This is a genomic window from Proteus vulgaris (genome assembly GCF_016239305.1).
Classification (GTDB): Bacteria; Pseudomonadota; Gammaproteobacteria; order Enterobacterales; family Enterobacteriaceae; genus Proteus; species Proteus vulgaris_C.
In genome coordinates this window covers 115,343-169,864 of the sequence record NZ_JAEHOQ010000006.1, presented here as the reverse complement: position 1 = coordinate 169,864, position 54,522 = coordinate 115,343, and the positions used below count along the sequence as shown (strand labels likewise).

Genomic DNA, 54,522 nt, shown 5'->3' with positions numbered 1-54,522 from the left:
TATTGGAATGGCCAGCTATACATCCCAAGAGTTCCATCTGGTGGGAGAGAGCATTTAATATTTAGTGGTATTAATGATCTTTCTGGTAGGGTTTTAGCCTTTAAAGCTCCAGATAACACAAAAAGTAGCTATATTGAAAGCTTGAAATCTGATAACTCACTTCGTTGGCGAATGGGATCTATGGATGCTTCCAATGAATTTCAAATAAATACAAATGGAAGCAGTAGAATTCATTTAACTAATACTGTTCTTGCAGTTAATGGAATGGATGTTGTCACAAATGTTACTCCAAATACGGTTAGCAAACAGTCCATAAATAGAAACGGATTTTATCAATGCCAAGATATTGAAGCATATAATGTAATGTTCATGGGAATAGCGTGTACGCATGTAACTAATGATCAATATGTATTTTCATTATGGGGCCGAGGTAATCGATTTTTATTTAGTACAAAAGATGCAGGCGCATGGCTTGGTACATGGGAGGTTTGGACTACGGCAAATGCAAGAGCTGATACAAACGGCTTTATCAAAAAAGCCTCCCCAATCATCGACATCAATCCTAATGGCACATTCACAACTAACGACGAATCCGAAGGCGCTACGTTTACTCGAGTAGCTCAGGGGGAATATCTCATTGAAGAGGTACTGGATTTTAATTCAGATGCAGGATGAGGCGGTGTTGACGGCGGTATTGAAATTCCACTCGATGTAAATAAACAACCGTTGATATGGGTTAACTCTAAAATCAACAAAGACGGTTCGATTCTCGTTAAAACCTATCACCGCACTCCCCCTAACGCACCTGAGTTTGCTCGTAATGATATCGATGGTTTCAATGACGGCGACCCGATTGATATCCCTAATGGCCGTTTTATTTCTGTTCGTGTACAGATGCCAGAGCAATCAATCTATAACGTGAGAATGCGTGAGATGGAAGAAGCGCAGAAATCGGAAGAGGAACGCAGACAAAAAGAAGAGGAAGAAAATCAGGACACTAATAGCGCACCAGAAATTGATAACTGATTGATTATATTTGTTTGACTCAATGATGAGCTAAATGCTAATGATAACCATTCCAAGCATAACCGAAATAAGACGATTGTATTACGATTACTATTGATTATACTGTGCTTACATACAGTTATTATGTGCTATTAAATATAAAAAGGAATTTATATGAGCGATAATGAAGATAGAGATATTCGGATTGAAATAACCGATGGCGTCAATAGTCATGATTACTATGATTATGACGAAGATGATAATTCAAATTACACAGATAATGACAATGAAGATCGAGATAGAAATGAAAGAGAAAGAGATATTCAAGATGTCTCTGATATTGATTTAAGCAAATACCCTGAAAAGTTAGTAATGGCATCAGCTGGTCTTCCTGCTTTAAGTTTTCTTACTTATCAAGGTGTTCTTAGTTTTACATCAAGTCCATTTGTTTCCGCTAATATTAAGAGTGTTTTTTCTAAGTCATTGACAGCGTTGAGAACTAGCGCATTAGAAGCAATTTCTGTTGCTCCAAAACTGGCTAGAGTAACAGGTGTCGGAATTGCAATCGAAGGATTGTGGCCAAGTAGTAATATTATGTCTACTCAAGCTGAAATGGCTCTGCTGGGAAAATACGGTGTTTTAGACAGAGATATTTTTGATAGAAATAAAGCTCGTAAAGTTACAACCATGCCTGCTGATATTGTTACTAATCAAATTAGCGATATTGGTAAAAAAACATCATTAAGTATACACACTCAGGTCATGTCTGCTTTAGATAAGAATACTGGAAAGCAACGAACCATTGTGTCAACGGGGCAGGCTATTAGTATTCCAATAGTAAAAGCAACAGTAACAAGCACACCAAATGTTTATACCGCTCCGATTATTGCTGGTACAAAACCAGTACGTATTAGCGTTTCTGAAAATAAAGCGGATAAAAACAAACAAGTAGTCATTAATTCCAAGCCTAACGTTGGATACTATATTCCTTCATCCAAATTAAAGACTCATCATGCGATTGTTGATTTTGGTGGAAAGCATGAAGCTCTTTATGTCTCTATTATTGACGTTATTGATGTAAATAATGAAAAGCAAATAGTAGAAAAAGAATGGGCTGAATGGTCGACTCTATATCCTTTAAAAGCCGCATTATTAGAACTTGAAGAAGCAAAGAAAAGATTAGCTAATATTGATAAAGAATATCAGGCTCAAGTTGCTGTTATTAATAAACTCAAAGCTACGCCAGAAGGTTTGGCGTTAGCCGATCCTGTTAAAAATCCTCTTGTTTAAGATAATATTCGAGTCGCTACTCCGAAACGTCACATTGATATTCACAAAGGAAAATAATGATGAAACTGAAAAATAGCATTAATGATTATACAGAAGCTGAATTTAAACAATTTATTGAAGCTATAATTAATTGTGAAGGTGACGAAAAAACACAAGATGATAATTTAGAACATTTTATTAAAATCACTGAGCATCCTGAAGGTTCGGATCTGATTTATTATCCAGAAGGCAATAATGATGGGAGTGCTACTGCTATTATTAAAGAAGTTAAAGAATGGCGGGCTAAAAATGGTAAGCCTGGATTTAAAAAAGGTTAGTCATTACTCTTGTTAAATTAATAGAGGCCTCTTAACGGAGGCTTTCTTATATGTTCAAAGCACATCATGTTAGATATAGATAAAATATTAGCCATTTTTAAGTGAAGACAGCTTTTTACTCCACACATCAAGCGTTTCACGTTTTTCTTTTAAATAATCATATCTATCATAATGTTTTTGGGAAACCCCTGGTCTTTTATGGTTTTGTACCATATCCCTTAACTCAGAACTTATTTCCATTTCTCCAGCTAATGTTTTGAATGTTCTTCTCACATCCCTAGGTGTAAATTTCTCAAATTCATTTTTCTTACAAAATTTATTTAATTGTTTAGCGTATTTAGATGTTAACAAGTGCCCTTATTTAGTTTCAGCAGGGAAAATATAATTAGATGTTGGATATAATAGTAGAAAAAATAACAAGACAACACCGCCAAAGCTAAAGCCTTGGCGGTAAACTTTGATGATTTAGAGAACAGTACGCGCAAGGGATAACATGCAGAAAACAACCAAGAAGAAAACCAATCGTTATTTTAATGGTGTTCCGACAACGCGTCTAATCGTGACGTGTGAACAATCCCTCATTGATAAGGTCGATATTCACATTAGAGCCGATAGAGTAACTAGAGGTAATCGTGCAGAGTTTGTGAGGCAAGCTATCATTGAGAAGCTACAGTGTGAACTTTGATTACTTATGTAGGGGTAGCATATACAATATAGAATTAGTTATGTCTCTCCATAGTTACGCCGTTTCTTCTCTCATAGCTGACGTTACTACTAGTACTAGTAGTACTAGAATTGAGTGGATTCATTGTTTTTGATTCTCACTATGCGCTCGCTGTGAGGTAATGCAGGTCATAGCTAACATAAGAGACTGCGACAATGCGACGCATTAAAAACATCCCGCTATTGCGAGGCTCGTTGTTGTTTGTGAGATAAATCACAATATACTGATGCACGTATTGATCCAAAATTAGCACAATGAGCTAAATATTAAATAATCAATGCCGTTTTATGTTAATTTTTAAACTCATTTATAGACCATTATTAACTTGCAGAAAGAAATTCCCTTCAAACGTTATTTCCCTCCGCAAATCAATCCTATTCTTACGATATCCATTTAGCCTAGCCACCCACAGCTAGGCCTTTTTTTATCTATTTTCTTCAATTTCCCGTATTGCTTTCTTGTAATAGATGCTCTGCGAGTTTTAATGAAAAATAATGTGCATATATGCTACCAGAGGCATCATATTTGTATTCAAGAGGCTCACTCTCTTTCATGAATGATTCTATTTTTGAAGCAAGCACCTCTTTATCTTCATTCATCGTAAACACTCCGTTCTAATATAATCCTGCAACCCTTTAATCACTTGCTCTGATTCTGCAATTCACACTCTGGGTAACCAATAATTTCTGATAGCGGTGTCAGTAGGTCGGGCGGTGGTTGCATTAGCCATGCTGGGGGGGAATTACTGGTGCTCTTTGGACATTCGGCTTTGATGTACACCCGCTCAGGATTACGCTCAGTACTAACGCGCACCCTATCAATTTCAGCTTTTGCATTTGTGAATTCCGTTGTGTGTTTGTTGTCGAGTTCGTTTAATTTAGCGATGCGAGATTGATATTTATTGTTGATTTCTACTTGTTGCGAGAGTTGTTCAGTGAGTGATTTATTTTCTTTACTCAGCTCAATAACTTCTTTCATAGATAGCATTGAGAAGAGCAACATTGCACCCCACAAAATTAATAGAACCCAAGGCTTTAATTTACTCATAACAATAACCAAGCATCTTCAAATACTTTTGGGTTGTAAGGTTGATAACCCAACTCAACACCAACAATCACCGTAGCTAATGCAATCGCAACTGGTTTAGATGAAACATTAATAGGTTCGTTTACGCTAACGCCAATATCTTTAGCTACTCGATTAATGTAGCCAACAGAGTTGTTTTCATTAGGTGGCGCATAGCCACCAATCAATAAACCGAATAGTTCCAACGCTAAGCAAGCCAGGAAATCCAAAGGCAATACTTATCTTTACGGCCTTTCTTCCACAATTCGTTAACCCACAATTACCAGCTAGTTCCCAGTTTCTAATACTTGGTTCTTTATTCTTGTTACTCGAGTTTATTGCAATAATGCTCTACGCTTGGTTAGGCTTACACATGAAAAAGTTGCTAAAAAAACCACATGCTAAAAAAGCGTTCAATCGTATGTGCTCAGGTTTATTAGCTAGTGCAGGAATTGGGCTTTTTGTTTCGCAGAAAAGCTATTAAATAACACTACACGCTGAGTAAACAGTCGCCTTTTATAAAGGTAAAGGCGACTGTTCTTTCTTTTATTTTAATGCCTAATCACAACCAGCCGACCAATATTCAAATATTGAATTTATAACTTATGCTCATTCAGTATATATTTAAAAATATCAAGCATTACTGACAATTTAATATTTTCCAGTTACGAGACCATGTAGGTTGCGTTAACTCAGGCACTATATGTTTTATTTGTTCATACTGAATCAAAAAAGAGACCAGACGGAACATTAACACCAAGCGTTAGAAAAATGCGAGTTGATTCTAACACAGCGTGGAGAGCAGCATTAAAAAGAGCAGGAATAGAAAACTTCCGCTTTCATGATCTGCGCCACACATGGGCGAGCTGGTTAATTCAGTCCGGAGTACCGCTTTCAGTATTGCAAGAAATGGGCGGATGGGAATCAGTTGATATGGTTAGAAGGTATGCTCACCTAGCGCCTAACCATTTAACTGAACATGCAAAGCAAATAGACAGTAATTTTGGCACTTGCGTCCCAAATCTGTCCCACTTGAGAAAAGTAGAGAATTTAAAATGAATGTAAGTATTTGATTTTAAATGGTACGCCCTACAGGATTCGAACCTGTGACCTACGGCTTAGAAGGGCGTTATATACTGATTTCATTGAGTTTTATATAATTTCATGAGATTTCATCTTTTTGATTTACAAGGATTTATATACCTTGCATGATTTCAGCTAGTTTCATATCATTTCTTCGTTACTTGACCCGTTACTTGACCCGCAAACAACCCGTAAATGGAAATTAGTTATGGCTAGCGTATTACTGACTGATAGTAAAATACGAGGACTGAAACCAAAGAAATCTGCGTATTATACTTGGCAAGCATCAGCGACTAGAGGCACTGGACGCCTTGGTGTAAAAACATATCCATCTGGAAGAAAAGTTTTCGTCTACCGCTACTTCAAAGATGGAAAAGAGAAATTTATATCGCTTGGTGATTACCCTAATTTATCACTAGCAGATGCTGCAGTAAAATCCGTAGCAGCTGCTACCGAATCATCATCCCCAGAGAGAATTAAATATGAACACGCCACAGTAAAACAGCTTTTTGATGATTACATTGAAGATCAAAAACGACAAGGCAAGCGTTCATATGATAAAACTCAAAACAGACTAAATCAGGTTCTAGATAGTAAGCATATTGATGCCTCTATGCCTGCAAAAGATGTGACTCCAGATCATATAAAAAGAATACTTTCTGAGTTTATCTCCCGAGGTGCTTTGGCAGGTTCGAACAAAGTAAGAGCAAATCTACATGCGGTATTCAACTTCGGTTTGTTTGCCGATAATGATCCAGCAAAAATAAACGAGCGCGTTATTTATGGATTGGAACGAAATCCTGTCACTGTGGTTCCTAGACAAAAAGGTGCAGATAAAGCGTTAGATAGATTTTTATCATGGGATGAGTTGAAGCTATTATTAGAGCTATTCAATAAGCCCACCATCGAATGCCCTATTAACTCAGATTATGCGCGTCTATTTCTATTTTGCGTTTATTCCGCGGGACAAAGACCATGGGAAATTCTGGCTAATACTCGCGACAATTGGAATAAGAAAAATAATACATTAACAGTACCGCCCCATATTTCAAAAACAGGCGATTACCATGTAATTCCATTGGTACAGCCTGCTATTGATATTCTTAATATCCAAGAGCTTTTGTATCCAACATCAAATTATCTTTTCCCTGCTGAAACGAAAGAAGGGCACCTGTTAACATCTGAATACGCTAAACAATTAAATAAATTTTGTAAAAAAAATGAGTTTGAAAAATTTACACCTAGAGATGTGAGAAGAACATTTAAAACATTAGCTGGAGAGATGGGGATTAGTTCTGAGTTAAGAGATATGGTACAAAATCACAAAAGACCCGGAGTTTCTCAGAAACACTATGACAGATATGATTATTTAAGAGAAAAACGTGAAACACTTGATATATGGTGTGAAAAGCTATTATCTCTAAAAAAGAGTAATATATTATCCATAGACAAAACTTGAGTAATAGAAAAGCATTAATTAGATTTAAAAGTAATTTTATTAATTAGTTAAAATTTAGATAACAATATTCTTAATTTTTATTTCTAGATAATAAGCATATATAATAGACTTTACTAATTATAAAGTATTTTTCATCTTAGATGATGAGTTAATAAAATATTTTATACGCATATGGGTAATCACTTGGTTCAAACAGAAAAATAAGAAACAATAATTCAAAAATGTTAAATAACTCATTGATTTTATTTAATGATAAAAATCAAAATGTTATAACTTTATTAGATATTAAAATTAAAGATTATTTGAGATAAGCCGTTATGATTGTATCATCATGAAATTATAACAGGGTAATCAAAATGTTAAATAATTTAAATATTACTAAGAGTATTATTTTTGCCTTAACTATATTCTGTACATTACAACTAATCACAGCTGGTTTTTCTTATTCCATTATAAAAAAAGATCTCCATAATTTTCAAAATTTTGAAAACTTAAATGAACAACAACAAAAACTAAGTGACGGTGTTAACGCCCTAATAAAAACACGTTTAACTATAGCAAGAGTTGCTATTCGGTATATCAAAAGCCAACAAGACTCAAATTATATAATAGATATCAATGATATGTTAGGGGTTGCTCGCACCACATTAAATGAAGCTGAATCTCATTATATATCTTGGTTACAATCTTCTGATGTTAATAAAAAACAAACAGAATTGATCGATAACATCAAAAAAACGTGGGAAAATATGTATGAGACCATGAATTTATCTATTGAATATCTAAGCTCAAATGACTACCAATCATATAGTAATTTAGAAGCACAACAAATACAAAATGAAATGGAGGTAGCATTTAATAACTGGAGAGATGAAAATAATCTTTTACAAGAAATTGCTGAAGATGAAAATCATAAAAGCTTCATTCAAATGCAATGGATTCTTGGTGTAATTACTATCGTTATTATTACAGTGCTAATAATTGTTTGGTTTGGCTTACAACACCTCTTATTAAAGCCTTTAAAATCTATTATGTGTCATATTCATAATATAGCGAATGGAGATCTTACTAATAATATAAACATTTCGGGCCGTAATGAGATGGGACAATTAGCTACGAGCTTACACGAAATGCAAGCATCATTAGTAAACACGGTAAATGCAGTACATGCTAATACTAGCGCGGTTCATTTCAGTATAGATGAAATAACTAAAGGAAGCACAGATCTAGCATCTCGTACCGAACAACAGGCTGCCTCATTAGAAGAAACAGCAGCAAGCATGGAAGAGTTAACGACAACAGTAAAACAAAACTCCCAAAATGCAAAAGAAGCCACGATATTGGCTGAAAGCACTACCGATATCGCGACAAAAGGGGGTCACATAATGAATAAAATCATTAATACAATGACGGAAATAACTCATAGCTCACAACAAATCTCACAAATAACAAATGTAATAAATAGCATTGCATTTCAAACCAATATTCTAGCACTTAATGCAGCGGTTGAAGCAGCTAGAGCTGGGGAACAAGGACGTGGTTTTGCTGTTGTGGCAGATGAGGTACGTAATTTAGCTAGTCGCAGTGCCCAAGCATCAAAAGAAATTAAGGCTCTGATAGAAAACTCAGAAAATAAAGTAAACACTGGTTCTAATTTAATTAATGAAGCCGGAGAGACAATAGATGAAATTATAAGCGCTATTACAAATGTATGTCATCTTATAAATGAAATCTCCTCTGCTTCTGATGAGCAAAGCCAAGGTATTGAGCAAATAAGTGTAGCCATCACTCAAATAGACCAAGTTACTCATCAAAATGCAACGCTTGTACAAAAATCAACAACTGAGGCTTTAGAATTGAAAACTCAATCAGAACAGTTACAGCTTGCAGTCGAGAAATTTAAATTAAGATAAAAATAATAATTTTTAACACAACTAATCAACACAAACAGTCATTCTAAGCAAGCGGGGGAGGTTAAATAAATCAACCCACTTGCTTTATCTTTTGCGCTTCTTCCATCTCACGCATTCTCACGTTATAGATTGATTGCTCTGGCATCTGTACACGAACGGAAATAAAACGGCCAGTTGGAATATCAATTGGATCGCCGTCGTTGAAACCATCAATTGTATTATTGGCAAACTCAGGCGCATTAGGGTGAGTACGATGATACGTTCTCACGAGGATAGAACCGTCTTTGTTAACTTTAGAGTTAACCCATATTAGTGGTTGTTTATTTACATCGAGTGGAATTTCAATACCGCCATCGACACCACCCCATCCTGCATCTGAGTTAAAACCCAGCACACCTTCGATAAGATATTCACCTTGAGATACTCGAGTAACAGTAGCGCCTTCTGATTCATCGTTAGTGGTAAATGTGCCATCGGGGTTGATGTCGATGATTGGGGAGGCGCGTTTAATAAAACCGTTACTGTCCGCTGTTGTGTTTACTGAACTCCATACAGTATTCCAAGGTGTTGTGGTATCAACAACATCACTTGATAAACTAAAGCGAGTCATTAATGCGCCGGATGTATTCATAAATAACATTGCACGACGATTTCCGCTATATGTAGATTGCCAGCCGGCACCATTACTAGGAAAGCCTGGTACTCCTACTGATGGGGAGCCATAAAAACATGAGATCGAAGATGGCTCTCTAAGCCCCACTCTACCAATCCCAAAATCCCCAATATGTACTGTTTTATTATCATCTGCTTTTTTACTAATATCCTCTTGCATCTTCTTAATGCTATCGAGCGTGACAATCTCTCCATTTGGCATTTCAATTTTTGTCTGACCAGTCTGAGTCATCCACGTATTCATGGCGTCGAGGAAATACTCGACATAACTATTAATAGCGACCATTGTTCTTGCTGCATCACTATTATTATCTGGCTCAGTAATATGAATTGAGAATGTGGTGTTAGTTGCTGTGGCTAATGCAGGTTGTGCTAATACTAATTCAGTATCGGAATTAACGGATTTAATCATATACGGAATATTCGTATTTCCCGATTTAATTAAAATCGTCATTCCAATATTAATGGCGGGATTATTATTTTTAAATTTAGTGCCAGTGCCTTTAACAATAGCAGACCCTGACACTGTATTAACAGTGCCTGTTGTGTATATCATGATTTACTTCCTTATTGCTTGCAGGCTAATAGTGTTATTTTGAAATATCTATCTTCGCTGTCATATCTAAATACACCCGGTGTATTCGCTTTTAACGTTGTTGATGGAGAATTCCAATAAACAAAGTCTTCATAATTCCCACCATTTTTAATTTCAAAAAACTTATCATCATTTAGCCATAATCGACACCACTTGCTATTATGTGTCGTCGCTATGGTGACTACTTGAATAACGCGGTCAAAAGATTGTGCCGGTATCGTAATTGTTTCTCCATTACCAAGAGAATAAAACTTAACTATGTCACCTTCGATATTCTCCACTTTTAAAGTACCCTTAATTTCACAATCTTCACCAATAATCACATTATTCATTGTGCCTTTAGTGGCTTTAATTTCTCCTCTAAATTTTGCATTATCAAATTCAGCAAACCCATTTTTATTAATTATCCAGCCTGATTTTCCCGCCACGTAATTATTTGATTGAATAACATTCCCTATTTTTGCATTGGTAATCGAGCCATCTTCGATAAATAAATCTCGAATAAACAACTGCCCATTCTTGGCGTACATGAATAATTCCATCTTGCCATTTGCAGGGTTATACCAAGCAAAATTATTGGCGTTATAGCCAATGAATGATTCAAGCTTACCATTCTTAACTTGAGCGCTAATAACCTGTCCTGCTGCATTGTATTTCACATTGTTATGAACAATCGTGATATTAATTGAGTGCGTAACAACACCGTCACCAGATTGACTAAATTCAGCCTGCATTTTTTGCTGAATCATTCCCTCCTGTTCGTCAAACTTAGCTTGAACTTGTTTTCTATCTTCGGCAGAGGCTTTGTTGGCTTCTGAAATGGCGGTAGAGTTTGAAACGATATCGGACTGGGCCTTATCTATTTCCGTACGAATTTCAGTAAATCGCTGACCAAAAGCCTCGTCAAGTTTGGTAATTGACGTTTGAGTCTCTTTAATTGCAGATTTGTTGTCACCAACAGCGGAGTAAATTTCTTTAACTTCCTGCGCCCATGCTTCATTATCCGTTGCACGAACTTGCCATAATTCGCGAATACCCGCTTGTGATTGACCGTGTTTCATTAACACACTGCGTGATAGTTGAGAGTCAGCGTTACTAAGAAGAAGCGCTGTCTCAGCATTCCAATCCAAGCGTTCACTAAGTTGCTGACCGGCTTCAGATGACATAAAGTGTCCATCAAGCTCTGGCAATATCGTACCTACATCAAACTCCGATTCCCCCCGAATAAACTCAGTCCACTCAGATTGATTGCCTGTTTTATCCACCAGCCTTGCCCTAAAATAAAACGCTACTCCTGCTGACAAACCCGCCATTTCATAGGTTTTAGATGGATAAGGAACATCAGATAACAGCATCAGTCCTTCACCGTCATTCGTTTTGCTGTACTGGATTTCAGTTTTTAACGTATCACTAGTATTTTCACCAAATCCCCAATCTAACTTAATGCCAAATACCAACGGTGACGCTCTAAAGTTAACCGGTTTAGGTGGGTTACCCATTTTTCCGGTTAACGTTTTTTCTTCAGAATATCCCCATCCGCTTGAGATCTCAGAAGCATTAATAGCTCGAACACGGACTAAATATCGACCGGCATAAACATTAGGAACCTCAATAGAGTTAATGGAGCTTCGAGGCATATTGACCCAATTGCCTTCGTTTCTACGCCATTGCGCTTCATAAGAGATTGCATTTTCAACTTGTGGCCACTGTGCTCGCATTGTTTCAATGCTAACGCCTTGGCTTACAATTGAGTAAGAGTCGATGACAATATTTTTCGGGGCTTGCTGGTTATTAGGAGGAATAACACTAATGGGCCTTTCATCAATCAATGCGCCAGAATCAACATGTTCATATTTACTGGGATCATGCTGAATGGCTGTAATAGTAAATTGATTAGACTCATTTTCTGTAACACTGACAACGCGATATTGTTGCGCATACAGCTCTTCTGATTCGACAACCCAAACACATTCTGTCTCTGGTGTCTCGCTGTATTCCGTTGTAACCGTGATCACCTTCCCTGATACTGTTTGTATCGTTCTTGCTTGCGATTGCCCTGAAGGAAGATTGAGAATTAAGCGATCACCACTTACAGCACTTGAAACGCGATCTAACGTGATACTTCTGCCATTGATAGCACTCACTCGACCGCCAGTGACCTTTCCTGACAACAGTTCATCAGCAACAGCGATAATGTAACCGGGTTGCGGAATGTTCCCATCTAACCCGACAGAGAATGTCACCATTCTGTCTTTATTGTTTGTCAGTATTCCCCAGCGCCCTTTTCTGTTGGCTTCACTTTGTCGGGTGCAACCAATTGCGGTAACTTCTAATTGATTAAACCCAAACCGAGAAACTAAATCAGGTTCAAACACTGGCTCCATTGCATCAGCATATCCATTTTGCGGATCTGAATACGAAACCAATGCTGTGGAATACTTTTCTTTACTGCTACTGCTTGAATAAATAAATTTGCCATCAATCACATTAGCTCGGGTATAGCTATAATCTATATCACGAGGCATATCCGCTAATGTCACAATCTGACCGCCACCCCAATAGGTCATTCCTCGAAAGATGGCTGCAAAGTCACGTAACACGTTATACGCTTCATTTCTATCTTGCACATAAACATCACAGACATAACGAGGTTCTGTACCGTCACCACCTTTTCCATCGGGTACCAATTGATCACAATACTGCGCTATACGGTATAACTCCCATTTATCAATCTGTTGTTGATTTATTCGTTGTCCAAGACCAAATCTATCGGAAATAACAATATCGTAGAAAACCCATGCGGGGTTATTGGTCCATGCCCATTTAAAGGAACCATCCCATACGCCCGTATAGGTGCGATCAATAGGATTGTAATTTGAGGGTATTCGGATTATGCGCCCTTTCGGTTTGCACGTTATTTGCGGAATAGAACCGTTGAATTGTTTAGAGTCGAATTCAATATAAAGTAACGCTGTATGAGGATAGGTGAATTTAGCATCAATGACTTCAGTGTAACTTTGCAAAACAACCGTATCACCGATTTTACTGCTATTAGCATCATTAGATACCTTTCTAACACGTAGTGACCATGATGTTGTCGATTCAGGTAAATCAATTCTGTGTGCTCGCTCATAACCTGATGTCGTTTTTCCTTTCACGGCACTATCAATAACGTTTTTCCAACTACCACCATCAGTTTGTAAATCAATAGCGTATTTAACTTCATTACCCACCAAATCCCCATTATCTTCTTGCTTGAATAATGAAGGCCACTTTAGACGAATTCGAATAGCCGATAATTGTGAATTGGTAAATGTGTGAACCCACGGTGTTTTACTCGAAATCGTTGAACCAACATTGATCTCATTTTCAGCGCTAGGTAATCCTTGAATATAAGTCTGTGCTTGTGTGCCTGGTCTAAAATCCCACGTCACACCACTAAAATTTGCATTTCCTTCAGTGTCTTCTAACGGTGTGCCATCAAGAAAGATATTTTGTGCCGTTAACTCTCCGGCAAATTCACCCTCCCCCAAGGCAATGAGTAACTTTGCTTTAGCAATAGATTGTAAATCATCAGGTTGCTCAACAGGCACACGAGGACTACCACCGCCCCCTTTTTGACCGTGAATTATTTTTCTCATTAGATTATTCCAAATAGATTTATTGCTGATCTTCTACATAAATACCTGCGGAAATGATGGCACCACCAATAGTTCTTTCGCCATAAAGCACTGGTACTGGGTAACCCTGAGAAACGGTATTAGTAGGAGAGCCAAATGCATACGAAGGTTTGTTTTCACCCTGATCTTGCATTGCAAGGCCTTTTGGCTGAGGTGAAAGCATTTGAATAACACCGCCGATAGCTACTGATGCGCCAACAGCAAATAAAAGGTTACTGGCCCATAATGCGGAACCCCAAGGTAGCCATATAGCGGCAGCAACAAGGACGGCACCCAAAATAGTCTGAAAAACACCACCTCTTTTGCTCCCCATCACAATGGGAACGATACGAATAATTTCTTCTGATATCGGGAAATTAAGATCATCAACACCGATATTCTTTTTCCCTTTAAATACAGCGTATGTTAATCCTCGTGATTTACTGGTATTTAAATACTGTTCAAATCCATTTAAGGTACAACAAAGTGCTCTGATTGCTTCTGATGTTGTCGTAATTATGCGCTGATGAGTTTTACCAAATGTTTTGCCTAATATTCCGCTTAACTCTATTGTTACCATTTTTTCTTCTTGCATAAAAACTCCATAAAAAAACCCGCACTTGGCGGGTTATATTTAAGATGTTTGAATGATTAATGATTTACTTTATTTTCAAAATCTTCAGTAAATTTTGATCTTAATGATTCTGGAAAACCGTTTGTTATAGCGTTTATATCCATCTTATAAAATGCTATTAACTGTGCTCCGTTATATGTAGGTTTTGATTTTTTCATTTCTTCGACAAACTTAGTTACTGCTTCTTCATCAAATTTCAGTCCATCACTTCCTCTAATGACAAAATTAGAAGCAGACCATTTACCTATATCAAAAAATTCACTTTCAATTGATTGATTATTTATTTGTTGATTATTAGTAAGAGATGATTTACCTCCTCTAATTTCTTCAACAATAGCGCCACAGCCTGCAAAAATAGAGCCTATTAAAGTTAAAAAACAACCGATTGACATAGAAACTACTGCATTAGGAAATAATCTAACAGAATCATATTCCGTTTTAATATTCATTAATATTATCAATCCGATAATTATACTGATAACACCAATAGCAAATGTAAAAAAACCAAATTTTTTCATTATCACTCCATATCAGTTTTTATAATTAAACGTGATCATGTTAATAATTTGATAATAAGAATGAAAGGCAAATATAGAAATAAATACTTTTTATTTAATTAATGATAAATGACGCAATATAATAATTGTTCTATCTCGCCAATAACCACCATAAGGAACTCGTTGGCTTAGTCTCCCATAAAGGTGATGCAATAACATACCATCATCCAGAATAATACCGGCATGATTTGCAACATTGGATTGAACCTGCATAACTACCATATCACCTGTTTGTGGTTCACCTTCTACTTTTACAAAGCCCGCTTCTTGCCAATTATCCATATAGAGATCCTCACCTTGCTCCCACCACGGATAATCAACACGATAATCAGGTAATACAATATTATGTGTCTGCTTAAAATAACTCATTATTAGGCCCCAGCAATCCGTAAAACCAAGCACAAATGGACGGCCAATAAGAGGAAGTTCGCCTCGAGGAAGAATTTCACGAAAATCCCCCTCGGGGTAACTGACAATATACCAAGGGATACCCAGCGCATCACATTGAGCCTGATCTAACTCAGAAGGCTGAGTCGTAGCATCTGGATGACTATGAACAATACCAATAACGACACCTTGGTCTTCACATAATGCATATTCTTGGGGAGAAATAACGAAGTGCTCTTGAGGTGTTTTAGCTACATTTACGCAAGGTAAATACGTCTTTACTCTGGATTTTTGGATGATAACGCCACATGCTTCTTTGGGATATTCCTTTTTTGCATGAGAAAATATCGCCTCTCGTATTTTCTTTTGCATCATTATTATTTCCGTAACAATGAGGTTCCGACAAAACCACCAAAAGGAAGAGGATTATTCTTACCGAATCGAGGCACACACCCCGTTTTCAATAAACCACTACACTTATCTAGTGATGGATCGTCAACAGGATTACCCTGCTTATCAAAATAACCATTTTGCCCTGCATAATCACACCCATCTCCCGATTTATATTGTCCTCGTAAACACCACGTACACATTGAATGTAGTTGTCGAGTAGGTATCATCACACCTTGTAAATCCATTGGGCTTGCCAGTGTAAATTCAACAAATTCATTTGTTTCTGCACTTTTACTATCAATATAAAAGACAGATACTCGCTCTTGGGTGGGATCTGCAGAAGCATTCCCATCACTAAAATTTTCCGCATCGAGATAATGAGAAAGTGTATCGTGAATAATCACTTTCGCTTTCAACATATCATCATAATGCAGACATAATGCGGTTATTGAGCTATCTAAATTAGCCACTGATAATTTAGGATTAGCACTAGATCCCGTTGTAGAGGACTCTAACCCTTCTATTTGAACTGGCCATGCCCCATATTCATTCCCTTGCCACCAAATGGACTTAGCCTCTATTTCTCCTTTAGCCTTTTGCATCTCCTCTTCCGTGATGGGAATATTGTATGCATGGAATCTCAGAATATTAGGAACACCAAATTCTGTACCATCAACTTCAAAAAGCCGGACAGTATTGCCCGGCTCTAATTTTTGATAATCGGCTGTGATCATGATTTAAATGCCTGAATAAAAACCAAAGAAAGGGTGTAATTTCCTGCACCGTTCGGAATGAGTTTGTGTTCATCACAACGATACAATCCAAGTGGCTCAAGAGGCGGTTTCCAGAAAAATGACTTTATTCCTGCGTGTTTATCAATAAAGTGACGAATAGCTGAAATGTAATCTTCATCACCCACAAACTCCATTGACCATTTCTGACTGCGTGAATTTAAACCATTACTAGAAACTTGTTCATAACCATCCCCAAACTTGACTTTCCTTATGTTGTAAGAGACATCTTCAGTCGGATTTACACGCGGACACCAAGTGAATGTTTCCATTTTTAACGGCCTCCTCGAGTTGCATTCCAAATTAAACCACCCGGCCTAATATCTTTGGACATTAACTCTCGGTAACGGCTATCAACAAATCGGCCAATCTCCGCACCAAACTGCTCGAACCCATTCGTCGATTGAGTTTCTGAATTACCATTACCGTCAATGGTAATGTAAACCTGTGGTGCTGAAGTAGTGCCCTGATTATTACCACCAACAACTCTAACCCCTAAGTTGCCATCTGCAGTTCGAGTTAATGGCATTATAGCCTCACTCCCTGCTTCGCCCATGAGTCCGAGATTAGGCGCGCCCCCCTTAGCGAAGGCAAAATAAGTAGGTGAGCTAACGATTTGATTACTATAAGAACCAAGGCTTTCTGAACTATGTACCCCACCTTTAGCGTGGGCAACACCACCTAAAAACCCACCAACAGCGCCCATCCAACCACCAGCACCTGCCATTGTATTCAGGCTATTCACTATTGCCGCATTAATGAGTACATTCTGAATAGATTTCAACACGCTAACAGACCAATCTTTCCAGCTGGCTTTATTACCATTTAATTTATCGCTAATAGTATCAACCATTCCTCCCATTGCATTTTGAACAACAGAAGCTGTTTGAGTAGCGTAGTTACCGCTTTCTTGAACCCAATCTTTCATTCCACGTGTTATACCTGCAGTCCAGTCAGATTCAGCGAGCGCTATATTTCGATACTTAAGATCTAATGCATCTAATGCTTTAGATCTGGCTTCAATATCTTCTGTTTTCTTTGCAGATTCATTGTAGATACGGTCTATTTGCTGGCTTTCTTCAAAGTAGCTTTTTTCTCGCGAACTCATGTTATTGGTTTGAGCCGCTAACGTAGCTTCATCGTTAAATTTGACTGTGGCTTCTTGCAGTTTTTTGCGAGCATCTTCCATATCACGATGCTTTTTCACGGCATCATCTGCTTTTTGTGTCCATTCTGCGAGAGCGACAGATGAGCGTTCAATCGCTTCTCTTTGCTTATCAGTCCATTTAGCCCCATTTTCATGTGATGCCGCATAAAGAGAGGCGGCTTTTTCGCCTTGTGAAGCCCTAACCTTCTGAACCTCTGTTGCCACACTTAAATCAGCTATCTTCCGCTCATATTGTTCTGCGGTTCTTTCAGCTTCTTTTTGCGCTTTTTCATAGGCGCTTTGTGTTGCCTTTCCTGTTTTAAGAGATTCATTTAGCTTTTCTCTATTTTGAAAAGCTGTCACTAGGTTATTAATATATTTCTGGCGATTTTCGGCATGCTCTGGCGTGTTGGTTAACCCCACATCATCGGCAGAAAATTCGGCCTGTTTAATAACTCTAGCTTCACCCGTTAATGAAGAGAGAATTTTATCTCGCTCAGAGTTATTTATTAGCGTCTGCTGTTTATCATCTAGTGGTGCATTAGGAATACGCATAGGAATATTGACTAATGCCTGCCGAGTAGCGAGCATGTTGTTACCAATATTCATGATCTGATTGAACTTCGTTTGCTCAGCATTCATAAACAACAAGGCTTGATGAGCTTTGTTTTGCTCTGAAGCCTGTTGTCGAATTAAGAATACTCGTTGTTCTTCAATGTTTTTTAATGCAGACTGAATTCCCGTCGATTTCTCTTGCATTTGAATGAGGCGTTCTTTTTCTGCTGCAAGATCTTTTTCAGCTTCAGCTAATTGATTAACAACATCAGCTTCACTAGTTAGATGATTTATCATGAAATCACCCATCTTAGGCCCAGGTGATGCAAGCATCTGCTGGTAACCTCTAATTTGTTTCTCTAGATCATCAACTTTACCTTTTTGCTCTGTAACCAGCCTATTTTGTTCAGTGAGTGAATCGTTCGTTTTATCGTAATTGTCAGATACATCAGGAAGAGACATCTTTCTTAAATTCTCTTGTACCTGATTAATAGTTTCGGCATATTCACGAGCAGAACGCCTCGCTTCCTCTTGATTCTGATACATAATGTACCAAGCAGAAGCACCTGCCATAACGAGTCCGGGTATCCCACCTATTAGCCCCATGGCACCACTCATTAATCGAGATCCTGTCGATGTGATTCGATTAAGATTCTCTTGAGCAGTGCGCCTTGCTGATATATTTCGATTTAATGTTGCCTGCGCGGAAGCTAATCGACGTTCAGCTAATGCTTGTTGCTCGGCACTTTGTGCCGCTAACCTTGCCTGTTGAGCACGATAGACTGCCGCCCTTGCTCTAGCCGTTGATATTTTGATACCTTGCAATTGAGCTTGAGCATGTGCTATTTCACTTTTTGTTGCACGCGCAACCCCAATGGTTGCATTCGCCACACTCGTTGTTAACCCACCAAAATAACGAGCCAACCCCAAACCAATTAACACACCAGAAACAGAGGCTATACCATCAATATTGTTAGCGATCCCCTCCATTGCGGTTGATAGTGTGCGAGTAGCACCTGATGTTTCATTAACATTGCCGATCCATGCCATGAACGCATTTTCAATCTTCTGCGCAGACCCACTTACCGTAGCTGGTAATTGCTCAAACTCGGCTCGTAACTGTTGCGTATTTGTCAGGATAGGAATAATTTTATCCATCGTGAGTAGTCCACTTTGCGACATTTCACGCAGGCCACCAATCGTCGTTCCCATACCATCAGCCAGCATTTTTGCTAATCGCCCACCATTTTCCATAACGGCATTAAATTCTTCACCGCGAAGAACACCCGAGCCTAATGCTTGACTTAGCTGTGTAATAACAGAACTGGTTTCTTCAGCACTGGCACCAGAGAGCTTTAATGAAGTTGCAATGGTTTCGGTGACTTTCGCAACATCGCTTGAAGCATAACCCGCATCACGCATGGATTGTGCAACACGGCTGTATAGATTCGTATTCGCTGCAATCGATGTGCCCGTTCTTTGGCTCAGCGTCATTAACTCTTGCTGTGCTTGCTTAAAATCTTCCATCGACGTAGACGCTAATTTTAATCGACCGCTGAGTTGACTCCATACGTCTGCATAATTGATAAGTTGCTGTGTTGCAAAAGCCCCTGCAAATGCACCCGCAACGCCTGATACAGTATTTTTAATGGATGACAACTCACCATTTAGATCATGGATAGCGCGTTGCATTTCACGAGATGCACCACTGGCGCGTCGCCCACCTTGCTCAATGATCCGATAATAGTTTTCTCCCATACGCGAAGCCCGCGCTATTTCAGATTGAAACGAGGAAGAATTAGCAGAAATTTTAATAATCAGTTCACGCAGTTTTGCCATTTTATCCTCGCAAAAATAATTAATTTTCTGAAATAGACTGAAAGAAATTCTCTAACCCATTAGAACTATCATCACTTTCTTGGGTTGCATTGGGATCCCAGCGTAAAAGCACATCAGAAAGCGTACATTTACCGCCTTGAGAGTGATAAATAGAAGAAACGATATGTGCTGTTTGAATATCACTGCGAATATCACCGATGGGATTAATGCGATCAAAAGCCATCCACATCCGAAGTTCACTCAAGCTCATTTGGCGAGTGAGTTCGTCAAGAGTGCGCCCCATGCGGAGCGCCAATGTCATTAAAAAGAAAGTATCAGGCTGGGCTACTTTTTTTCTGCATCATCAACCGAAATAGTTAAATCGAGCGCTTGTTTTAATAAACGAGAATGCACAGGGCCATAAATAGCCATCACATCGTTGATGTCTGATTCATCAAAAACGACATCCCCGTTTTCATCACGCAACACATCAATAAACATCACAACATCGGCACGTAAATTACGTTGTGCAATTTCAATGTCAGATAACGAATGTTCATCTTCAGCATTATCATGATGAATAATTTCACGCCACTTCATCCATGCAGGTGATGACGGTTCACGAAGCATGACAACCGCATTTTCCCATTCAGCAACATTCACTTTCTTTGTGCGAAAGGCATTCTTTTCACTTAAAGCCAGTGATTTTAATGACGGTTTTTTCATGGTTATTCGCTACCTTCATTTAAATTAACAGTCCCGTTTTTAATCGGCTTAGATTTACCTTTTAAACGTAGGGTAAATGAAGCAGAAACCACACCCGAAGTAGAAACACTCCAACTGTTTTGACGCACTTCAGCTAAAAAGGCATAGCCAATCCCTGAAGGGAACTCCACTTTAAAAGCATGAACTTCATCATTTTCATACGCGGTACGTAATGTTTCTTGGCCTTCATCATCGGTGAAATTACCATTAATGGTGAGCTCTGCAGGTGCAGATAATCCATTGGTAACTTCTTGCTCCTCAGAGCAGAGCGTGGTGACATCAATATCTGATTTCTGCCCACCGGTATAACTGATCTCTTTTGTTGAACAAGAAATCCCTAAAAATACCGCATCAGCAGAGTTAACTTCCGTTGCAGGTAATTTCGAGACACTGATTTTAGTGCCTTGTGTTTTTTCATATTTACTAGACATGCTCATTTCCTATTGGCATAAAAAAACCACCCGAAGGTGGCTTTAGTGTGAATAATAAGGCGATGCTATTGCCAAACTTGGCATTCAAATGTTGCTCTAAACAATCCTGTATCAGGCTCGTAGCCTTGTTTTTCTGAAATTTCAACAGGGCTTAATTTTGTTAAGGCGTTAGCAAATAACAAGCGAAGCGTTCTCGCCTCATCAATCGTATCGGCATAAACATCAACCTGAATATTTGTCATCGTTTCGGCTTGCCCCTTCAGTACATCGCCTTTGACATCGTACAAAGAGAAGGCACACCAAGGCGCTGTTATTGCAGGGCTTGATTGTGGAGCAACATACGGAAAAACTTTATCAGGTAATACGGGTGATAAAATTGCGTAGATATCCGCCTCTGTCATTTTCCTAGCGCCTCATCAATCGCTCTATTTAATTCGCTAATGGCTAAATTGGCTGCCTTATCCGATTCACGATCAAAAGTGGGACGTATAAAAGGCCTTGGCGCCATTTTAGAAGTACCCTCTTCAAGAAAGCGCCAATAAAAGGCATTGTTAGGATGATCACTTTTCATAGAGGTATCGCTGTTTGTGCCTGATGCGTTACTCCCTCGAACATAAACGCCCGAAGAAACCTCACCTTTATTGCGCATTCTGTGATTACGGGTCACTATATTTCGTGCTAATTTTCCCGTCTTTCGTGGTGCGGACGTTCTGATTTCATCACGTAATAACGTTGCGGCCGCATTGGTTGCTTTTCGCATCGCTTGATGACTTTCAGCTCGGCTTAAAACATCTAACTCTCTTGATAAGTCGAGTAGATCGGAGAAATCCAAATTCATGATTGTTTTACTCCTTGTTTGCATAGCAATTCTAATCGAGTCAATTTCTCATCAGGGATGACTGACTGAATGTCATAAATTTGCTCACGCCAAACCATTCTGCAGGTACTGTTAATATCGGGTCGGTAACGCATCCACACTCTAACAGTAACCTCTGACATTTCAGCATTAGCGGATATCAGTTCACGACCAGAAAGATGTTTTACTTCGCACCGCACGGAAGCGATATCAATCCACTCTTTTTTAAGTTGCCCTGAAGGTAACTTAATGGGTACGTTCTGTTGAAATATGACAGTTTGACGCAATCTTCCTGCTTTCATGATTGCCCTCGCATGGGTCTGATACGATATTCACGCAATGCATTACATAGCGACTCGGGGAGTGATTGACCTTCACGATTCTCATACCAAAAACCAACCATTTGCATGAGCCTTATTTTTATATCTTCGGAAAGAAGTAAGCCATAATGATCATTTTCAGGTATTTCATCATCATACAATTTTCGGTTTGTTAATCTTTCCACTTCGGCTATCGCTGATGATAGATTTTGTTGAAGTAAATCATCATCCTGATCAGCATCGATATAGCATTGGCGTTTCAATTCATCGATAGTTGGGAATGCCATGAAACCTCCAATAAATCCTGCGATCTATCCCGATCGCAGGCACAAAAAAACCGCAATTAAGCGGTATATATGAAACTGAGATACATAAACTCAGATTATTTAGTGGCTCCAGCTTTCAGTAACTTCACCGCATTACTGTCAACCAACATAGAGCCAACGCGTTTCGTCGTATAGAAATGTACAAACGGTTTGTTGGTGTACGGGTCACGTAACATACGAACACCAATACGATCAAGAATGGTGTAACAGCGATTGAAGTTACCAAAAGCAATCGGCACAGCATCAGCAGAGACATCAGCAAATTGCTCATTTTCTGCAATGCCATACCCTAATAATGCTGAAGGTTGCCCTAATTGCAGACCGGGTTGCCACAAATAATTACCTTGAGCATCTTTCAGTGTGCGAACTTGGAATAATGTATTGTTATTCATCATAAATTTAGCACCTGTACGATAAACCTTTCTCATGGTGTAAATCAATTTCATGACTTCATCCGCGGTGATTTCCGTCGGATTTTTCAATAACAAATGCTGTAACTTACCCCATTCACGCTCTTTGTCGCCTTTATCGTCACTGCCGTATGCCAATAGGCCTTTAGGCTTTTTAATGCCGTCACCGTGGGTAAATACCGCTTCTTCCTGCTCCGCAAATTCTGTAGCTAACTCACTAGTGATGAATTGCTCAACATTAAAAAAGGCATCATCAAGCATGGTTTGAGTGGCGGCAGGGTTACCGTAGATTTCCCCCCAGAACGGTTCAATAGAAGCGAGTTTTGATGTGTTAGTTTCAGGACGTTTGTCCACTTCACCCACCCATCCACTATTTGTGCCACCTTGATTAATCAGGCGTTTAAACTTCTCTGTGCCAACCGTAATCACATTACACTCTTGGCGCATAACCACTTCATCACGTAATGCCGTAATGATATTACGATCCAGTTCTTCGGGTACTGCATAACCGCCGTCAGGATCTGAACCGACCTGCATTGCTTTACGCTCTAATTCCGCAAGCCCATCATCGGTGCCTTTACGCACAAACAATTCAAACGCAGCTTTGTGTTCAGAGACGTCTTTATTCGTCACGTTACCATCTGGACGTTTTACCGAAGCGAGTTCAGCTTCTAAATTGCTTTTTAATTCATCCAGCTCTGATAATTTGCCATTTAAGGTATCAACGGTTGCTGATAACTTACTTTTTTCAGCTTCAATCGCATCAATTCGTTTATCATTCGACTTTTTAAATTCGTCAAACTGACCTTTTAATTCCTGCGCAACTTCACTGACGTCTTTATGATCAATAGCCATAATTTTTCCTTTATTATTTAAAAATAGATTTCAATGTTTCTAATGCTTCTTGCTCAACATCACGCAGAGAAAGTGCATCGTAGCCTTTGGCCATAAAAGCCTTGGCTTGTGTTCGCGAAAGCCCAACATCGCGCAGGACTCGCTCAATACTTTTTTGTGTGGGTAATTCACCACGAGCAAATGCCGACTTCACATCACTGACTCGCGCTTCATCATTGGAAGGAAATGTCACTAAGCTGACTTCCCATAGGTCGATTTCTTTCAGTAGAAAGGCATCTTTACTGCGGTCATATTCATAATCTTTAAGAATGTAACCAATAGAAAGGCCAGAGAGTGATCCGGCCTTCATATGAGCATGTGCGCGTTTAGATAAAGGATCGTCATCAATTAACAGGCGACCTTTTACATAGAGTCCGGTGCTGTCTTCTCTCATTTCGGTATAAATACCAATAGGCTCAGCCATTTGGTGTTGCCAAAGTAAAGCAGGTAACGCACCTTTTTCTTTCCACTGACTCAGGGAATTAAGAAAAGCCCCCGGCATCACAATATCGGCATAACTGTCTTTCACCCCGAAAACGGAGCCGTAGCCTTCAAACTCGCCAGAGTCACTAACAGACTTAATTTTCAATGGCACATCAAGCCGTTGTTTGGTCATCATCGGCATGCGCTTTCTCCTCTTGCTTTTGGGTTTCTGGTTTAGTGGTCATATTCATCGGTGTGAGATAAATATCACCACCCTCACGAGGATTTAACTCTTCGAGTTCACGACATTCATTAGGCGAATAAATCCCCCAGTTAATGCCTGTTGAGTAGGCTTCAAATCGCGATTTCATATCACCACGTAATAAAGCGCCAGTATTAAATTTGGCATAAAAAGCGCCTTGTTTACTGGCTTTTACCAGCCCTGCATTAATGCGTTGCTCTATACGAATAAGGTAAGGAACAAGTGAGTAGTTAATAAAACCAATACCCAAGTTTTCAATATTATTGAATGTGGCGCGATCGGTGTTTTGCACCATATGAAGAGGAACGCGAAAAATACGGCAAATTTCCTCTAACTGAAACTTTCGTGTTTCAAGAAATTGCGCATCTTCAGCCGATAAACTGATTTGTTGCCACTTCAATCCCATTTCTAAAATCATCGGTTTGTGTGCATTGGCTAACCCTTGGTGCCGTTCACCGAAGTCAGATTTCAGTCTTTCGTAAGCATCATCTTTTAGATATTGATCAGTTTGTAATACACCACTTGTCACCGCACCGTTTCCAAATAAACGCGAACCATGCTCTTCAGTGGCTAATCCTAAACCAATGGCTTGACGTGCATAGGCGATCGGACTTAATCCCACTAGACCATCAAGAGTAAAAATCCGCACATGCCAGATTTCTTGCTGTGTCAGTGTTTCACTTTTACCATTTGGAAATGTCACCTGATACTCTGGCTCCCATTGGCTATTTAATTTTGGCGTGACACAACTAGGATCGAGAGGTAGTAATTCAACCACTTCGCCTAAGGCGTACACCTTATAAGCATAAAAATTCCCCCTTAAACACAAACAGGCAATTAATAGCTCCCAAAGCTCTTGAGGTGTCATGTAATTATTGGGCTTAACCGCCAGTAATTTGTGTAACCGTTCTTTGGTGGCGCGTTTATTTCCTCTTTCTAATTGTTCATATAAGGAACATGGCAACATCCCTACCGATTCCGCAAGAACACGAATACAACTAAATACAGAAGTCAGTTGCATAGCGAGTTGTGTACTCACTCTTCGACCAGAATAAGTGTCATAAGACAATCCAATTAACTCACTCAGTTCTGATGAGGTCATCTCTTTCTGAGATTTCTGAAATAACCCAGGGAAAAACATTATTCCTCCTTGTTATTTCTAGGTTGTCCAAGCGCTCTTGAAACAAGGTATGACCATAAAAGGCACAGTAAACCCGCGCAAATATAGCCCATCGGTGGGTAGATTAACCAAGCGCCCCATGACAACAAAAAGGCACCCGCAATCCCAACCAATAAGGCTGTTATTGTTAAAAATTTCATTAAATTTCCTTAGAGAGAGCGTAAGCCTCGAGAAGCGAGGACATTGGAAAGTGTTTTTTCTGAGTTATTCAACATTGCTCGACCAACAGCCATCATAGCTGAGACTGCGCCATCAATTTTGTTTTCATTACCATCTTTTGTTGGTCTAACAACATCATCACTACCCGGCAAATACTTACCGACCACATTTTGAAAACACCACGTCATAATAGGGTTTCCATCATGATGCAATCGCCCTGAAGCTAAAGCAGCTTCTATTTCCTTCATGGGATCACTCATATTTGTATAATTTTGAGTAATAGAAATAGGCTCTAATCCTTCATCTTGTAGTCGATGAGATAATGCCACCGCACCAAATGGGTCAATTGGGCTGGAAACAATACTGAAATGTTCTCTCAATTTTAAGATAGATTCTTCAATCAAACGGTAGTCAACCTCTGCACCATCACTTGGAATTAATGCTTTCTGATTGACAAAACTTTGATACCGTTCCGCAGTCCTCAACTTGTCACTATCGGTTGAATAAATCGTATCTTCTGGCGCAAAAAATAATGGAGATATAGAAAAATAATGTTTTTTACCGCCAATTTCTCGCATAAAAATAGGAGCTACACAGTTCAAATCCAGCTTTGTTGCTAGGTCAATACCTAAATAGACATCTTCACCATAGAAATCTTCTAGCTTTAGGCTTTTATCTTCAGCTTTACGCCAATGATCCATATTGTAGAACGCTGATTTTGCAGAAACCCAAATATTGAAATGTTTAGTCTTTATCTGGTTTGTTTGTCTTGGTGTTGTAATACCAAGCTCTTGTTTTGCTAAAAGATAATCGTACTTTACTGACACATCACAATTTGGGTTAGACTTAATAATGGCTTCTGGTAATTTCCAATCATCATCTTTATCTATGGTATAAATAATGCCGAAAATCTGCTCATTTGCCCCACCAGTACGAATACCTTCAAGAATTTCAGTAACCTGAACTCGCTTATCGTAACAAGGACTTTGAATATCAAATCCTGCCGTTGTGATAATTAGCGTTAATGGTTGCTCTCGCGCCCCCATACCTGTTGTCATTGTTGTATATAACGCATCTGTTGAATGCTCATGATACTCATCAATAATCGCACAGGTTGGGTTATCACCATCACCAGGATCCCCAATCAAAGGAGCAAATAAAGAACCATCAGGACGAGTCATTTTCTCTGCCCATGGTTTGATTTGAAATCGTTTCCTCAGTGAGGGTAATTTCTTAACCATGGCTAAAGCTGGCTCAAATACCTTCCACGCTTGCTTTTCTGTTGTGGCACCACAGTACACTTCTGCACCATATTCACCATCAGCACAAAACATGTAATTTCCAACGGCTGCAGCAATCAATGATTTACCATTTTTACGCGGTACCTCAACATACATTTCAGTGAAGCGACGGTTGCCACATTTCTTTTTTACCCACCCAAAAACTACGCAGAAAATAAAAAGTTGCCACGGTTCTAGTGTGATCCGTAATTTACGCTTTGCCCACTCTCCCTTAGTGTGGGGCATAAGTTGAGCAAATCGACAAAAGCGCTCTGCCTTATCTTTATCAAAACGATATGGCCAATCTTTTTCTTTCGCTTTTTGGAGATCATCTAAGTGACGTTGGCAGGATTGTTTAACATAAATACATGATGAAATTTTTCCGCTAACAATATCTCTAGCGTATTGGTTTGCAGCATTGACGCTCGGATAAGTAGCCATAATTAAAACTCATCAAATTCGTTCTCATCATTATTCTGTTCACTAGGCCCTGTCATTCTCATTCGGCTAAGTGGATCCAACCCAAGCAATGAACCTAAACGAGCGATTTGTGAAACACTGTCATTACGAACGGCGACAGCAGGGTGTTTTTTTAATCCACCAGAGCCACTCATTTCAGTAATACCACCACTTTCCAAATCTAATTTAGCTTGTTTTAAAATAACTTTTTCTGCTGTAAGCATGAGTTCGAAAGCATTGCAATACGCAACTAAAAGAGGAGCATCTTCAAGTTCAAATGTTCCACGTTCAATCAAAATTTTACTTTGTGTCTTCCAGAGTTTTATTGCTGACTCTCCCATCAATTCTGCAGGTGGGGCAATCCTTGTCATGCTACTCTTAGAATTTTTAGCCGGTAAATTTTTATTCCGGCCACCACCAGATGCACGGATACCGGCTGCCATTTATCCTCCTAAAGATGTTAAAAAGTTTCGAAAAAAATAATCCTTATTTCACGTCTGTAAAAATTGACTTAGGGGGGCGGTCCTAGGTGGCGAGAGTGGTAGGGATTTTACCCGCCCCTCCCCTATGAATAATAGGGTTGCTTTAAGCTACGGAATTATTTCCCTTCCTTTGCTGTCTTAGTTCTATGACAGGGCCAGCACAGGCTTTGTAGGTTATCTTCTGCATCGGTACCCCCATGTGCCTTAGCAATGATATGGTCAACTGTTTTGGCTTCGGTGGCTCGCCCTACTCTTAAGCATTCCTGACACAGATACTTATCACGCTTGAGTATACGTGCTCGTAACTTATCCCATTGGGTACCATAGCCACGTTGATGACGGCTCTTGCCTTGCTGGTGGGTTTCCCACCCTAAGTTCTGATGATCTTCACAGTAACCGTTACGTTCTGTTGTTGTCTTAGCGCATCCCTGTTTACGACACGCACGAGGTATGCGAGGTGGCATGTTATCTCCTATAATTTAAAGGGCAGATATCTGCCATTTTAAAGAAGAGAATAATACCCTTTATTGAACATAGGGTATTTTCACCTTTACTTCTGACTGCACCACGTTCTGTTATTTAGTTCACTCACAGCTTGTGCCCACGCTTGATGCTGAGTTTCCATTGCTTTCTTAAGCTCTGTGATAGCAATATCTTGACTATTGGCTCGCATGCGTAAATCTGCCAACTCAGCCTTAGCGTCCTGCTCTAGCTTATTACTGACAAGCACACCATTGAACACAGCCGAATTAATAAGGGCATCTTTAATAAAAAACTCACCTGAGGATTGAATGAAGAAAGGTGGAATTGATTTAGGTTTCATACCTACATCTTGCATCAGTTGTTTAATGCGAGTGAGTTGTTCTTCTAACCTATCTAACTCAGTGGTATCTACTGAGACTTTTAATTGAATAGTATTATCTGACATCGTTTAATCCCTCAATAACAATAGGTTCACCACCTGCTATCTTGGCCCACTTATTCTGCTCTGGAAGTAATTCTTCAAGTTGGTTATCGATAGATTGAATTGTTTCAATTACTGCAGGGATGTTGTCATAATTAAACAATCTATATTCATTAGTTAGCCGACTATAGGTGAGGCAAGTTTCATTTATAGCACCTGCAATACCTTTAAGTTCAGACTGCCTACTTCGAATCAAAGAGTGTATCTTTTTGGATAGGTATACATCACGACCTATCGCCTCATAGTTAATCTGATTATCTGACATAGTGCTCTCCAATAAAAAAGCCACCAGTGATTAACTGATGGCTATCTCTATAAACTCTATCAACGCCTCTCAATACATGATATTTATTGAATTTAATTACTATAATTACATCTATTAATTTAATAAAAAATCAATTCTTTGTAATGGATAATTACAGCATGTTATTTCATTGTAACCAAATGATTAATAAATAAATAATTTACACTCATGATATAAATTAGACTCACATCACTCTCGATAATTACTTTTAATGTTAATATATAGGCTTATATTCTTATGTGAGAATGCTAGTTTTTTGTTATAGATGTTTATTTCCCGAATGACCTTACATCAATAATAAAGCCTCTCTGACACACATTCAAACAAGGAGGTATTATGTATTTTTTATACACAATTATCGCTATTGTATTCTTGATTTCCCTCGCCACTACAAAATCTGACTCAAAGAACAAACGAAAATAAAATCCATTAAAATAATTAATTAAAAAAATAATCATGCCCAATATAGCTGAATAACCTGTGTTAACTTATTATTTTTACAGAATATGTCTAAATAACAACGCGCTAGATATAAATATTTTTATCATATCCTTAGCAAATTTATTCGCCCATACTTTGGCAATATGTAAGCAGTCGTCAAACATTCGCCCTTTTCTACTTGCTTGAGAACTTCGACGATAATGATCTACCGCCATGTAACTTGCTCTACGACAAACAGGCAAAGAAAGATTGTTTTTTAAAAACTTACGTTGATTATTAACAGATTGGCTTAGTGGATATTGGTAATCTATTGTTTTCACACATACTAGTGAAAGCCCTGTGGGAGCCCAAACTCACAGGGTTATTTTTATATTGCGCTGTTTATTTAGGTAGGAGATAGATAAGAATAATCAATCTGGTATATATATTTACCTAAGCTATACTAAGTAAACATCGCTATACTTTAATTGATATCTTGTTAGTTTGCCCTCGTACCCTACGTAGGGCTTTTTTTAGTTCACACACTCCGTCCTAATATAATCCTGTAATCCCAATATCACTTGCTCTGATTCTGCAATTCGCTCTCGGAGTAACCAATAATTTCTGATAGCGGTGTCAGTAGGTCGGGCGGTGGTTGCATTAGCCACGCCGGAGGTGGAAGTGGTAGCGCTCTTTGGACATTCGGCTTTGATGTACACCCTGTCAGGATTACGCCCAGCACTAACGCGCAACCTATCAATTTCAGCTTTTGCATTTGTGAGTTCCATCGTATGTGTTGTATCAAGTTCATGAAGTGAGTTAATGCGCTTTTCGTAATCGGCCATTTCAACCACAAGAGAGTCGTTTGTTTTCTTTAGCTCTTTATTCTCTTTACCAAGCTCAATCATTTCTTTGGTTGAAAAGAATAGAGCAACACACAAAGCTCCCCATAATAAAATGGGAAACCAGGGCTTTAACTTATTCACAACTACCCCTCGTTATTTTACCTTTACCCGTTTCCATCAAAATAAAATCAAGTACCATTTCCCCTGCTTTTTCTTTTAGGCTCTGAATTTTATTTTCATGTTGAGGCTTAACATCCTTCCAAGCGTTTAACCCTTTGCCAAACTTACTCGCAATCGCTTCATCTCTTTTAAAATCAGCACAAGCTTCATTGAGTTGTTCCATCACGCTTAACTTGCGAGGGTTAACAACCACCCCTTCTGTCCAATATTGATAAAGGACATCATCGCATTCATCCTGAAATCGAATAACGTTACCTCTAATTTCAGGTTTAACTTTGTTAGGGTAAATAGTCAGCATCCAAGCTGAAAGTTTTCTAAGTTGTAGGCAAATCATTGATTGCTCACCACCCTTAGAAGGTATTGCGATTTCCACAATACCTTTACTAAAGCGTTTTTTTAACTTAGTAAACTGTGATGCCCAATTTAATCCCATACCTTCAATTATTGGCTTCATGGGAACATACGGCTCATTGTTATGCTCAACAACATAAAGCTCGTTATCATAAAATGGAACAGTAATTGTATTAGTCATAGTGTCTACCTTATTTAGTAATGAACCTTTGCCGAAATAGGAAATCAGCCCATCGAAGCGACACCAGCTTTAACTGATCCCCTCAAAGGCTCATTACCTAAATATTGGCTCGATGTGATTTGCACTTTCGGTGTGCGTAAAACGTGGATACAAAAAAGCCCCGCAAATGCGAGGCTATGAGATAGGATTAATTATTGAGTTAAAGTAACAACCAAGCATCTTCAAAGACTTTTTGTGAATACGGTTGATAGCCCAACTCAACGCCCACGATTGCTTTTGCTAAAGAGATAGCAACTGACTTTGATTGAGTATCTATCTTGTCATTAATACCAACACCAATCTCTTTTGATGCACGGCTAACATAACCATTCGTGTTGTTCTCAACTGGCGGTGCATACTTATTAATAATTGCTGATACTGAGTTCAAACCATATTTACGTTGATATGTTTGAGTTAGTTTATAAATTGCTCTGATGCCATACTCAGGCGACTCAAAGACACAGAATCGAGGGTTAGGAACTCCCGTTTCAATTCCGACTAAACCTTTCCATTTATTACGTGGGTTATAGTCAATGTTGCCTGGGTTGTTATTGCGTTCACCGCGTGCTGGTTTAGTCATTTTTCAGTCCTGCCTTACCCTTAATGAGTTTACTTAATCCATCCACACCGACATACCCAATGAATACACTAGCCAGATATGCCAATTCATGATTAAGGCCAAGTAGCGTCAAGAGGTCTTTTACAAACCATGCAAACAACGCACACATAGCACCATCAAATAACGTTTTCTTCCAGCCACCGCCGTTGTACTTACCACGCAGAATTGCCATGCCAGTTGCTAGTGACGCGCTAATTCCTTGCTCCTTATGAGCGGCGATAACTTGGAATACTTGATCCCAAAACTCAGGGGTTTCTTTCATATGATTCATACTCACCCCCTATTTGGAGGAATTAGTTAATAGGATGCCACGCACAGCTCTTGTGTGAACGTGAGGTGTTGTGATTGATTCTGTGGTCGGCATAAGTGAGGCTCCTTTCGGGATTCGAACCCAAGCCGTCCATCCGAAGATAGCCGTTCTACCATATTGAAACTAAAGGAGCATATACGAAACCATTTCGGTGATATCAACAAAATGGTAGAAATAAAAAAAGCCACCGAAATGACCTTACTGGCAAGCTTTTCTGCCTCTGGAAATAACCCGAACAGTATCACCTGTTACTGTCGTAATGTAAGCATGATCTGTACGCTTAATATCAAATGAAGGGATAGCATCTTTCTTTGTGTGTTCAACCCGCGCCACGATATCTTTATTTTCTGATTCTGGGTAAAACTCTAGGCGGTACATTTCTCCTAAGCAGTGGACTTCTTCCACTTTACGACCTTCACGTTCAGTAATTAATTTAAGTGCGTACATAATTTCGTTCCTTATTTTAGATAATAAAAAAGACCGCCTAGGCGATCTTTAATTAACTCACACACTTTTATTTATGATCTATGGCATGCCTGACAGCACCAATAACAACCATCCGCAGTTTTATAACCTTTAGCCTTTGCTTGAGCAACAGCCTGTGTGCAATTAGAAAATAATCCTAAATACTCTCTATTTAATATAGTAGGTAAATGACTACAACCTTCTTTATGCACTTCATAATCTCCATGGTTGTCAGTGGATGTGTGAACATAATAACGATACATAAATACCTCCTGTTTTTGTGTACACAAAGAGATAATATGTTAATTAGTTAAATTATACTTACTATTAGATCACATACTACTGAGCCATTCGAGTTCATAGTGGTTTTATTGTGGTTTTTTCATGCATTCAGAGCAAAGAACCACCATACCAGAAGTGACTCTTTTTGCTTCTTGGATAGCATTATATTCTCCAAAATAGTATCCAAGATAAAATCGTCTCTCGGTTAAAAGAACTTTTTTACAAGCGTCTTTATGTAATGTGAACCCTATACCATTTATTGCGTTTGTTAAATAGTAGTCCATCGCTCATTCCATGTTTAGTTTCATTATTATGTTTTTTAAAATTAGCAAAAGAATTATAACGATACAACCGATAACACCATTAATACTTACCCACAAAGATAAGTATTACACAAATAACAAAAACCTCGCCAAACGAGGTTTTGAAAAAACTATCAATAATCTCACGATATATAGAGTCTTATGAGTAATAACGTTTTCAGTCTGTGGGATTAATATTTCCAGACTTCTTGAGCAATCTCTTTTACTAATGCAATTTTATCCCATTGTTGCTCTTCAGTTAATGCATTCCCTTCTTCAGTTGATGCAAATCCACATTGAGTACTTAAACATAGTCGATCTAATGGTACGAACTTACTAGCTTCATAGATTCGCTCTATTACTTTTTGTTTACTCTCTAACTCTCCAGTTTTTGAAGAAATTAATCCCAGAACAACTTTTTTATTGCCTGAAACATAAGATAACGGGGAGAAATCACCAGCTCTATCTGTATCAAACTCTAAATAATATGCTGATACATTTTCTCTTCCAAAAAGGATCTCAGCAATCGGTCCATAGCCACCACTAGCTGCCCATGTAGAGCGATAATTACCTCGGCAAACATGCGTTGTTAACACTAAATCTGATGGTGCGTTTTTAATAGCTTCATTATTCAAATAAACAAGCGTTTCCGCTAATGAGTTTATATCATTGCTTATTACAGTATGATCTGAATGGCATGAGCAACTATTTACACTTTCGCTCTCAGCAATACCTGAGTTGTGATATCGAGAATCAACCATCATACCCCAAGTACAATCATCTAATTGCAAATTGCGACACCCTACAAGATATAACTCTTTTATGAATTCTTGATAAGCACCAATAATATCGTTAATTAACTCATCTTTTGAAGGATAAATTGCATTAGTGCTATCTAAATTCTCTGGTCGATAAAGCTCTTTGAAAAATTGAGCTGGTGCAGGGATCGTTAAACGAGGAACAATATTATCTTCAGCAAATTTCAACAAAAATGAAAAATGTTCAATAAAAGGGTGGTTATTTCCAGAGATTTTCCCTGTTAATCGAGCCGTCTCTGGACGAGTTTCAATACCATCGAATGAATATCCTTTAGATAAAAAGGCTTTTTCAACGCCGTTTAATCCCCACATAAAGTCTAAATGCCACCAGCTACGACGAAACTCACCATCGGTAATAACATGTAATCCGGCTTTTTTCTGCTTTTCTACTAACTCAATGATTGCTTTATCTTCTATTTTTTTTAATTCATGGCTAGAAATAGTGCCATTAGCATAATCGCTACGCGCTTTATGTAGATATTCAGGTCGAAGGTAACTACCAACGACATCAGCTTTAAATGGAGGGATGTTAGTGCTCATTCAATATATCCTATATTTTCTTATTAAGAATTTTGCTACCAAACATAGCATTAATAAAAAAAATGGATATTGAAACTATTTCATATTTAATATGAAGCTATTTCATTTTAAAAATTAAAAGCGCAGACAAAGAGAATAACCAATAAAAACACAAAACCTCACTTTAAATGAGGTTCATAAGCTAGTTGACCTTGATGTCAGTCTTATCACAATATCATCATTTTTACGTACGTAAAGTTTTTATATGATTTTTTCTACATATCGATCCATCTCTAATGGAACATCTAGCATCATTAACATACCTTCTATTATTCCTTCTGCCTTTTGTAATTTTTTACCTATATGCCCATCAGAACAATTGTGCTTGTTAGCAAGTTGCATAAATGTCATTCCGAATAAGTAATAATCAAGCAATAGATCATGCATATCACTATTCTTTTTATTCAATTGCGCCATACAACTAGAAATAATTATTGCATCGTCTTCACAGCATTGAGGACGAGCTTTAACCTTGCTTGGTATTAATCCACTAAATCCCGCAGCAATCGAATACCATTGAACCGACTCTGTATTATCTGCCGACCATGCACCCCATCTTTCTAATACCTGTTGTATATCACGCATTACGCCACTTCCTTATGTTGTCTTGAAAATACTAACTCTCTTACCTCACAAGCTTCTGTTAGCATGTCATTAAAATCACCATTATCAGGCCATCTCACACTGACCGTTTCTACATCATTATTAGAAAGTAGGTTTTTATGTGCGCACTCCATAGCAGCTGCATGACCTGCCGCATTCCAATCCATATCTGTAAAGATAACAAGGTGGATAACACCTTTTGGTGCTTTGAACTTTTTCATGAAGTTAGTATTGATGACCGACCAAGTATTTACACCATAGAGTTGCTTACAAGAAAGTGCGGTCTCTATACCTTCAGCAATGCCAAGTGTAGTATCGACAGGAAACATTCTTATCGCGACAGATTCTGCATACTCTAAATAGTTATCTTCCTGCACCGCGGTCATTTTCTTCACAACATCAAGAGGGGCTTTTTTGTCTCCTTGTAAATATGTTCTATGTAAATAACAAAGTTGCCCTTTAGCATCAGTAGCTAGTGACCAAATAGCTTGAAATTTGTCAAAACTATTACGAACAGGTTGATGATCACAATAACGGACATTATCTGCTGGTAATTCAAAAACTCCTCGATTCTGCAAATACTGCATGGCGGGTGTGTTTTTCAGTATGGGTAGTTTGGAATAACAGCCAGTGATGCGTTGGAATAAATTATTCTTATTTATTTTAGTTGGCAAAATAGCTTCTTTTTCTCGCTGATTACCAATCAATACATCAATTTCATCTGCTAATGTTTTAAAGTCTTTACCTTGTGTTCTTTCCAGTAATTGAAAGCCATTACCCGAACCACACGTACAGATGTAGGTTCCTCGCCCGTCTTTATCATCAATACGGAATTTTCCTTTTTGTCCGCAGATAGGGCACTTTCCTTTAAAGTGCTTACGCCCCGTTATAGGAGGTAATCCATAATGTGCAAATATTTTTGCCCATAGCCCTTTTACGGCATCAATTGTATTCACAGTAAACCTCCTTGCTGTGGCTGGTGGCTAATTTGAGTGCGTAATTTTTGAATATTGACTTGCGCCTTCTTGCGAGATTTAGCAAAGGCGATTTGTTTATATTTAATAAAGTTGCTCACTTCAGGTGTGATTTCTTGTGGCGTGTTGTGAAAACCTTGTGGCCATACACCAAATTTATCTTTGAAGGTATTGGAGACCCAACCATCACTGATGGGCTTGCCCTGTGTCGCACGTTGATTCTGGTAGTATTTCAATTGAGACCACCAGCTTTGCTTATCTTCTCGGGTATAAGTGCGCTCTTTTTTATTCAGTTTTTTTATGTTTCGGCTGGTATCAACATCAATATCTTCACCGACTAAAGGTTTAAACCCACATTTAGGGCAAACATAAACACCTGCAGGCTTCATGTAGTGGCAAGAGGAACATTCTTTGGGTTTCTTCTCTTGTTTTTCTTGCTCTCGGATAGATGAAGATTCACTCATGCCGTCATTTTTGGTAGGCAGTTCGTCATATTCAATATCATCGGGATAACCTAAGCGGTGAACAGAACCGGAGTGATCGAAAATAAGGCAAGTTTCTTTTCCTGGTGCCGTGCGTAATCCTCGCCCAATAGCCTGACACCAACGAATTTCTGATTTAGTTGGGCGAGCGTAAATAATGCAACGAACATCGCTATCAAAGCCGGCAATCAATGTTCCAACACTTACAAGTACCTTCGTCGCACCTTGTTCAAACCGATGGATAATAATTTGACGCTCATCATGTGGCGTATCTGCGGTGATCACCTCTGCATTCACACCTGCGCGGTTAAATTCGACAGTGACAAAATTGGCATGACTGACCGTGACACAAAAGCAAATCGTCGGTAGGTTTCGACCATTCACAAGCCAGTTATCAACAATGTCCCCCACCAAATCAGCACCACTCATGATTTCAGCAATCTCAGCTTCTTTGTAATCACTGCCGAACTCTGCGTTGCTGGACGATTTTACTTTTGATAAGTCTGGTTTAGTTGGTGCATAGAACTCGTATGAGCTTAAATCACCACGCTTGATCAACTCTTTCATGGTGGTGGGCTTGATTAGTGTTTCGTAGTAATGACCAAGGAATGGCGCAAAAGGCGTACCGGACAAACCAATTACCTTGAATTCACTTTCACTGATCACTTCTAATATTTTCTTACGGCGTAAATGTGCCTCATCGATAATGAGTAAATCGATGTTGTCTGGAAAATCTCTACGAATAACGGTATCTGCTGACGCTATCTGAATAAAACGGGTCGGATCGTAATTAGGATGATCGCGCCATACATAGCTAATCTCTTCGGCTGGCAAACCATACTCAATAAAACGACTAACCGTCTGATCAATTAAAATGGTGTAAGGAACAAGAAACATCACTCTCATTCCACGCTGAACATGCCCATCAGTAATAAACGCAGCTAATGCCGTTTTTCCACTTCCTGTTGGGCTATAAATCATGAATGTTCTATTTTGCTTCCATGCCTGACGTAACATCGTCAATCCGCGTTCCTGTGCAAAATTTGGTGTGATTGTTAACATCGGTTTCCTCATTTGATAATCAGCGCTGCCAAAAGAAGGGATTTATTTTTATTTCTTTGGACGTCTAAACGGCTATTGCTTTTTAACTCCTATAGAGATCTATATTTAAGATCTACTCACTCCCTTGGCTGTGCCTTCCCTAACACCCCTTTCAAAGATCACCCCCCTTTCCCCCCTAGAAAGTTTTCCCCTCTTCCCCAGAAAACAATCTAGACGGCTAAACGTCTTAACTTCCAATACCTCCTAAATTTAATTACTGCTAAATCGATAACGGCTTTGCTGTGTACCCTTGCATTGCCCTCTGATAACGCTTTATGAACTCTCTTAATCTGACGTTAGCTTCATGACGAGCTTTGTTGTCTTTACGGTAGGGAACTTGTTCTCGTTCCCATTCCGTTTGGTATACTTCTGAATATTTAACTAATGCCTTCTGCCTCACGCTTGGGCTTAACTTCGTGAGTTGTTCCTGAATCCACTTAGCATCGTCAGGGAAGTAATGTTCAGGCATCGGCATGTTGATTTGGTGCACCTAATTGCTCCTTGATTTTGTTTGGAAATGGCTTTATTTCTTCAGCTTCATACCCTCCTAAGTCATTAGTGGAAATGTAAATAATTCGCCCTTTTCGTAAAGCTTGGCTAATTGCAGTTTGATGTACGCCAAGTAGCTCTGCAGTTCTTCCTTGCCCATTTTTTCTAACAAACTCGGATAAAAGTTCTTTTTGCATTTAATACCTCCACAAACAGAATAATACTATAGATATTATTATAATCAATACCTACAGTATTGGAATATTAATATTAATAGTATTAGGATGTATTCATGAAATTAGAGAAAAAACTGACGACAGAACAGCTTGAAGACTGCTATAGGTTGAAAGCTTTGTATGAGTTAAAGAAAAAAGATCTTAATCTAACTCAGCAGCAAATAGCTGATGAACTAGATATTAGTCAAGGAGCCGTTGGCCATTATCTTAATGGGCGAAATGCTCTTAACTTACAAATTGCCTCTGTTTTTGCTAAAAAACTACAAGTATCAATATCTGAGTTTAGCCCATCCTTAGCTAAAGAAATAACTGAGTTATCAAAAGGATTTGATGCAAATGTTAGCAACCCAAGGCCTTATCGACCAGCCCCCAAATACCCCGTTATTAGCTTTGTTCAGGCGGGGAATTGGACTGAAGCCTGTGAACCATATACGTTGAGTGAGATTGACGAATGGTACGAGTCTGAAGTTGCTGTTCAGGGATCTGCTTTTTGGCTTAAGGTTGAAGGTGATTCAATGACAGCGCCAACGGGTATCAGTATTCCTGAAGGATCATTGGTTCTAGTTGATACAGGAAGAGAGCCTATAAATGGAAGTTTGGTGATAGCTAAACTGACTGAAACAAATGAAGCAACATTCAAAAAACTTGTCTTGGATGGTGCTAAATATCTTAAAGCACTAAATCCTGCTTACCCAGTTATTACGATCAATGGCAACTGTAAGATCATTGGTGTTGTTGTTCAGATGATGATGCGTTTTGTGTAACACAATGGCCTGACGACACGTTTTAGGGTGTGCGTAGAAATGGAACAACTAAAAATAAAAATTGGTGTCTAATTTATGGATAAAGCTAGTTACCCACCATTGCTTGATTCAGGTTTTCACACTATGAATTGTGAAGAAATCAAAGAGCTTTGTGTTAATGCCTTTCCAGAATCAAAACGCAGGGGTATGTTGTATAATAATTTCCAAGAGTTACTATTGGGCTTTAATAGAATAAATGCCGTTATTCATTGTATATCAGAAATATGGGTTGACGGATCTTTCACAACAGAGAAGCCAGAACCTGATGATATAGATATTTTAGTTGTTTTAGATCCACTCCTGTTAAATCAGTTTCCTGAAGAATATCACGGAGCTATTTCGCAACTTCTCGATAGAAGATTCGTAAAATTAAATTATAATATTGATGTATTACCACTATACAAAAACACCCCTGATTATGATTCAATGAGAAGTTATTGGCGTGGCTGGTTTGGTTTTGATAGAAAAGAATCCCCTAAAGGTTTGATAAGGATTTATCTATGAATAAAGAACTCAATAAAAAAACTTTGTCTATAGATGGCAGGATTTCCTTTATCAAAAATAAAGTAGACTCATTAAGTAAATCTAACTCTACTTTTGCTGACAGGCTGTATCTTTCTTCGTTGGAGTCTCACTTAAGCGATCTCAACGGAATTGCTTTAAGAGAGTCGCTACACCACCCTTTTAGGGACTTTCTTGAGCTAAGGCTTAAAGGTGCAGTAGTAGACTTAGGCACTATACCATTGGGGATTTTGGCTACGTTCTCTAGAAATCTAGAGGGTTTAATTCTTAAAGCTACCAACAAAATATCTTCGGGGAAAGATCAAAGGTCAGCCCCTAGCGCTTTAAAGCAAACTATAGATTTAAGGCTAGCAAACATAAGCCACGGCTCTACTAGATTAGGCGTTTCGTTCAACTCAAATACAGCTGATAATGGCGAAATGTTCGAGACAACAACAAGTAAAGCTGTTAATGATATTTTCACTCTATTAGAATCGGTTAGTGATGATGATTTTATTAACAAAATATCTGAAATTGGCTATAACTCAGCAGCATCGCTGAGGGAAATAATTAATGAATGTCGAGATAATGACATCACATTTGATATATCTTGGACTGGCCCATTCAGTAACGGAACAAAAAAAGTCACAGTTAATAAAAACCATATAGATAGGCTTCATGACAGGCTTAATACCACCCAAGTCGTCAAACCTAGAAAAGAAAAAATATCTGGAGAATTAGCAGTCCTATCCAAATATGGAAAGTTTGATGTACTACTTGATGATGGTTCAAGAATAAAAATTGATTTCCCAGTAGATAAGCTTGACGAAATACAACAAACGCATAAAGTAGGCTCAAGAATAACACTTGAGGCAGAAGTGACAGAAATTTTTAATACTTCAATGCATCAGTCCAGACAGAACTATCGACTCATATCTATAAAGTAATTCCAAATAGGCCCTCCCCGCGAGGGCTTTTTTGTGCCCTCTCCCCTCCAAAGAAGTGATCTGCATTCCAATCTGAGATTTATTTGAAAATAAATTATCTGAAATATCAATAGCTTTTATACTAAAAACAACATTCAATACCTTAAGTATTGAAATAGAATAATACTTAAACTATTATTTATGGTGTCGATTGAAAATAAAGGTGTAAATATGACCACTATACATTCTACCTCAACCCCTAATTTACCGAAACCTGACATACATACAGCCGTAATATTACCTATGTTCTTGTTTCGTTTCTGGACTAAAACTGAGAATCCAGAGAAAAAAGAAGTTATGGCTACCAGTGCTGAACAAGCTAAAGAGTTACTCGGTAGCAATGTTGTTTTCTCTGCTCAATTTCCTTGCGAGGCTTAATTATGGCTCACGAACTCAACTTAGAATCTGTTGCAAAAAAAAGCTCTCAATTAAATGCACTGTTATTTCAACTAAATAATCTTCGAATTCCTGAAAGCCCTGATGTTGAAACTTTAATAGAACTAGCGCATGAATTATCTGGTGATGTTGTTAACTGGATTCTTGAAGAAAATGCTCAGAGAGATAATGGCAATGAATAACACTGAATTAAAGCAATCCGCTTGTGATGAATTACTTTATGCGACTTCTATTTTAAATCTCATTATCAACGACAACGTAACACCTAGCGATAATATGTTTAATGCGATTGAATCTGTAGTAGCTAATATAGAAAGAGCTAAAGAAAGTGTATCAAGCATTAATACTGACAAATCACCAAAGGCTATCGGTGAAATTAAAATCAGTGATAACGATACAATTGAAACGGCTGTCGGTTGTATTTTAAACACATTGGAAACTGCAATTAATTTAAAAGTTGCCGAAGAAAGCGGTCATATTAAAAATTACGACATTCAAATTACAAATTTAATCCAGTCAGCCAAATTAAATTTAGAAACTGTTTATGAAAAAGTAAGTTTCACGGAGGCTTAATGAATATTGATGACTTAGTTACTCTTCCTGATTTAAGTAAATTAACAGAAGGTGAACTGGGTAACTTAAGAGGTAATTTAGATTTAGCTATCGATTCACTTGTTACAGGAATGAATATATTCGGTGAGTTTATGTTTTGGGCTGATGCTAATGAAAATTATCCCGATGGTAAAGATCATCTTGGGGATGTGGGATTATTTGTAAGTCAGCTATCGTCATTTATATCAATATTAAATGACAGACTTGGTGGAATTGAATACGAAATATCAAATCGAAAAATAAAAGGAACAAGAAAATGAGCAGACAACACGAAGCTATTGAGAAAGCAACTGACAATCAAATTACTATTGCTATGCGCCCTGTTTATATTATTTCAGGTGCTAATCGTGCTTACTTAAGTGAGCGTTCAGCATTAAATAAGCTAGCAAATATCCTCACCGAGCGTGAACTTCATAAGGAAGGCATTGAGACTAACTATGAAGGTGAACAATGCGAACTTGAAAATGGCACAATCGCTTTTAAGCGTGGCGAACCTACCGAACACTTTATGGATCGCAAGGAAGCTAAACTAACCGAACTCCAAGAGCGATTAAAGCAAGAGCGTAATATTGAACGATTACAAAAAGAATATGCTAAAGCTGTCGCTAAATATGATGATGCAGAAAAAGAAGCTGATAGACTATATTACGAATTAAATAATGCTTTAACCAATAAATAAATCATCCACTAAATAAAAATTAATTATAGCGTTCATGCTAGGGATTGCTGCGCTCTAAATCAGGAGTAAGCAACATGGATAAAGTTAATTTACTTGAAGTAAGAAGAAAGCGTTTTATCAACTCAGTGCTTATTTATATTAAAAAAAATGGAAAGAAAGCTGAGTTTAAATCAAAGTTAAATAATAAAACTGTTATTACAGAAATTAGCTTTGAAAATTTAAATAATTTCTTCCGTGATGTCTATGAAGAAAAAGATTGCCGTCAACGTTGTAAGTGGAGTGATAAAGATATCTACAATACTTATGAATGGTTATATAACTTAAATGGCTCGATTTCTGATATGGGTAAATTCATGATTGATTATATTGTTGAGTATTTACCTCCTTACTTAAATGGAGAGGAATATAAATATCATGACGTATTCTGAATTCATGAAAAAAGGTAAGCAATTAGAGGGGAAAGGATTTTATAGACGCGCACTAGAGCAATATAACCAAGCTTTTATTATCGCAGATCCACCAGCTAAAGGCGCAATGAGTTATCAACAAAAAATAAGTAATCAATCATCTAAGCGTTGTTTAGATAAAGCCAAAATTAAAATACCGGGTGGCATGTTATGAATAGTAAAAAAATGACAACAAATGAAATCATCGAATATTTAAAAGAAAAAGGTTTCCCTGCTTCCTTATTAGATAAAGAAGCTATTAAGTCAAATCGTAAATTAACACCAGAAGAACAAGAGATATTTGTTAAGCACATTGTTGATAATTTAAGAACGATTGTAGCAAATAAATATTTAATCTCCTGTGTAACGCGATTCGGTCCTGGTCTTAATGAGCAGTTTTCATTTAGACACAAAAATATTGTTGTCGATTTGGATTTAAAAATTATCGAGAAGCTACTCATTGTAAAAGTTGAGTCAGTCATTCTCGATCAGTCAGGCGATGGCGTATTCGCCCTGTTCCGTTTTTACGAAGGTAACAAAGCAAAAGGCGAAGAAGGTGATAAATGGATGCAAGACATGCTTGATCAACTACTCATCAATAGCGCCACTTTGCTTATCTCACAAGGTAAAAGTCAATTAATACACTAAGGATAGTCAATATGAATAATTTAATTAGCACCAATGCGTCAATGACCTCTAAAGAGATCGCCGAATTAGTTGGTAGCCGTGAAGATAGTGTTAAAAGAACTATCGAACGGTTGGCAGAGAAAAATGTTATATCCGAACCACCAACGGTGGATGGGATTAAAGCAGCAAACGGAACCACTCCACTACATTATGTTTTCACAGGTGAAAAAGGTAAACGAGACAGTATCATTGTCGTTGCGCAACTGTCCCCAGAGTTTACAGCTCGGTTAGTTGATCGCTGGAAAGAACTTGAAGATGAACGAGTCAAACCAAAATCACAAGCAGAAATTATTGCTGCTATGGCGCTGGCTAACTTAGAAAGCGAACGCCGTATATCTCATGTAGAGCAAAAAGTTGAACAAGTGAATGAAGTCGTTGAGCAAATAAAACAAGGAACGATCCCTGTAGGTTGGATTGGGTACTCTCTGGCGAGAACTAAATCAGGTATGACGGTGGATAAATGCAAAACACTCACCAAACAGTTCAATGTTCGCAAAAATAAAATAACTATTCTTACGCCCGAAGGTATGCCTAGGCCTATGGCCATTATTCATGAAGCTGATTTTATATCTGCATTCAAGGCAATGATGAGTGAAGCCGAAAAACGTGGCACTCGCTGGCATCATCCAAAAATGGGATTGTTTCAGGCAATTGGCTGGGAGGGTAAATAATGGCTTATTTTACTGATACTAGTAATGGCGTTATTTCTGATGATGGTGCTTTAATATCTTACTCTGAAGCTGTAACAGCCCTTGAATCAGGTCAATACGATAAAGAGTTATTGAAAGGTTTATATTTAGCCGCTGCAGTCATGGGTAAGTTAGCTGATGAACCTGAAACATTAACACCTGAACAGAGAATTTCTGTCTGGCGCTGGGTGGTAGCAACTTGCTTTATTCGTGAACTACAAGAAAAGAATGGCACCACTGAAATTCGTAATGAAGAAGGCGGTGTTGATCTTGCCACTATTTACAGTAACGGAGAAAACGCTTTAACCATTTACCCAACTTCTTTGCGCCTTTGTCTTGCAAGCCATTTTGAAAGCATTCTTATCGAAGAGTTAGGGGGTATCTATAAAGATTATTGTCCTGACTTCATCATAAAAGCCTATATCGGCTTTCTGGACATCTCCCTTGAACATGGTCCTCGCCTATCAGAAAAAGGACGTGAAGGGCTCTGTATTCTTCATGATGATTATATTCGCGAGTTAGAAGCTAATAACGGATTTCTAGCTATGCCAACTATGCACTAAGGACGGTAAAAAATGACAACTAAATTACCTTACATCGAGACAAGCCAATTAAGAGCTGCACTTACATTATTAAAAATGAGTGATGATGTTCGTCTTGTTACTAACTGTGTACATATCAACGCTGAACATATCGAAGTGTCTAATGGGCATGTAGTATTACGCATGAAACACAACTCTGAATTCAGTGATGATATTGTTATTCAATTTGATGAAGCAATTCCTAGCGATGCTGAATATACACATATTAAATCATATGACGATGGTTCTTATGTCGCTATTCATTATAAGCAAGAGAAGGATGAAAATTTCTATCCCTACTATAAAACAAAACTCACTTTAATCAAAGATAAGTACCCGTCATTTAATCGTCTTTTTGAGCAGGAATTTATTAAAGGTGAAGCACCTTTATTGCAGTCCATGTATTTAGCCTTGCCTTATCTACTATTTGGCCGTGTTATTACGGGAATGCTGAAAACAAAAGATAGCAAAAGTGTGCTTTTCGATTTTTCACTTCTGACAAAAAAATCATTTGGTGATCCTAAATTACTTGTATTAGCAGTGGCTGATAATGCTTTTGATATTGCTGATAAAGTTTACAGCTTAATTAAGGATGATGATTAATGACAACTTTAGATTTCAATCTCGTTAGTGTCATCAAAAATGCAGGTAGTGATCCCGGTGATATAACTGATGCAGTCTGGAAAGCCGGTTATCGTAAAACAGATTTTACCACTGAGCAGATCATTGATATTGCAGTAAGCATGACGGGTGATTCTATTTGTTTAAAATTACCCCATGACACCTTACCTAAGACTTTAGATGACATCAGTAAATATCATTTAAACGATATCATTTTTGATGCCCATTGGGATAACCCACCAGCGACTATCGCACAGTGCATTATGGAGAACGGGTATAGGGAAGGAAATAAAAAATGACAACTGTGACTCGATACATTAAGTGGAAGGAAATGATCCAGTTAACTGGCAAAAGCAAACCTACAATTTGGAGAATGTACGCAAAACGAAATGAGTTTCCCAGACCAGAAAGAACAAAAGGTGGTACGTTTTTAGGCTGGCCAGAACATGTCTATGAAGAGTGGGTTAGAAGTGAAAAACTGTAATGCTAACTTGACCCGTTACTTGACCCGCATCTCTTGCGGGTTTCTTTTTAAAATCTTGTAACTCACTGATTTTAAATGGTACGCCCTACAGGATTCGAACCTGTGACCTACGGCTTAGAAGGCCGTTGCTCTATCCAACTGAGCTAAGGGCGCCTAGAAGAGATTAGACGTCAGCAATCACTGCTGATAACGGGTGTGAATTATACGTTCAACATTCTGAGAGTCAACGATTTTTCAACAATATCAAACTATATGGTTAAAATATGGCAAGTATTCGACTGACAGATTGCTCTTGATCTGACAAAATAGAGCAATACCGTAATTGAATAATTTGGATGTATAGATGTCAGCAAGAATTATAGATGGGAAATCGATTGCGCAGACCATCAGAAGCGAAGTTGCCGAAAAAGTAAAACAACGTATTAATGCAGGAAAACGAGCGCCTGGTTTAGCTGTTATTTTAGTGGGTGATAACCCTGCATCACAGATTTATGTCGGAAGTAAACGCCGTGCTTGTGATGAAGTTGGTTTTATTTCTCGCTCTTATGACTTACCAGATACTACCAGTGAAGCTGATTTATTAAACCTTATCGACCAGCTTAATCTAGATAACACCATTGATGGTATTCTCGTCCAACTCCCCTTACCAGCCGGAATTGATAACGTTAAAGTGCTAGAACGTATTCGTCCAGATAAAGATGTAGATGGTTTTCATCCCTACAACGTCGGTCGCTTATGCCAACGTGCGCCCAAATTACGCCCTTGTACGCCTCGCGGTATTGTCACACTGCTAGAACGTTGTGATATCCCAATGAATGCTTTAAATGCGGTTATTATTGGTGCATCAAATATTGTGGGTCGCCCAATGAGCCTAGAGCTCTTACTTGCGGGCTGTACAACAACAGTTACTCATCGCTTTACTAAAGATTTGCGTTTTCATGTTGAACACGCTGATCTTGTCGTTGTAGCAGTAGGTAAACCTAACTTTATTCCCGGTGAATGGATTAAACCTGGTGCAATTGTCATTGATGTCGGTATTAATCGCCTTGAAAGTGGTAAAGTGGTGGGCGATGTTGAATTTGAAGTCGCATCACAACGCGCAGGTTGGATTTCGCCGGTCCCTGGTGGTGTCGGCCCAATGACCGTCGCCACACTTATTCAAAACACTTTACAAGCATGTGAAGAGTACCACGATCCTGAAACAGGAAATAATTAGTTAATGGAAACATTTCAATTAGATGGGCACGACTATGTCGAGCTTTGTGATTTATTAAAACTTCAAGGTTGGACTGAAAGCGGAGCCGCTGCTAAAAGTGTCATTGCTGAAGGCTTAGTTAGCGTTGATGGCGTAGTTGAAACCCGTAAACGTTGTAAAATCGTTGATGGGAAAGTTATCACCTTTGGTGAGTTCTCGGTAAGTGTCAGCAAATAATCAGCAAGTCAGTTAAAATTAAAAAGCGCTACTACGCTAAGTGGTGCTTTTTTTTCTTTTGAACACTTTCCTTCTTTTTTCTTCTTCTTTTCCTTATTTCATCATTTCTTCAAAAAAGAGATAAACATAACTAATTGAATTAAAATAAAAATAAAAAACTTAATTAAATTTAATTAAATCTAAATCATTATTTTTAGGCGTATCTCTTGGTATAATCTCTCCCTAATGTTCAGCATATTATACATTTCATCAAGAAATAGATAAAAAAAGGCTATATAAGTTATTATTTTATATATAAATAACACTTTTTAACCATTAATGTAAAACTTCAGCAACAAACCTTTTTGCTGACACTTTTTACTCATTTATTCATGCTTAAATGCACTAAAATGTGATTTAGATCTAATTTATTTCTACTTTTATTAGGCAAAAGAACATTGTTTGTACTAAATTACACGTTATAATTTGAAACGATTCAGCCTAATGATGCGATCTTAGTTGTTATTTTGTGATATTTAGATCTTTTTTACCTTCCATCTAACAGGAGATTTTATGCTCGGCCTACCCACTCAAGGTATCTCTATCATTGCTAAACAACAGCAAAAAATGATGCCTATTCTTTTATTTAAGGTAAGGAACTAGCATGAAACGCAGAGTTGCGACCATCACACTTAACCCTGCTTATGATCTTGTTGGTTTAAGTAATCCTATTGAGCTTGGTGAAGTTAATCGTGTTAAAACAGCAGGCTTTCATGCTGCTGGTAAAGGTATTAACGTTGCTAAGGTCTTAAAAAGTCTCGGTGTTGATGTCACTGTTGGCGGATTTTTAGGCAAAGAAAATCAAGATGGATTTCAAAAAGAGTTTAGTGATTCCGGTATTGCAAACCGTTTTCAAATGGTTGAAGGCCGTACTCGTATTAATGTGAAGCTTACCGAGCCTAATGGCAAAGTTACTGATTTTAATTTTTCTGGTTTTGAAATTACAAAACAAGATTGGACTCGTTTCGTGAATGATACACTAAGCTGGGCTGGTCAATTTGATATGATCTGTGTCAGTGGTAGTGTACCTTCTAGTGTTGATCTGGATGATTTCACCACATGGATGACACGTTTACGCAGCGAATGTATGTGTTTGATCTTTGACAGTAGCCGAGACGCTTTTGTCGCAGGGTTAAAAGCCTCACCCTGGCTTGTTAAACCTAATCATCATGAATTAGAAATTTGGGCTGGCAGACCTTTACCTGAACTTTCTGATGTTGTACAAGCTGCCCAAGCATTACGTCAACAAGGTATTGCTCACGTTGTGATTTCGTTAGGTGAGCAAGGTGCAATGTGGGTAAATGCATCTGGCGCATGGATGGCAACCCCCCCTAAATGTGATGTTGTCAGCACCGTAGGTGCCGGTGATTCTATGGTTGGCGGCCTAATTTATGGACTAATGATGAGACAAACCAGCGAGCATACATTACGCCTTGCAACAGCTGTTTCAGCTCTTGCTGTGAGTCAGACCAATGTTGGTATCCGTGATCGCGAACAATTAGCCAAAATGATGGCAGAAGTAGAATTAACCCCTCTAAAATTATAAGTAATAATACCAGTGGTATATCGAATGATATTAAGTAGAATTACCACTGTTCCAATTAAATATATTAATGCCATACTTATAAAAACTCTAAAATAGAATCTCTTTAATTGATTAATATTTATTTATTATTAGATCAAACTTTATTTTTTCTATTTATTCGATAAACTTCACTTTAATAAAAGTCAATAAAGATATTCTAAAGCTAATAAAAACTTATTTTGTTTTTAGGAGATATTATGGAAAGGCCTATAGTACTTTTATGGATCCAAGTTATTTCAGTACTATTTTTAGGTGTAAGTTTGTTTATATTGGTTGCTGGAGCGCCCATTTATTTATTAGCAATGGCAATGGGCGGTGGGCAAACGATGCTCGTAGGACTATTTATTATGTTGTGTCTGATTATCACAATGATAATACAAGTTATTGCATGGATAAAGCTCGCAAGAAACAGTAAAAACGCTTACTCATTTTTAAAAATATCATGGGTATGTTTATCTATTTCGCTATTTTTTATACTAAGTGTTTCGATGTCATTAACCAATATGTCTGAATTTGGTTTTATTGCTTTTTCTATTATAGTTATCTTAACTCATAGGCTCTTTTTTTCTGAGAATGTCATAAATTATTTTAAAGATAAACAAAAAGATAATGAAAGAGAAACCAGTATTATTAGTCAATAAATTAAATACTAAATAATAAATAGCAAAAAAAATATCGGATATTGAATATCCGATATTTTTATAACAAGCTCATATTAAGTATAATTATCCGTTAATTATATTAATTATTACGGCGCCAAGTTGTTCCTTGAGGACCATCTTCTAAAACAATCCCCATCGCAGTTAATGCATCACGCGCAACATCGGCTGCAGCCCAATCTTTATTTTTACGTGCATCATTACGTTGTTGAATTAAGGATCCAATTTTTTCAACTTCACCAGCATCGTCTGCTTTAACGCTACTTTGTAAAAAGGTTTCAGGATCTTGCTCTAACAGCCCTAATACTTTAGCTAATTTACGTAACACCGCTGCTAAACTATTAGCTTTATTCATATCCACGGTTTTTAAGCGATTTACTTCTCGCGCTAAATCAAATAATACTGAATACGCTTCTGGTGTATTGAAGTCATCATTCATTGCTTCTATAAACAGTGCTTCAAACGCTTCGCCGCCGGCTGGTTGTGCATTGGCATCAGTACTACGTAATGATGTATAGAGACGCTCTAAAGCGGTACGTGCTTGTTTTAAATTCTCTTCAGTGTAATTAAGCTGACTACGATAATGACCGGATAATAAAAAATAACGCACAGTTTCAGCATCGTAATAAGCTAATACATCACGAATAGTGAAAAAGTTATTAAGTGACTTAGACATTTTTTCTTTGTCTACCATCACCATACCGGAATGCATCCAGTAATTCACATATGGGCCATCATGAGCACAGGTGGATTGAGCAATCTCATTTTCATGGTGTGGGAACATTAAATCTGAGCCACCACCATGAATATCAAAATGGTGTCCTAACTCTTTACCATTCATTGCAGAACATTCAATATGCCAACCAGGACGACCCGCTCCCCATGGAGACTCCCAGCTTGGTTCACCCGGCTTAGACATTTTCCATAAAACGAAGTCCATTGGATTACGTTTCACGTTAGCCACTTCAACACGAGCACCTGCTTGCAGTTGTTCTAAATCTTGACGAGAAAGCAACCCATAATCAGGATCAGTGTCAATCGCAAACATAACGTCACCGTTTTCAGCAACATAAGCATGGTCACGTTTGATTAACGCTTCTGTTAATTCAATAATTTCAGCAATATGATGTGTTGCACGAGGTTCTGAATCAGGACGAGCAATATTTAATGCATCAAAATCCTTATGCATTTCAGCTAACATGCGAGTTGTTAATTGCTCACACGTTTCATTATTCTCGATCGCACGTTTAATGATTTTGTCATCCACATCCGTTACGTTACGCACATAATTAACGTCATAGCCTAAATAACGCAGATAACGGGTTATGGCATCAAAAGCCACAAATGTACGTCCATGACCAATATGGCACAGGTCATAAATAGTGATGCCACACACGTACATACCTATTTTCCCTGCATGGATAGGTTTAAATTCTTCTTTTTGGCGAGTGAGAGTATTAAAAATCTTTAGCATCGGTGGACGTTCCCGTTTTCAACTGTACGTGTTTATTACGTTTTTATATAAAAGAAAATAACAACTACTATAGCATGATATTAATTAGGATATTGGATCTTGAAGACAAAGCAAACTCAAGATCTGCACTATTATATTACTCTGCTTAATCCTTATTTTCACTGTTCAATCGTTGATAGTGAACAATCAAACTTCTATTATTGAGCTAAATTTTGGCGAAAAGTATTTTTTCCCATTTTATACACCTGTTTAATTAGAAAAATAGTGCAAAAAAAAGATGAATACTGACTAAATAAGGCAACTGTGATATAAAAAACAGGACTATTGTTTATGCCCAAATCTGGGTAAAGCTAAAATTATATTAGGATCTGAATATGGTTACTTTTCATACCAATTACGGCGATATCGTGATTAATACATTTGCAGACAAAGCACCTGCAACCGTAGAGAATTTTTTAGACTACTGTAAAGAAGGATTCTACGATAACACTATCTTCCACCGTGTCATCAATGGCTTTATGATCCAAGGTGGCGGTTTTGAACCTGGTATGAATCAAAAAGCAACCAAAGCACCTGTTAGAAACGAAGCAAACAATGGACTTGCAAATAATCGTGGTACATTAGCAATGGCTCGTACTAACGATCCTCATTCCGCGACTGCACAATTCTTTATCAACGTTGCAGATAACGATTTTTTAAACTTCCGTGCTGAAAATGCAAATGGTTGGGGATATTGTGTCTTTGCTGAAGTTGTTGAAGGAATGGACGTTGTCGACAAAATTAAAGCGGTTTCTACAGGTCGTAGCGGTTTCCACCAAGATGTTCCTCGTGAAGATATCATCATTAAAAGTGTAACGGTTAGCGAATAAGCATTACTCTTTATGTGTACGCTTTTTATTGCAGACCTGCATTTAAGTGAACATGAACCGGCAATCACTGCCGGTTTTCTTCGCTTTCTAAAAGAGCAAGCCATTCATGCTAAAGCGCTCTATATCTTAGGTGATTTTTTTGATTTTTGGATAGGTGATGATGATCCTAATCCTTTACATCACCAAATTGCTCAAGCGCTAATGGCACTAAAAAATGCGGGTATTCCCTGTTATTTTATTCATGGAAATCGTGATTTTTTAATTGGCTCTCGTTTTGCAAAAGAGAGCGGTATCACTCTACTTCCTCAAGAAAAAGTGCTCAAAATTTATCAACATCATATCTTGATTTTGCATGGTGATACACTTTGTACTGATGATGAGGCTTATCAGCGTTATCGTAAAAAAGTACATAATAAATTTATCCAACGCCTATTTTTATTACTTCCTCTGTTTGTTCGACTACGTATTGCCGATAAAATGCGCTCCCGTAGCCAGCACGAAAACCAATATAAATCAGATTCAATTATGGATGTTAACCCACAAGCGGTGATTGATACCTTTAAACACTTCAATACACAATGGATGATCCACGGACATACACACCGACCGGCTGTTCATACTGTCCATATTGAAGGTAAAACGCACTATCGTGGTGTATTGGGTGCTTGGCATACCGAAGGTTCTATGTTTAAAGTCACCGCTGAAAAAATAGAACTGATCCATTTTCCCTTTTAAGTTGTTTCGTTTATTTTCTCTATAAAAGGCCTTTTTTTCTTTACGCAAACGTTTTCCTTGGCGTGTTAGCATGATACTATCATTCTCAATTTATTAGGCTATATCCGTTTATACTTACAGGAGCAGTTAAGTAATGTCTTCTCACGTTGGTCTAAATACCGCTTCCCCTCGTATCGCCATTGTAATGGGATCTAAAAGTGACTGGGCAACCATGTCTCATGCCGCTGATGTATTAGATGCGCTACATATTCCTTACCATGTTGAGATTGTCTCTGCGCACCGTACCCCTGATAAGTTATTTAGCTTTGCTGAAAAAGCAAAAAGTAATGGCTTTGATGTCATTATCGCAGGTGCTGGAGGCGCAGCCCATTTACCGGGAATGCTTGCAGCTAAAACGTTAGTACCTGTATTCGGTGTTCCTGTTCAAAGTGCAGCATTAAACGGTGTTGATAGCCTCTATTCAATCGTGCAGATGCCAAAAGGTATCCCAGTAGGAACCTTAGCGATTGGCAAAGCGGGGGCTGCCAATGCAGCTTTATTAGCGGCTCAAATTTTGGCGCTACATTCTCCTGCTATTTTAGACGCACTAACTGCATGGCGCACAGCACAAACCGACGATGTATTAAATAACTCTGATCCAAGAGAGGCACTATGAAACCGGTTTGTGTCCTTGGAAATGGTCAATTAGGCAGAATGCTAAGACAAGCAGGTGAACCTTTAGGTATTGCTGTTTACCCAGTAGGATTAGATGCAGAACCTGAAGCGGTTCCCTATCAAAAAAGTATTATTACTGCAGAAATTGAACGTTGGCCAGAAACGGCATTAACAAAAGAGTTAGAACGCCATACTAACTTTGTTAACCGTGATATTTTTCCTTTGCTTGCAGACAGATTTCCTCAAAAACAACTTCTTGATGAGCTCAGTTTGGCAACCGCACCTTGGCAAGCCTTAACATCCCCTGCACAATGGCCTGATATTTTTGCTCAGTTAGGTAATTTTATTATCGTGAAACGTCGTGTTGGTGGTTATGACGGTCGCGGACAATGGCGAATTCACCCTGGTGAAGAACAACAATTACCCACTGAAATTTATGGTGAATGTATTGTTGAGCAAGGTATCCCCTTTTCTGGTGAAGTGTCATTAGTAGGAGCTAGAGATAGAAAAGGTCATTGTGTATTTTATCCTTTAACACATAACCTTCATCAAGATGGCATTTTACGTATGAGTGTTGCATTACCAACACCCGCCCCAAAATTGCAACAATCAGCAGAGAAAATGCTGACGTCTATCCTTGATAAACTCAATTATGTTGGTGTAATGGCAATGGAGTGTTTTATTGTCGGTGATAAATTACTTATCAACGAATTAGCTCCCCGAGTTCATAACAGT

The 54,522-nt window shown here is 38.2% G+C and carries 75 protein-coding genes, 2 tRNA genes and 1 pseudogene (2 of these 78 only partly in view); 33 read left to right on the top strand and 45 right to left on the bottom strand.

Annotated features, from left to right (window positions below):
* From JEP40_RS06485 to JEP40_RS06470, 4 genes are all read left to right on the top strand, one after another.
* Positions 1 to 675, top strand: partial view of a hypothetical protein gene (locus JEP40_RS06485; RefSeq protein ID WP_198622897.1) — the 3' portion only. Its footprint begins 114 nt before the window's first position; only the last 675 of its 789 coding nucleotides appear in the window; the start codon falls outside the window, past its left edge; its stop codon occupies positions 673 to 675.
* A 51-nt stretch (positions 676 to 726) separates the two neighbouring features.
* The gene (locus JEP40_RS06480; protein ID WP_198622896.1) at positions 727 to 1,026 is read left to right on the top strand and encodes a hypothetical protein; all 300 of its coding nucleotides are present in this window, start codon (positions 727 to 729) and stop codon (positions 1,024 to 1,026) included.
* 153 nt (positions 1,027 to 1,179) lie between these two features.
* Positions 1,180 to 2,295, top strand: a complete 1,116-nt coding sequence (locus tag JEP40_RS06475; RefSeq protein ID WP_198622895.1) for a colicin-like bacteriocin tRNase domain-containing protein — start codon at positions 1,180 to 1,182, stop codon at positions 2,293 to 2,295.
* Positions 2,296 to 2,354: 59 nt separating this feature from the next.
* Positions 2,355 to 2,612 carry a bacteriocin immunity protein gene (locus JEP40_RS06470; protein ID WP_036969576.1) on the top strand — a complete coding sequence of 86 codons (258 nt, stop codon included), beginning with the start codon at positions 2,355 to 2,357 and terminating at the stop codon, positions 2,610 to 2,612.
* A gap of 87 nt (positions 2,613 to 2,699) precedes the next feature.
* Here JEP40_RS06470 and JEP40_RS06465 read toward each other — a convergent pair whose 3' ends face one another.
* Positions 2,700 to 2,963: a hypothetical protein gene (locus JEP40_RS06465; RefSeq protein ID WP_232799175.1), complete on the bottom strand. Its 264-nt coding sequence runs from the start codon at positions 2,961 to 2,963 to the stop codon at positions 2,700 to 2,702.
* 142 nt (positions 2,964 to 3,105) lie between these two features.
* On the opposite strand from JEP40_RS06465, the gene JEP40_RS06460 reads away from it, so the two are divergent.
* Complete coding sequence (locus tag JEP40_RS06460; protein WP_198622894.1) at positions 3,106 to 3,297, top strand: toxin-antitoxin system protein; 192 nt, start codon at positions 3,106 to 3,108, stop codon at positions 3,295 to 3,297.
* Between the two features lie 139 nt (positions 3,298 to 3,436).
* Here JEP40_RS06460 and JEP40_RS19180 read toward each other — a convergent pair whose 3' ends face one another.
* The 4 genes from JEP40_RS19180 to JEP40_RS06445 form a co-directional block, all read right to left on the bottom strand.
* Complete coding sequence (locus JEP40_RS19180; RefSeq protein ID WP_269814754.1) at positions 3,437 to 3,568, bottom strand: hypothetical protein; 132 nt, start codon at positions 3,566 to 3,568, stop codon at positions 3,437 to 3,439.
* 205 nt (positions 3,569 to 3,773) lie between these two features.
* A complete protein-coding gene (locus JEP40_RS06455) occupies positions 3,774 to 3,935 on the bottom strand; it encodes a hypothetical protein (RefSeq protein ID WP_198622893.1) in 162 nt (53 codons plus the stop codon).
* Between the two features lie 40 nt (positions 3,936 to 3,975).
* A complete protein-coding gene (locus tag JEP40_RS06450; protein ID WP_232799174.1) occupies positions 3,976 to 4,383 on the bottom strand; it encodes a lysis system i-spanin subunit Rz in 408 nt (135 codons plus the stop codon).
* Positions 4,380 to 4,637: a hypothetical protein gene (locus JEP40_RS06445; RefSeq protein WP_198622925.1), complete on the bottom strand. Its 258-nt coding sequence runs from the start codon at positions 4,635 to 4,637 to the stop codon at positions 4,380 to 4,382. Before JEP40_RS06445 ends, JEP40_RS06450 begins: the two co-directional genes overlap by 4 nt.
* Here JEP40_RS06445 and JEP40_RS19210 point away from each other — a divergent pair.
* The 4 genes and pseudogenes from JEP40_RS19210 to JEP40_RS06425 all read left to right on the top strand — a co-directional run bounded on the left by JEP40_RS19210 (position 4,568) and on the right by JEP40_RS06425 (position 8,856).
* Positions 4,568 to 4,885, top strand: a complete 318-nt coding sequence (locus tag JEP40_RS19210; protein WP_332873056.1) for a LysE family translocator — start codon at positions 4,568 to 4,570, stop codon at positions 4,883 to 4,885. The genes JEP40_RS06445 and JEP40_RS19210 overlap by 70 nt on opposite strands.
* Before the next feature lie 224 nt (positions 4,886 to 5,109).
* Positions 5,110 to 5,460: pseudogene (locus JEP40_RS06435) on the top strand (site-specific integrase); the annotation flags it as partial.
* Between the two features lie 232 nt (positions 5,461 to 5,692).
* A complete protein-coding gene (locus tag JEP40_RS06430; RefSeq protein WP_198622892.1) occupies positions 5,693 to 6,943 on the top strand; it encodes a tyrosine-type recombinase/integrase in 1,251 nt (416 codons plus the stop codon).
* 356 nt (positions 6,944 to 7,299) lie between these two features.
* Complete coding sequence (locus JEP40_RS06425) at positions 7,300 to 8,856, top strand: methyl-accepting chemotaxis protein (protein ID WP_198622891.1); 1,557 nt, start codon at positions 7,300 to 7,302, stop codon at positions 8,854 to 8,856.
* 70 nt (positions 8,857 to 8,926) lie between these two features.
* On the opposite strand, the gene JEP40_RS06420 is transcribed toward JEP40_RS06425, so the two are convergent.
* The 38 genes from JEP40_RS06420 to JEP40_RS06235 form a co-directional block, all read right to left on the bottom strand.
* Positions 8,927 to 10,084, bottom strand: a complete 1,158-nt coding sequence (locus tag JEP40_RS06420; protein WP_198622890.1) for a hypothetical protein — start codon at positions 10,082 to 10,084, stop codon at positions 8,927 to 8,929.
* Positions 10,085 to 10,095: 11 nt separating this feature from the next.
* The gene (gene gpJ, locus JEP40_RS06415) at positions 10,096 to 13,764 is read right to left on the bottom strand and encodes a TipJ family phage tail tip protein (protein ID WP_198622889.1); all 3,669 of its coding nucleotides are present in this window, start codon (positions 13,762 to 13,764) and stop codon (positions 10,096 to 10,098) included.
* 19 nt (positions 13,765 to 13,783) lie between these two features.
* The gene (locus JEP40_RS06410) at positions 13,784 to 14,377 is read right to left on the bottom strand and encodes a tail assembly protein (protein WP_226894158.1); all 594 of its coding nucleotides are present in this window, start codon (positions 14,375 to 14,377) and stop codon (positions 13,784 to 13,786) included.
* Positions 14,378 to 14,433: 56 nt separating this feature from the next.
* A complete protein-coding gene (locus JEP40_RS06405; protein ID WP_023582500.1) occupies positions 14,434 to 14,934 on the bottom strand; it encodes a hypothetical protein in 501 nt (166 codons plus the stop codon).
* A 90-nt stretch (positions 14,935 to 15,024) separates the two neighbouring features.
* Positions 15,025 to 15,732, bottom strand: coding sequence for a C40 family peptidase (locus JEP40_RS06400; protein ID WP_198622921.1), 708 nt, complete (start codon positions 15,730 to 15,732; stop codon positions 15,025 to 15,027).
* A gap of 5 nt (positions 15,733 to 15,737) precedes the next feature.
* Positions 15,738 to 16,487: a phage minor tail protein L gene (locus JEP40_RS06395; RefSeq protein WP_069366998.1), complete on the bottom strand. Its 750-nt coding sequence runs from the start codon at positions 16,485 to 16,487 to the stop codon at positions 15,738 to 15,740.
* Positions 16,484 to 16,816, bottom strand: coding sequence for a phage tail protein (locus JEP40_RS06390; RefSeq protein WP_191901994.1), 333 nt, complete (start codon positions 16,814 to 16,816; stop codon positions 16,484 to 16,486). The genes JEP40_RS06395 and JEP40_RS06390 overlap by 4 nt, the downstream gene beginning before the upstream one ends.
* A 2-nt stretch (positions 16,817 to 16,818) precedes the next feature.
* The gene (locus JEP40_RS06385; protein WP_109402834.1) at positions 16,819 to 20,085 is read right to left on the bottom strand and encodes a phage tail tape measure protein; all 3,267 of its coding nucleotides are present in this window, start codon (positions 20,083 to 20,085) and stop codon (positions 16,819 to 16,821) included.
* Positions 20,086 to 20,104: 19 nt separating this feature from the next.
* Positions 20,105 to 20,368, bottom strand: a complete 264-nt coding sequence (locus JEP40_RS06380) for a phage tail assembly protein T (RefSeq protein WP_232799173.1) — start codon at positions 20,366 to 20,368, stop codon at positions 20,105 to 20,107.
* A 41-nt stretch (positions 20,369 to 20,409) separates the two neighbouring features.
* The gene (locus tag JEP40_RS06375) at positions 20,410 to 20,790 is read right to left on the bottom strand and encodes a phage tail assembly chaperone (RefSeq protein WP_088495895.1); all 381 of its coding nucleotides are present in this window, start codon (positions 20,788 to 20,790) and stop codon (positions 20,410 to 20,412) included.
* Between the two features lie 2 nt (positions 20,791 to 20,792).
* On the bottom strand, positions 20,793 to 21,260 hold the full coding sequence (locus tag JEP40_RS06370; RefSeq protein WP_196564014.1) for a phage tail tube protein: 468 nt from the start codon (positions 21,258 to 21,260) through the stop codon (positions 20,793 to 20,795).
* A 65-nt stretch (positions 21,261 to 21,325) separates the two neighbouring features.
* Positions 21,326 to 21,661, bottom strand: coding sequence for a hypothetical protein (locus JEP40_RS06365; RefSeq protein ID WP_161751972.1), 336 nt, complete (start codon positions 21,659 to 21,661; stop codon positions 21,326 to 21,328).
* On the bottom strand, positions 21,658 to 22,098 hold the full coding sequence (locus tag JEP40_RS06360; RefSeq protein WP_023582509.1) for an HK97-gp10 family putative phage morphogenesis protein: 441 nt from the start codon (positions 22,096 to 22,098) through the stop codon (positions 21,658 to 21,660). Before JEP40_RS06360 ends, JEP40_RS06365 begins: the two co-directional genes overlap by 4 nt.
* Entirely contained in the window at positions 22,095 to 22,418 is a 324-nt protein-coding gene (locus JEP40_RS06355) for a phage head closure protein (RefSeq protein ID WP_109400960.1), read from the bottom strand. Before JEP40_RS06355 ends, JEP40_RS06360 begins: the two co-directional genes overlap by 4 nt.
* Entirely contained in the window at positions 22,415 to 22,723 is a 309-nt protein-coding gene (locus tag JEP40_RS06350; protein WP_115350927.1) for a head-tail connector protein, read from the bottom strand. The genes JEP40_RS06355 and JEP40_RS06350 overlap by 4 nt, the downstream gene beginning before the upstream one ends.
* A gap of 95 nt (positions 22,724 to 22,818) precedes the next feature.
* Positions 22,819 to 24,027, bottom strand: coding sequence for a phage major capsid protein (locus JEP40_RS06345; RefSeq protein ID WP_198622888.1), 1,209 nt, complete (start codon positions 24,025 to 24,027; stop codon positions 22,819 to 22,821).
* A gap of 13 nt (positions 24,028 to 24,040) precedes the next feature.
* Positions 24,041 to 24,685, bottom strand: a complete 645-nt coding sequence (locus JEP40_RS06340; protein WP_181879874.1) for an HK97 family phage prohead protease — start codon at positions 24,683 to 24,685, stop codon at positions 24,041 to 24,043.
* The gene (locus tag JEP40_RS06335; RefSeq protein ID WP_115350925.1) at positions 24,663 to 25,892 is read right to left on the bottom strand and encodes a phage portal protein; all 1,230 of its coding nucleotides are present in this window, start codon (positions 25,890 to 25,892) and stop codon (positions 24,663 to 24,665) included. The genes JEP40_RS06340 and JEP40_RS06335 overlap by 23 nt, the downstream gene beginning before the upstream one ends.
* Positions 25,892 to 26,071, bottom strand: a complete 180-nt coding sequence (locus JEP40_RS06330) for a hypothetical protein (protein WP_036901038.1) — start codon at positions 26,069 to 26,071, stop codon at positions 25,892 to 25,894. The genes JEP40_RS06335 and JEP40_RS06330 overlap by 1 nt, the downstream gene beginning before the upstream one ends.
* Before the next feature lie 9 nt (positions 26,072 to 26,080).
* On the bottom strand, positions 26,081 to 27,811 hold the full coding sequence (locus tag JEP40_RS06325; protein WP_115350924.1) for a terminase large subunit: 1,731 nt from the start codon (positions 27,809 to 27,811) through the stop codon (positions 26,081 to 26,083).
* Positions 27,812 to 27,813: 2 nt separating this feature from the next.
* Entirely contained in the window at positions 27,814 to 28,272 is a 459-nt protein-coding gene (locus JEP40_RS06320; protein WP_017827278.1) for a phage terminase small subunit P27 family, read from the bottom strand.
* A gap of 155 nt (positions 28,273 to 28,427) precedes the next feature.
* Positions 28,428 to 28,775, bottom strand: a complete 348-nt coding sequence (locus JEP40_RS06315; protein ID WP_198622887.1) for an HNH endonuclease — start codon at positions 28,773 to 28,775, stop codon at positions 28,428 to 28,430.
* Between the two features lie 86 nt (positions 28,776 to 28,861).
* Positions 28,862 to 29,239, bottom strand: coding sequence for a hypothetical protein (locus JEP40_RS06310; protein WP_161770095.1), 378 nt, complete (start codon positions 29,237 to 29,239; stop codon positions 28,862 to 28,864).
* Complete coding sequence (locus JEP40_RS06305; RefSeq protein ID WP_196576300.1) at positions 29,229 to 29,540, bottom strand: hypothetical protein; 312 nt, start codon at positions 29,538 to 29,540, stop codon at positions 29,229 to 29,231. The genes JEP40_RS06310 and JEP40_RS06305 overlap by 11 nt, the downstream gene beginning before the upstream one ends.
* 992 nt (positions 29,541 to 30,532) lie before the next feature.
* Positions 30,533 to 30,985, bottom strand: coding sequence for a lysis protein (locus JEP40_RS06300; protein ID WP_250253015.1), 453 nt, complete (start codon positions 30,983 to 30,985; stop codon positions 30,533 to 30,535).
* A complete protein-coding gene (locus JEP40_RS06295; protein WP_075673907.1) occupies positions 30,978 to 31,556 on the bottom strand; it encodes a phage antirepressor N-terminal domain-containing protein in 579 nt (192 codons plus the stop codon). The genes JEP40_RS06300 and JEP40_RS06295 overlap by 8 nt, the downstream gene beginning before the upstream one ends.
* Positions 31,557 to 31,755: 199 nt before the next feature.
* Positions 31,756 to 32,175: a structural protein gene (locus JEP40_RS06290; protein ID WP_036934635.1), complete on the bottom strand. Its 420-nt coding sequence runs from the start codon at positions 32,173 to 32,175 to the stop codon at positions 31,756 to 31,758.
* Positions 32,168 to 32,485: a phage holin, lambda family gene (locus JEP40_RS06285; RefSeq protein ID WP_036934638.1), complete on the bottom strand. Its 318-nt coding sequence runs from the start codon at positions 32,483 to 32,485 to the stop codon at positions 32,168 to 32,170. Before JEP40_RS06285 ends, JEP40_RS06290 begins: the two co-directional genes overlap by 8 nt.
* Before the next feature lie 99 nt (positions 32,486 to 32,584).
* Positions 32,585 to 32,657 (bottom strand) — tRNA-Pro (locus JEP40_RS06280).
* 65 nt (positions 32,658 to 32,722) lie between these two features.
* Entirely contained in the window at positions 32,723 to 32,971 is a 249-nt protein-coding gene (locus tag JEP40_RS06275) for a hypothetical protein (protein WP_115350921.1), read from the bottom strand.
* Between the two features lie 71 nt (positions 32,972 to 33,042).
* Complete coding sequence (locus JEP40_RS06270) at positions 33,043 to 33,252, bottom strand: hypothetical protein (RefSeq protein WP_115350920.1); 210 nt, start codon at positions 33,250 to 33,252, stop codon at positions 33,043 to 33,045.
* Between the two features lie 105 nt (positions 33,253 to 33,357).
* Positions 33,358 to 33,555 carry a hypothetical protein gene (locus JEP40_RS06265; RefSeq protein ID WP_064720843.1) on the bottom strand — a complete coding sequence of 66 codons (198 nt, stop codon included), beginning with the start codon at positions 33,553 to 33,555 and terminating at the stop codon, positions 33,358 to 33,360.
* 209 nt (positions 33,556 to 33,764) lie between these two features.
* Positions 33,765 to 34,931, bottom strand: a complete 1,167-nt coding sequence (locus JEP40_RS06260) for a 5-methyltetrahydropteroyltriglutamate--homocysteine S-methyltransferase (RefSeq protein ID WP_036934641.1) — start codon at positions 34,929 to 34,931, stop codon at positions 33,765 to 33,767.
* 240 nt (positions 34,932 to 35,171) lie between these two features.
* Positions 35,172 to 35,555 carry an antiterminator Q family protein gene (locus JEP40_RS06255; protein ID WP_036934643.1) on the bottom strand — a complete coding sequence of 128 codons (384 nt, stop codon included), beginning with the start codon at positions 35,553 to 35,555 and terminating at the stop codon, positions 35,172 to 35,174.
* Positions 35,555 to 36,529 carry a DUF7146 domain-containing protein gene (locus tag JEP40_RS06250; protein ID WP_198622886.1) on the bottom strand — a complete coding sequence of 325 codons (975 nt, stop codon included), beginning with the start codon at positions 36,527 to 36,529 and terminating at the stop codon, positions 35,555 to 35,557. The genes JEP40_RS06255 and JEP40_RS06250 overlap by 1 nt, the downstream gene beginning before the upstream one ends.
* Positions 36,526 to 38,091, bottom strand: a complete 1,566-nt coding sequence (locus JEP40_RS06245; protein WP_198622885.1) for a DEAD/DEAH box helicase family protein — start codon at positions 38,089 to 38,091, stop codon at positions 36,526 to 36,528. The genes JEP40_RS06250 and JEP40_RS06245 overlap by 4 nt, the downstream gene beginning before the upstream one ends.
* A gap of 259 nt (positions 38,092 to 38,350) precedes the next feature.
* Positions 38,351 to 38,530, bottom strand: coding sequence for a hypothetical protein (locus tag JEP40_RS06240; RefSeq protein WP_239994717.1), 180 nt, complete (start codon positions 38,528 to 38,530; stop codon positions 38,351 to 38,353).
* A gap of 61 nt (positions 38,531 to 38,591) precedes the next feature.
* Positions 38,592 to 38,816, bottom strand: coding sequence for a Cro/CI family transcriptional regulator (locus JEP40_RS06235; protein ID WP_119563471.1), 225 nt, complete (start codon positions 38,814 to 38,816; stop codon positions 38,592 to 38,594).
* A gap of 95 nt (positions 38,817 to 38,911) precedes the next feature.
* Here JEP40_RS06235 and JEP40_RS06230 point away from each other — a divergent pair, with 95 nt between their 5' ends.
* From JEP40_RS06230 to JEP40_RS06155, 16 genes are all read left to right on the top strand, one after another.
* A complete protein-coding gene (locus tag JEP40_RS06230; RefSeq protein ID WP_119563470.1) occupies positions 38,912 to 39,619 on the top strand; it encodes a LexA family protein in 708 nt (235 codons plus the stop codon).
* Between the two features lie 75 nt (positions 39,620 to 39,694).
* On the top strand, positions 39,695 to 40,162 hold the full coding sequence (locus tag JEP40_RS06225; protein ID WP_119563469.1) for a DUF6932 family protein: 468 nt from the start codon (positions 39,695 to 39,697) through the stop codon (positions 40,160 to 40,162).
* The gene (locus JEP40_RS06220) at positions 40,159 to 41,106 is read left to right on the top strand and encodes a hypothetical protein (RefSeq protein ID WP_119563468.1); all 948 of its coding nucleotides are present in this window, start codon (positions 40,159 to 40,161) and stop codon (positions 41,104 to 41,106) included. Before JEP40_RS06225 ends, JEP40_RS06220 begins: the two co-directional genes overlap by 4 nt.
* 210 nt (positions 41,107 to 41,316) lie before the next feature.
* A complete protein-coding gene (locus JEP40_RS06215) occupies positions 41,317 to 41,523 on the top strand; it encodes a hypothetical protein (protein WP_071425799.1) in 207 nt (68 codons plus the stop codon).
* A 2-nt stretch (positions 41,524 to 41,525) separates the two neighbouring features.
* Complete coding sequence (locus JEP40_RS06210) at positions 41,526 to 41,723, top strand: hypothetical protein (protein ID WP_191901467.1); 198 nt, start codon at positions 41,526 to 41,528, stop codon at positions 41,721 to 41,723.
* On the top strand, positions 41,710 to 42,114 hold the full coding sequence (locus tag JEP40_RS06205) for a hypothetical protein (protein WP_198622884.1): 405 nt from the start codon (positions 41,710 to 41,712) through the stop codon (positions 42,112 to 42,114). Before JEP40_RS06210 ends, JEP40_RS06205 begins: the two co-directional genes overlap by 14 nt.
* A complete protein-coding gene (locus tag JEP40_RS06200; protein ID WP_036934667.1) occupies positions 42,114 to 42,413 on the top strand; it encodes a hypothetical protein in 300 nt (99 codons plus the stop codon). The genes JEP40_RS06205 and JEP40_RS06200 overlap by 1 nt, the downstream gene beginning before the upstream one ends.
* Positions 42,410 to 42,832 carry a hypothetical protein gene (locus JEP40_RS06195; RefSeq protein WP_072070106.1) on the top strand — a complete coding sequence of 141 codons (423 nt, stop codon included), beginning with the start codon at positions 42,410 to 42,412 and terminating at the stop codon, positions 42,830 to 42,832. Before JEP40_RS06200 ends, JEP40_RS06195 begins: the two co-directional genes overlap by 4 nt.
* 74 nt (positions 42,833 to 42,906) lie before the next feature.
* Entirely contained in the window at positions 42,907 to 43,260 is a 354-nt protein-coding gene (locus JEP40_RS06190) for a hypothetical protein (protein WP_198622883.1), read from the top strand.
* Positions 43,247 to 43,453 carry a hypothetical protein gene (locus JEP40_RS06185; protein ID WP_052038446.1) on the top strand — a complete coding sequence of 69 codons (207 nt, stop codon included), beginning with the start codon at positions 43,247 to 43,249 and terminating at the stop codon, positions 43,451 to 43,453. Before JEP40_RS06190 ends, JEP40_RS06185 begins: the two co-directional genes overlap by 14 nt.
* Positions 43,450 to 43,926: a hypothetical protein gene (locus tag JEP40_RS06180; protein WP_036934671.1), complete on the top strand. Its 477-nt coding sequence runs from the start codon at positions 43,450 to 43,452 to the stop codon at positions 43,924 to 43,926. Before JEP40_RS06185 ends, JEP40_RS06180 begins: the two co-directional genes overlap by 4 nt.
* Before the next feature lie 11 nt (positions 43,927 to 43,937).
* Positions 43,938 to 44,636, top strand: a complete 699-nt coding sequence (locus JEP40_RS06175; RefSeq protein ID WP_036934672.1) for a Rha family transcriptional regulator — start codon at positions 43,938 to 43,940, stop codon at positions 44,634 to 44,636.
* Positions 44,636 to 45,217: a hypothetical protein gene (locus JEP40_RS06170; protein ID WP_036934674.1), complete on the top strand. Its 582-nt coding sequence runs from the start codon at positions 44,636 to 44,638 to the stop codon at positions 45,215 to 45,217. Before JEP40_RS06175 ends, JEP40_RS06170 begins: the two co-directional genes overlap by 1 nt.
* A gap of 12 nt (positions 45,218 to 45,229) precedes the next feature.
* Complete coding sequence (locus tag JEP40_RS06165; protein WP_036934676.1) at positions 45,230 to 45,838, top strand: hypothetical protein; 609 nt, start codon at positions 45,230 to 45,232, stop codon at positions 45,836 to 45,838.
* Positions 45,838 to 46,155, top strand: coding sequence for a hypothetical protein (locus JEP40_RS06160; protein ID WP_036934679.1), 318 nt, complete (start codon positions 45,838 to 45,840; stop codon positions 46,153 to 46,155). The genes JEP40_RS06165 and JEP40_RS06160 overlap by 1 nt, the downstream gene beginning before the upstream one ends.
* A gap of 32 nt (positions 46,156 to 46,187) precedes the next feature.
* Positions 46,188 to 46,340 (top strand): helix-turn-helix transcriptional regulator, encoded by a 153-nt coding sequence (locus JEP40_RS06155; protein WP_115065750.1) that lies wholly within the window; start codon positions 46,188 to 46,190, stop codon positions 46,338 to 46,340.
* Positions 46,341 to 46,416: 76 nt separating this feature from the next.
* Here the strand turns inward: JEP40_RS06155 and JEP40_RS06150 are convergent.
* A tRNA-Arg gene (locus JEP40_RS06150) sits at positions 46,417 to 46,493 on the bottom strand.
* 190 nt (positions 46,494 to 46,683) lie between these two features.
* On the opposite strand from JEP40_RS06150, the gene folD reads away from it, so the two are divergent.
* From folD to JEP40_RS06130, 4 genes are all read left to right on the top strand, one after another.
* The gene (gene folD, locus JEP40_RS06145; RefSeq protein WP_198622882.1) at positions 46,684 to 47,556 is read left to right on the top strand and encodes a bifunctional methylenetetrahydrofolate dehydrogenase/methenyltetrahydrofolate cyclohydrolase FolD; all 873 of its coding nucleotides are present in this window, start codon (positions 46,684 to 46,686) and stop codon (positions 47,554 to 47,556) included.
* A 3-nt stretch (positions 47,557 to 47,559) separates the two neighbouring features.
* On the top strand, positions 47,560 to 47,772 hold the full coding sequence (gene ybcJ / locus JEP40_RS06140; RefSeq protein ID WP_198622881.1) for a ribosome-associated protein YbcJ: 213 nt from the start codon (positions 47,560 to 47,562) through the stop codon (positions 47,770 to 47,772).
* A gap of 643 nt (positions 47,773 to 48,415) precedes the next feature.
* Positions 48,416 to 49,357 carry a 1-phosphofructokinase gene (fruK, locus tag JEP40_RS06135; protein ID WP_198622880.1) on the top strand — a complete coding sequence of 314 codons (942 nt, stop codon included), beginning with the start codon at positions 48,416 to 48,418 and terminating at the stop codon, positions 49,355 to 49,357.
* A 236-nt stretch (positions 49,358 to 49,593) separates the two neighbouring features.
* Positions 49,594 to 50,037, top strand: coding sequence for a hypothetical protein (locus tag JEP40_RS06130; protein ID WP_198622879.1), 444 nt, complete (start codon positions 49,594 to 49,596; stop codon positions 50,035 to 50,037).
* Positions 50,038 to 50,137: 100 nt separating this feature from the next.
* On the opposite strand, the gene cysS is transcribed toward JEP40_RS06130, so the two are convergent.
* Positions 50,138 to 51,529, bottom strand: a complete 1,392-nt coding sequence (gene cysS, locus JEP40_RS06125) for a cysteine--tRNA ligase (RefSeq protein WP_198622878.1) — start codon at positions 51,527 to 51,529, stop codon at positions 50,138 to 50,140.
* 374 nt (positions 51,530 to 51,903) lie between these two features.
* Between cysS and ppiB the strand changes: the two genes are divergently transcribed.
* The 4 genes from ppiB to purK all read left to right on the top strand — a co-directional run.
* Positions 51,904 to 52,398 (top strand): peptidylprolyl isomerase B, encoded by a 495-nt coding sequence (ppiB, locus tag JEP40_RS06120; RefSeq protein ID WP_036934689.1) that lies wholly within the window; start codon positions 51,904 to 51,906, stop codon positions 52,396 to 52,398.
* Between the two features lie 12 nt (positions 52,399 to 52,410).
* Positions 52,411 to 53,133 (top strand): UDP-2,3-diacylglucosamine diphosphatase, encoded by a 723-nt coding sequence (gene lpxH / locus JEP40_RS06115; RefSeq protein WP_198622877.1) that lies wholly within the window; start codon positions 52,411 to 52,413, stop codon positions 53,131 to 53,133.
* Positions 53,134 to 53,266: 133 nt separating this feature from the next.
* Positions 53,267 to 53,788 carry a 5-(carboxyamino)imidazole ribonucleotide mutase gene (gene purE / locus JEP40_RS06110; RefSeq protein WP_198622876.1) on the top strand — a complete coding sequence of 174 codons (522 nt, stop codon included), beginning with the start codon at positions 53,267 to 53,269 and terminating at the stop codon, positions 53,786 to 53,788.
* Positions 53,785 to 54,522, top strand: partial view of a 5-(carboxyamino)imidazole ribonucleotide synthase gene (gene purK / locus JEP40_RS06105; protein ID WP_198622875.1) — the 5' portion only. 330 nt of this gene lie beyond the right edge of the window; the window shows 738 of its 1,068 coding nt (coding positions 1-738); its start codon is at positions 53,785 to 53,787; the stop codon falls past the right edge of the window. Before purE ends, purK begins: the two co-directional genes overlap by 4 nt.

Bases quoted from the DNA above. Each gene is read 5' to 3' on its own strand.
- JEP40_RS06235 (WP_119563471.1), bottom strand. From the start codon at position 38,816: ATGCAAAAAGAACTTTTATCCGAGTTTGTTAGAAAAAATGGGCAAGGA.
- JEP40_RS06205 (WP_198622884.1), top strand. From the start codon at position 41,710: ATGGCAATGAATAACACTGAATTAAAGCAATCCGCTTGTGATGAATTA.
- JEP40_RS06215 (WP_071425799.1), top strand. From the start codon at position 41,317: ATGACCACTATACATTCTACCTCAACCCCTAATTTACCGAAACCTGAC.
- JEP40_RS06455 (WP_198622893.1), bottom strand. From the start codon at position 3,935: ATGAATGAAGATAAAGAGGTGCTTGCTTCAAAAATAGAATCATTCATG.
- ybcJ (WP_198622881.1), top strand. From the start codon at position 47,560: ATGGAAACATTTCAATTAGATGGGCACGACTATGTCGAGCTTTGTGAT.
- JEP40_RS06175 (WP_036934672.1), top strand. From the start codon at position 43,938: ATGAATAATTTAATTAGCACCAATGCGTCAATGACCTCTAAAGAGATC.
- JEP40_RS06225 (WP_119563469.1), top strand. From the start codon at position 39,695: ATGGATAAAGCTAGTTACCCACCATTGCTTGATTCAGGTTTTCACACT.
- JEP40_RS06255 (WP_036934643.1), bottom strand. From the start codon at position 35,555: ATGCGTGATATACAACAGGTATTAGAAAGATGGGGTGCATGGTCGGCA.
- JEP40_RS06405 (WP_023582500.1), bottom strand. From the start codon at position 14,934: ATGAAAAAATTTGGTTTTTTTACATTTGCTATTGGTGTTATCAGTATA.
- JEP40_RS06395 (WP_069366998.1), bottom strand. From the start codon at position 16,487: ATGATCACAGCCGATTATCAAAAATTAGAGCCGGGCAATACTGTCCGG.
- JEP40_RS06410 (WP_226894158.1), bottom strand. From the start codon at position 14,377: ATGCAAGAAGAAAAAATGGTAACAATAGAGTTAAGCGGAATATTAGGC.
- cysS (WP_198622878.1), bottom strand. From the start codon at position 51,529: ATGCTAAAGATTTTTAATACTCTCACTCGCCAAAAAGAAGAATTTAAA.
- JEP40_RS06385 (WP_109402834.1), bottom strand. From the start codon at position 20,085: ATGGCAAAACTGCGTGAACTGATTATTAAAATTTCTGCTAATTCTTCC.
- JEP40_RS06320 (WP_017827278.1), bottom strand. From the start codon at position 28,272: ATGGCAGCCGGTATCCGTGCATCTGGTGGTGGCCGGAATAAAAATTTA.
- JEP40_RS06425 (WP_198622891.1), top strand. From the start codon at position 7,300: ATGTTAAATAATTTAAATATTACTAAGAGTATTATTTTTGCCTTAACT.
- JEP40_RS06265 (WP_064720843.1), bottom strand. From the start codon at position 33,555: ATGGACTACTATTTAACAAACGCAATAAATGGTATAGGGTTCACATTA.
- JEP40_RS06420 (WP_198622890.1), bottom strand. From the start codon at position 10,084: ATGATATACACAACAGGCACTGTTAATACAGTGTCAGGGTCTGCTATT.
- JEP40_RS06470 (WP_036969576.1), top strand. From the start codon at position 2,355: ATGAAACTGAAAAATAGCATTAATGATTATACAGAAGCTGAATTTAAA.
- JEP40_RS06270 (WP_115350920.1), bottom strand. From the start codon at position 33,252: ATGTATCGTTATTATGTTCACACATCCACTGACAACCATGGAGATTAT.
- lpxH (WP_198622877.1), top strand. From the start codon at position 52,411: ATGTGTACGCTTTTTATTGCAGACCTGCATTTAAGTGAACATGAACCG.
- JEP40_RS06380 (WP_232799173.1), bottom strand. From the start codon at position 20,368: ATGGGGCGCACTCTTGACGAACTCACTCGCCAAATGAGCTTGAGTGAA.
- JEP40_RS06185 (WP_052038446.1), top strand. From the start codon at position 43,247: ATGACGTATTCTGAATTCATGAAAAAAGGTAAGCAATTAGAGGGGAAA.
- purE (WP_198622876.1), top strand. From the start codon at position 53,267: ATGTCTTCTCACGTTGGTCTAAATACCGCTTCCCCTCGTATCGCCATT.
- JEP40_RS06450 (WP_232799174.1), bottom strand. From the start codon at position 4,383: ATGAGTAAATTAAAGCCTTGGGTTCTATTAATTTTGTGGGGTGCAATG.
- JEP40_RS06430 (WP_198622892.1), top strand. From the start codon at position 5,693: ATGGCTAGCGTATTACTGACTGATAGTAAAATACGAGGACTGAAACCA.
- JEP40_RS06350 (WP_115350927.1), bottom strand. From the start codon at position 22,723: ATGGCATTCCCAACTATCGATGAATTGAAACGCCAATGCTATATCGAT.
- JEP40_RS06260 (WP_036934641.1), bottom strand. From the start codon at position 34,931: ATGAGCACTAACATCCCTCCATTTAAAGCTGATGTCGTTGGTAGTTAC.
- JEP40_RS06245 (WP_198622885.1), bottom strand. From the start codon at position 38,091: ATGTTAACAATCACACCAAATTTTGCACAGGAACGCGGATTGACGATG.
- JEP40_RS06160 (WP_036934679.1), top strand. From the start codon at position 45,838: ATGACAACTTTAGATTTCAATCTCGTTAGTGTCATCAAAAATGCAGGT.
- JEP40_RS06195 (WP_072070106.1), top strand. From the start codon at position 42,410: ATGAGCAGACAACACGAAGCTATTGAGAAAGCAACTGACAATCAAATT.
- JEP40_RS06305 (WP_196576300.1), bottom strand. From the start codon at position 29,540: ATGTCAGATAATCAGATTAACTATGAGGCGATAGGTCGTGATGTATAC.
- ppiB (WP_036934689.1), top strand. From the start codon at position 51,904: ATGGTTACTTTTCATACCAATTACGGCGATATCGTGATTAATACATTT.
- JEP40_RS06310 (WP_161770095.1), bottom strand. From the start codon at position 29,239: ATGTCAGATAATACTATTCAATTAAAAGTCTCAGTAGATACCACTGAG.
- JEP40_RS06340 (WP_181879874.1), bottom strand. From the start codon at position 24,685: ATGATGACCAAACAACGGCTTGATGTGCCATTGAAAATTAAGTCTGTT.
- JEP40_RS06230 (WP_119563470.1), top strand. From the start codon at position 38,912: ATGAAATTAGAGAAAAAACTGACGACAGAACAGCTTGAAGACTGCTAT.
- JEP40_RS06330 (WP_036901038.1), bottom strand. From the start codon at position 26,071: ATGAAATTTTTAACAATAACAGCCTTATTGGTTGGGATTGCGGGTGCC.
- JEP40_RS06220 (WP_119563468.1), top strand. From the start codon at position 40,159: ATGAATAAAGAACTCAATAAAAAAACTTTGTCTATAGATGGCAGGATT.
- JEP40_RS06210 (WP_191901467.1), top strand. From the start codon at position 41,526: ATGGCTCACGAACTCAACTTAGAATCTGTTGCAAAAAAAAGCTCTCAA.
- folD (WP_198622882.1), top strand. From the start codon at position 46,684: ATGTCAGCAAGAATTATAGATGGGAAATCGATTGCGCAGACCATCAGA.
- JEP40_RS06275 (WP_115350921.1), bottom strand. From the start codon at position 32,971: ATGTACGCACTTAAATTAATTACTGAACGTGAAGGTCGTAAAGTGGAA.
- JEP40_RS06200 (WP_036934667.1), top strand. From the start codon at position 42,114: ATGAATATTGATGACTTAGTTACTCTTCCTGATTTAAGTAAATTAACA.
- JEP40_RS06365 (WP_161751972.1), bottom strand. From the start codon at position 21,661: ATGACAGAGGCGGATATCTACGCAATTTTATCACCCGTATTACCTGAT.
- gpJ (WP_198622889.1), bottom strand. From the start codon at position 13,764: ATGAGAAAAATAATTCACGGTCAAAAAGGGGGCGGTGGTAGTCCTCGT.
- JEP40_RS06295 (WP_075673907.1), bottom strand. From the start codon at position 31,556: ATGACTAATACAATTACTGTTCCATTTTATGATAACGAGCTTTATGTT.
- JEP40_RS06190 (WP_198622883.1), top strand. From the start codon at position 42,907: ATGGATAAAGTTAATTTACTTGAAGTAAGAAGAAAGCGTTTTATCAAC.
- JEP40_RS06355 (WP_109400960.1), bottom strand. From the start codon at position 22,418: ATGAAAGCAGGAAGATTGCGTCAAACTGTCATATTTCAACAGAACGTA.
- JEP40_RS06170 (WP_036934674.1), top strand. From the start codon at position 44,636: ATGGCTTATTTTACTGATACTAGTAATGGCGTTATTTCTGATGATGGT.
- JEP40_RS06130 (WP_198622879.1), top strand. From the start codon at position 49,594: ATGGAAAGGCCTATAGTACTTTTATGGATCCAAGTTATTTCAGTACTA.
- JEP40_RS06155 (WP_115065750.1), top strand. From the start codon at position 46,188: ATGATCCAGTTAACTGGCAAAAGCAAACCTACAATTTGGAGAATGTAC.
- JEP40_RS06325 (WP_115350924.1), bottom strand. From the start codon at position 27,811: ATGGCTACTTATCCGAGCGTCAATGCTGCAAACCAATACGCTAGAGAT.
- JEP40_RS06360 (WP_023582509.1), bottom strand. From the start codon at position 22,098: ATGAATTTGGATTTCTCCGATCTACTCGACTTATCAAGAGAGTTAGAT.
- JEP40_RS06370 (WP_196564014.1), bottom strand. From the start codon at position 21,260: ATGTCTAGTAAATATGAAAAAACACAAGGCACTAAAATCAGTGTCTCG.
- JEP40_RS06335 (WP_115350925.1), bottom strand. From the start codon at position 25,892: ATGTTTTTCCCTGGGTTATTTCAGAAATCTCAGAAAGAGATGACCTCA.
- JEP40_RS06390 (WP_191901994.1), bottom strand. From the start codon at position 16,816: ATGGAAACATTCACTTGGTGTCCGCGTGTAAATCCGACTGAAGATGTC.
- fruK (WP_198622880.1), top strand. From the start codon at position 48,416: ATGAAACGCAGAGTTGCGACCATCACACTTAACCCTGCTTATGATCTT.
- JEP40_RS06180 (WP_036934671.1), top strand. From the start codon at position 43,450: ATGAATAGTAAAAAAATGACAACAAATGAAATCATCGAATATTTAAAA.
- JEP40_RS06165 (WP_036934676.1), top strand. From the start codon at position 45,230: ATGACAACTAAATTACCTTACATCGAGACAAGCCAATTAAGAGCTGCA.
- JEP40_RS06475 (WP_198622895.1), top strand. From the start codon at position 1,180: ATGAGCGATAATGAAGATAGAGATATTCGGATTGAAATAACCGATGGC.
- JEP40_RS06315 (WP_198622887.1), bottom strand. From the start codon at position 28,775: ATGCCACCTCGCATACCTCGTGCGTGTCGTAAACAGGGATGCGCTAAG.
- JEP40_RS06375 (WP_088495895.1), bottom strand. From the start codon at position 20,790: ATGAAAAAACCGTCATTAAAATCACTGGCTTTAAGTGAAAAGAATGCC.
- JEP40_RS06290 (WP_036934635.1), bottom strand. From the start codon at position 32,175: ATGACTAAACCAGCACGCGGTGAACGCAATAACAACCCAGGCAACATT.
- JEP40_RS06285 (WP_036934638.1), bottom strand. From the start codon at position 32,485: ATGAATCATATGAAAGAAACCCCTGAGTTTTGGGATCAAGTATTCCAA.
- JEP40_RS06460 (WP_198622894.1), top strand. From the start codon at position 3,106: ATGCAGAAAACAACCAAGAAGAAAACCAATCGTTATTTTAATGGTGTT.
- JEP40_RS06400 (WP_198622921.1), bottom strand. From the start codon at position 15,732: ATGCAAAAGAAAATACGAGAGGCGATATTTTCTCATGCAAAAAAGGAA.
- JEP40_RS06345 (WP_198622888.1), bottom strand. From the start codon at position 24,027: ATGGCTATTGATCATAAAGACGTCAGTGAAGTTGCGCAGGAATTAAAA.